50 protein-coding genes and 1 pseudogene (2 of these 51 cut by a window edge) are annotated in these 57,671 nt (G+C 34.3%); 11 read left to right on the forward strand and 40 right to left on the reverse strand.

Annotated elements, in window-relative coordinates; all coding sequences use genetic code 11:
* The 4 genes from NSS97_RS18810 to NSS97_RS18825 form a co-directional block, all read right to left on the reverse strand.
* Positions 1-403: the 5' end (the start) of a FecCD family ABC transporter permease gene (locus NSS97_RS18810; RefSeq protein ID WP_044439847.1), read on the reverse strand. Its footprint begins 620 nt before the window's first position; the window shows 403 of its 1,023 coding nt (coding positions 1-403); the start codon lies at positions 401-403; its stop codon lies beyond the left edge, outside the window.
* Complete coding sequence (locus tag NSS97_RS18815) at positions 396-1,403, reverse strand: FecCD family ABC transporter permease (RefSeq protein WP_002014660.1); 1,008 nt, start codon at positions 1,401-1,403, stop codon at positions 396-398. Before NSS97_RS18815 ends, NSS97_RS18810 begins: the two co-directional genes overlap by 8 nt.
* A 27-nt stretch (positions 1,404-1,430) precedes the next feature.
* Entirely contained in the window at positions 1,431-2,396 is a 966-nt protein-coding gene (locus NSS97_RS18820) for an iron-hydroxamate ABC transporter substrate-binding protein (protein ID WP_002014659.1), read from the reverse strand.
* A 303-nt stretch (positions 2,397-2,699) separates the two neighbouring features.
* Entirely contained in the window at positions 2,700-3,458 is a 759-nt protein-coding gene (locus NSS97_RS18825) for an exodeoxyribonuclease III (RefSeq protein ID WP_107886470.1), read from the reverse strand.
* Between the two features lie 154 nt (positions 3,459-3,612).
* Between NSS97_RS18825 and NSS97_RS18830 the strand changes: the two genes are divergently transcribed.
* Genes NSS97_RS18830 through NSS97_RS18840 form a run of 3 tightly spaced genes read left to right on the forward strand, consistent with a single transcriptional unit; the run spans position 3,613 to position 5,628 of the window.
* Positions 3,613-4,185, forward strand: coding sequence for a bifunctional transcriptional activator/DNA repair enzyme AdaA (locus NSS97_RS18830; protein ID WP_078185582.1), 573 nt, complete (start codon positions 3,613-3,615; stop codon positions 4,183-4,185).
* Positions 4,186-4,189: 4 nt separating this feature from the next.
* Positions 4,190-4,714, forward strand: coding sequence for a methylated-DNA--[protein]-cysteine S-methyltransferase (locus tag NSS97_RS18835; protein ID WP_002087987.1), 525 nt, complete (start codon positions 4,190-4,192; stop codon positions 4,712-4,714).
* Between the two features lie 2 nt (positions 4,715-4,716).
* Positions 4,717-5,628: a DNA-3-methyladenine glycosylase 2 gene (locus NSS97_RS18840; protein WP_044439851.1), complete on the forward strand. Its 912-nt coding sequence runs from the start codon at positions 4,717-4,719 to the stop codon at positions 5,626-5,628.
* Between the two features lie 34 nt (positions 5,629-5,662).
* On the opposite strand, the gene NSS97_RS18845 is transcribed toward NSS97_RS18840, so the two are convergent.
* Complete coding sequence (locus NSS97_RS18845; protein ID WP_044439853.1) at positions 5,663-6,727, reverse strand: lactonase family protein; 1,065 nt, start codon at positions 6,725-6,727, stop codon at positions 5,663-5,665.
* Between the two features lie 101 nt (positions 6,728-6,828).
* On the reverse strand, positions 6,829-8,061 hold the full coding sequence (gene pepT, locus NSS97_RS18850; protein ID WP_044439855.1) for a peptidase T: 1,233 nt from the start codon (positions 8,059-8,061) through the stop codon (positions 6,829-6,831).
* A 182-nt stretch (positions 8,062-8,243) separates the two neighbouring features.
* Here pepT and NSS97_RS18855 point away from each other — a divergent pair, with 182 nt between their 5' ends.
* Positions 8,244-8,888: a YczE/YyaS/YitT family protein gene (locus tag NSS97_RS18855; RefSeq protein WP_002014649.1), complete on the forward strand. Its 645-nt coding sequence runs from the start codon at positions 8,244-8,246 to the stop codon at positions 8,886-8,888.
* A gap of 67 nt (positions 8,889-8,955) precedes the next feature.
* Here the strand turns inward: NSS97_RS18855 and NSS97_RS18860 are convergent, their stop codons facing one another.
* Both NSS97_RS18860 and NSS97_RS18865 read right to left on the reverse strand, forming a co-directional pair.
* On the reverse strand, positions 8,956-9,531 hold the full coding sequence (locus tag NSS97_RS18860; protein ID WP_044440104.1) for a histidine phosphatase family protein: 576 nt from the start codon (positions 9,529-9,531) through the stop codon (positions 8,956-8,958).
* A gap of 224 nt (positions 9,532-9,755) precedes the next feature.
* On the reverse strand, positions 9,756-10,145 hold the full coding sequence (locus NSS97_RS18865) for a VOC family protein (protein WP_002014647.1): 390 nt from the start codon (positions 10,143-10,145) through the stop codon (positions 9,756-9,758).
* 426 nt (positions 10,146-10,571) lie between these two features.
* Between NSS97_RS18865 and NSS97_RS18870 the strand changes: the two genes are divergently transcribed.
* Complete coding sequence (locus NSS97_RS18870) at positions 10,572-13,292, forward strand: putative bifunctional diguanylate cyclase/phosphodiesterase (protein ID WP_341113782.1); 2,721 nt, start codon at positions 10,572-10,574, stop codon at positions 13,290-13,292.
* Between the two features lie 107 nt (positions 13,293-13,399).
* Here NSS97_RS18870 and NSS97_RS18875 read toward each other — a convergent pair whose 3' ends face one another.
* Genes NSS97_RS18875 through NSS97_RS18890 form a run of 4 tightly spaced genes read right to left on the reverse strand, consistent with a single transcriptional unit; the run spans position 13,400 to position 16,748 of the window.
* A complete protein-coding gene (locus tag NSS97_RS18875) occupies positions 13,400-14,464 on the reverse strand; it encodes an undecaprenyldiphospho-muramoylpentapeptide beta-N-acetylglucosaminyltransferase (RefSeq protein ID WP_107886468.1) in 1,065 nt (354 codons plus the stop codon).
* 48 nt (positions 14,465-14,512) lie between these two features.
* Positions 14,513-14,857, reverse strand: coding sequence for a DUF6572 domain-containing protein (locus tag NSS97_RS18880; RefSeq protein WP_181295461.1), 345 nt, complete (start codon positions 14,855-14,857; stop codon positions 14,513-14,515).
* The gene (locus NSS97_RS18885) at positions 14,857-15,765 is read right to left on the reverse strand and encodes an NAD-dependent epimerase/dehydratase family protein (protein ID WP_002128673.1); all 909 of its coding nucleotides are present in this window, start codon (positions 15,763-15,765) and stop codon (positions 14,857-14,859) included. The genes NSS97_RS18880 and NSS97_RS18885 overlap by 1 nt, the downstream gene beginning before the upstream one ends.
* Positions 15,762-16,748 (reverse strand): UDP-N-acetylglucosamine 4,6-dehydratase family protein, encoded by a 987-nt coding sequence (locus tag NSS97_RS18890; protein WP_341113786.1) that lies wholly within the window; start codon positions 16,746-16,748, stop codon positions 15,762-15,764. Before NSS97_RS18890 ends, NSS97_RS18885 begins: the two co-directional genes overlap by 4 nt.
* A gap of 466 nt (positions 16,749-17,214) precedes the next feature.
* Here NSS97_RS18890 and NSS97_RS18895 point away from each other — a divergent pair, with 466 nt between their 5' ends.
* Positions 17,215-18,393 (forward strand): DUF2515 family protein, encoded by a 1,179-nt coding sequence (locus tag NSS97_RS18895; protein WP_107886466.1) that lies wholly within the window; start codon positions 17,215-17,217, stop codon positions 18,391-18,393.
* Positions 18,368-18,769: a CBO0543 family protein gene (locus NSS97_RS18900; RefSeq protein WP_131929143.1), complete on the forward strand. Its 402-nt coding sequence runs from the start codon at positions 18,368-18,370 to the stop codon at positions 18,767-18,769. Before NSS97_RS18895 ends, NSS97_RS18900 begins: the two co-directional genes overlap by 26 nt.
* 27 nt (positions 18,770-18,796) lie before the next feature.
* On the opposite strand, the gene NSS97_RS18905 is transcribed toward NSS97_RS18900, so the two are convergent.
* The 10 genes from NSS97_RS18905 to NSS97_RS18950 form a co-directional block, all read right to left on the reverse strand.
* Complete coding sequence (locus NSS97_RS18905) at positions 18,797-19,219, reverse strand: YfmQ family protein (RefSeq protein WP_002088014.1); 423 nt, start codon at positions 19,217-19,219, stop codon at positions 18,797-18,799.
* 65 nt (positions 19,220-19,284) lie between these two features.
* Positions 19,285-19,956, reverse strand: coding sequence for an LrgB family protein (locus NSS97_RS18910; RefSeq protein ID WP_016100781.1), 672 nt, complete (start codon positions 19,954-19,956; stop codon positions 19,285-19,287).
* A 23-nt stretch (positions 19,957-19,979) separates the two neighbouring features.
* On the reverse strand, positions 19,980-20,336 hold the full coding sequence (locus tag NSS97_RS18915; protein WP_002190466.1) for a CidA/LrgA family holin-like protein: 357 nt from the start codon (positions 20,334-20,336) through the stop codon (positions 19,980-19,982).
* Positions 20,337-20,369: 33 nt separating this feature from the next.
* Positions 20,370-21,803 carry a MocR-like pyridoxine biosynthesis transcription factor PdxR gene (gene pdxR / locus NSS97_RS18920; RefSeq protein ID WP_002088019.1) on the reverse strand — a complete coding sequence of 478 codons (1,434 nt, stop codon included), beginning with the start codon at positions 21,801-21,803 and terminating at the stop codon, positions 20,370-20,372.
* Between the two features lie 67 nt (positions 21,804-21,870).
* On the reverse strand, positions 21,871-22,668 hold the full coding sequence (locus NSS97_RS18925; RefSeq protein WP_107886464.1) for an alpha/beta fold hydrolase: 798 nt from the start codon (positions 22,666-22,668) through the stop codon (positions 21,871-21,873).
* A complete protein-coding gene (bshB2, locus tag NSS97_RS18930; RefSeq protein ID WP_341114665.1) occupies positions 22,668-23,348 on the reverse strand; it encodes a bacillithiol biosynthesis deacetylase BshB2 in 681 nt (226 codons plus the stop codon). Before bshB2 ends, NSS97_RS18925 begins: the two co-directional genes overlap by 1 nt.
* A gap of 32 nt (positions 23,349-23,380) precedes the next feature.
* Positions 23,381-23,575 carry a hypothetical protein gene (locus NSS97_RS18935; RefSeq protein WP_002033711.1) on the reverse strand — a complete coding sequence of 65 codons (195 nt, stop codon included), beginning with the start codon at positions 23,573-23,575 and terminating at the stop codon, positions 23,381-23,383.
* A 193-nt stretch (positions 23,576-23,768) separates the two neighbouring features.
* Positions 23,769-24,476 (reverse strand): GntR family transcriptional regulator, encoded by a 708-nt coding sequence (locus NSS97_RS18940; RefSeq protein ID WP_002033710.1) that lies wholly within the window; start codon positions 24,474-24,476, stop codon positions 23,769-23,771.
* A gap of 30 nt (positions 24,477-24,506) precedes the next feature.
* Complete coding sequence (locus NSS97_RS18945) at positions 24,507-25,916, reverse strand: glycoside hydrolase family 1 protein (RefSeq protein WP_002142831.1); 1,410 nt, start codon at positions 25,914-25,916, stop codon at positions 24,507-24,509.
* A gap of 205 nt (positions 25,917-26,121) precedes the next feature.
* A complete protein-coding gene (locus NSS97_RS18950; protein WP_107886463.1) occupies positions 26,122-27,111 on the reverse strand; it encodes a phosphatidylinositol-specific phospholipase C domain-containing protein in 990 nt (329 codons plus the stop codon).
* A 381-nt stretch (positions 27,112-27,492) separates the two neighbouring features.
* Between NSS97_RS18950 and NSS97_RS18955 the strand changes: the two genes are divergently transcribed.
* The 3 genes and pseudogenes from NSS97_RS18955 to NSS97_RS18965 all read left to right on the forward strand — a co-directional run bounded on the left by NSS97_RS18955 (position 27,493) and on the right by NSS97_RS18965 (position 32,397).
* Positions 27,493-28,290, forward strand: a complete 798-nt coding sequence (locus NSS97_RS18955; RefSeq protein WP_002088026.1) for a cell wall hydrolase — start codon at positions 27,493-27,495, stop codon at positions 28,288-28,290.
* Between the two features lie 301 nt (positions 28,291-28,591).
* The gene (locus tag NSS97_RS18960) at positions 28,592-29,929 is read left to right on the forward strand and encodes an NAD(FAD)-utilizing dehydrogenase (RefSeq protein ID WP_107886462.1); all 1,338 of its coding nucleotides are present in this window, start codon (positions 28,592-28,594) and stop codon (positions 29,927-29,929) included.
* A gap of 550 nt (positions 29,930-30,479) precedes the next feature.
* Positions 30,480-32,397: pseudogene (locus NSS97_RS18965) on the forward strand (LTA synthase family protein).
* A gap of 99 nt (positions 32,398-32,496) precedes the next feature.
* Here the strand turns inward: NSS97_RS18965 and NSS97_RS18970 are convergent.
* Positions 32,497-35,280 (reverse strand): dynamin family protein, encoded by a 2,784-nt coding sequence (locus NSS97_RS18970; protein WP_131929144.1) that lies wholly within the window; start codon positions 35,278-35,280, stop codon positions 32,497-32,499.
* 485 nt (positions 35,281-35,765) lie between these two features.
* On the opposite strand from NSS97_RS18970, the gene NSS97_RS18975 reads away from it, so the two are divergent.
* Positions 35,766-35,951, forward strand: a complete 186-nt coding sequence (locus NSS97_RS18975) for a hypothetical protein (protein WP_107886459.1) — start codon at positions 35,766-35,768, stop codon at positions 35,949-35,951.
* A 525-nt stretch (positions 35,952-36,476) separates the two neighbouring features.
* Here NSS97_RS18975 and NSS97_RS18980 read toward each other — a convergent pair.
* The 17 genes from NSS97_RS18980 to NSS97_RS19060 form a co-directional block, all read right to left on the reverse strand.
* Positions 36,477-37,463 (reverse strand): choloylglycine hydrolase family protein, encoded by a 987-nt coding sequence (locus NSS97_RS18980; RefSeq protein WP_002185086.1) that lies wholly within the window; start codon positions 37,461-37,463, stop codon positions 36,477-36,479.
* 342 nt (positions 37,464-37,805) lie between these two features.
* Positions 37,806-39,749, reverse strand: coding sequence for a DNA mismatch repair endonuclease MutL (gene mutL / locus NSS97_RS18985; RefSeq protein WP_341113794.1), 1,944 nt, complete (start codon positions 39,747-39,749; stop codon positions 37,806-37,808).
* Between the two features lie 8 nt (positions 39,750-39,757).
* Positions 39,758-42,430: a DNA mismatch repair protein MutS gene (mutS, locus tag NSS97_RS18990; RefSeq protein ID WP_002128699.1), complete on the reverse strand. Its 2,673-nt coding sequence runs from the start codon at positions 42,428-42,430 to the stop codon at positions 39,758-39,760.
* A 180-nt stretch (positions 42,431-42,610) separates the two neighbouring features.
* Positions 42,611-43,153, reverse strand: coding sequence for an outer spore coat protein CotE (gene cotE / locus NSS97_RS18995; RefSeq protein WP_002014610.1), 543 nt, complete (start codon positions 43,151-43,153; stop codon positions 42,611-42,613).
* Between the two features lie 127 nt (positions 43,154-43,280).
* Complete coding sequence (locus NSS97_RS19000) at positions 43,281-43,712, reverse strand: RicAFT regulatory complex protein RicA family protein (RefSeq protein ID WP_002033698.1); 432 nt, start codon at positions 43,710-43,712, stop codon at positions 43,281-43,283.
* Between the two features lie 3 nt (positions 43,713-43,715).
* Complete coding sequence (gene miaB, locus NSS97_RS19005; RefSeq protein ID WP_002185083.1) at positions 43,716-45,245, reverse strand: tRNA (N6-isopentenyl adenosine(37)-C2)-methylthiotransferase MiaB; 1,530 nt, start codon at positions 45,243-45,245, stop codon at positions 43,716-43,718.
* Between the two features lie 433 nt (positions 45,246-45,678).
* The gene (locus NSS97_RS19010) at positions 45,679-46,545 is read right to left on the reverse strand and encodes a 2-oxoacid:ferredoxin oxidoreductase subunit beta (RefSeq protein WP_002088040.1); all 867 of its coding nucleotides are present in this window, start codon (positions 46,543-46,545) and stop codon (positions 45,679-45,681) included.
* Positions 46,532-48,289: a 2-oxoacid:acceptor oxidoreductase subunit alpha gene (locus NSS97_RS19015; RefSeq protein ID WP_002014603.1), complete on the reverse strand. Its 1,758-nt coding sequence runs from the start codon at positions 48,287-48,289 to the stop codon at positions 46,532-46,534. The genes NSS97_RS19010 and NSS97_RS19015 overlap by 14 nt, the downstream gene beginning before the upstream one ends.
* A 227-nt stretch (positions 48,290-48,516) precedes the next feature.
* Positions 48,517-49,440: a dipeptidase gene (locus NSS97_RS19020; RefSeq protein ID WP_002128703.1), complete on the reverse strand. Its 924-nt coding sequence runs from the start codon at positions 49,438-49,440 to the stop codon at positions 48,517-48,519.
* A gap of 59 nt (positions 49,441-49,499) precedes the next feature.
* Positions 49,500-49,760, reverse strand: coding sequence for a stage V sporulation protein SpoVS (gene spoVS, locus NSS97_RS19025; protein WP_000404341.1), 261 nt, complete (start codon positions 49,758-49,760; stop codon positions 49,500-49,502).
* 149 nt (positions 49,761-49,909) lie between these two features.
* Positions 49,910-50,704 (reverse strand): TIGR00282 family metallophosphoesterase, encoded by a 795-nt coding sequence (locus tag NSS97_RS19030; RefSeq protein WP_002014601.1) that lies wholly within the window; start codon positions 50,702-50,704, stop codon positions 49,910-49,912.
* A 179-nt stretch (positions 50,705-50,883) separates the two neighbouring features.
* Positions 50,884-52,446: a ribonuclease Y gene (gene rny / locus NSS97_RS19035; RefSeq protein WP_002111330.1), complete on the reverse strand. Its 1,563-nt coding sequence runs from the start codon at positions 52,444-52,446 to the stop codon at positions 50,884-50,886.
* A gap of 483 nt (positions 52,447-52,929) precedes the next feature.
* Positions 52,930-53,961, reverse strand: a complete 1,032-nt coding sequence (gene recA / locus NSS97_RS19040; RefSeq protein WP_002014599.1) for a recombinase RecA — start codon at positions 53,959-53,961, stop codon at positions 52,930-52,932.
* Between the two features lie 141 nt (positions 53,962-54,102).
* Positions 54,103-55,341 (reverse strand): competence/damage-inducible protein A, encoded by a 1,239-nt coding sequence (locus NSS97_RS19045; RefSeq protein WP_107886458.1) that lies wholly within the window; start codon positions 55,339-55,341, stop codon positions 54,103-54,105.
* Between the two features lie 20 nt (positions 55,342-55,361).
* Positions 55,362-55,940 (reverse strand): CDP-diacylglycerol--glycerol-3-phosphate 3-phosphatidyltransferase, encoded by a 579-nt coding sequence (gene pgsA, locus NSS97_RS19050; RefSeq protein ID WP_002014596.1) that lies wholly within the window; start codon positions 55,938-55,940, stop codon positions 55,362-55,364.
* 63 nt (positions 55,941-56,003) lie between these two features.
* The gene (locus NSS97_RS19055) at positions 56,004-56,930 is read right to left on the reverse strand and encodes a RodZ domain-containing protein (RefSeq protein ID WP_107886457.1); all 927 of its coding nucleotides are present in this window, start codon (positions 56,928-56,930) and stop codon (positions 56,004-56,006) included.
* 21 nt (positions 56,931-56,951) lie between these two features.
* A protein-coding gene (locus tag NSS97_RS19060) for a DUF3388 domain-containing protein (RefSeq protein ID WP_000574107.1) crosses the window boundary here: on the reverse strand, positions 56,952-57,671 show its 3' portion. 66 nt of this gene lie beyond the right edge of the window; only the last 720 of its 786 coding nucleotides appear in the window; its start codon lies beyond the right edge, outside the window — the gene reads right to left on this strand; it ends in the stop codon at positions 56,952-56,954.

The raw sequence follows: 57,671 nt of genomic DNA on the forward strand, positions 1-57,671 counted from the left end.
CGACTAAACCAAACATCGGCATCATCATAATAGAAATCCAGTCTGTGCTCTTTAATTGCCCTTGAAAGAAGAACATGAAAATTACGATGGCTGTACCTGCTCCGGCATTCACTCCTAAAATACCTGGGTCCGCCAATCCATTTCTCGTAATCCCTTGAATTACAGCACCCGCAACACCGAGGCCTAATCCTACTAATCCAGCAATTATAATGCGCGGAAGGCGAAACTCAAAAATAACTAAATCATGGTCTGGTACTGGATCTATTCTAAAGAGTGTTTTAAATACATCTGTAATCGTAATATCAAACGTACCATTCGTTAAACTAATATAAATAGCACATAATATTAAAAATATACTAATCCCCATTGTCATTCCAAAACGTTGACTTGAACTTTTAAGCATGTCTCTCTCCTCCTCTTGTACGGATTAAATAAAGGAAGAAAGGAATTCCAATTAAGGAAGTAACGACTCCAATTGGTGTTTCAAATGGATAGTTTACAAATCTACTTAAAATGTCACATAATGCTAAGAAAACTCCACCAATAACGCCTGCGCAAGGCAAAATCCACTTATAATCTACCCCAATTATAAAGCGCGTAATGTGTGGAATAATTAAACCTACAAAACCAACTTTCCCCACTAAAGCAACTGCTGTTCCTGTTAAAAAAATAACTGATAAAATTGCCATCGCTTTAACTAGTTTTGTACGCTGACCTAGATTAATAGAAACTTCTTCTCCTAAAGAAAGAATGGTAATAGATTTTGATATTAATAGTGCTAAAATTATACCAATTATCCCAAATGGTATCGTGATTTTAATGATATTAGGGTCCACTTGATCTAACTTTGCATTAAACCAAAAACTAACATTTTGAGAAATTTGGAAATATGAAGCCATCGCAGCCGATACACTACTTAAAAATGTTCCAATAACTGTCCCTATAATTGCTAATCTAACAGGGGATAAGCCATTTTGAAGGAGTGAGCCAAAACCAAACACTATACCGGCTCCTAGTGCAGAGCCAATCATTGAACATAAAACCATACCAATCGATGACATTCCCGGAAGAAAAATCATACAAAGTGTAATAACAAAGGCTGCACCATCCGTCACACCCATAATAGAAGGGGATGCAAGATAGTTTCTTGTCATCCCCTGCATAAGTGCTCCTGATATGGCTAGAAATGCTCCGACTAAAAGAGCTGCAACTACCCTTGGTAAACGTGAAGTAATAATAATATTATGATTTACATCGCTTGAATCAAAATGAAATAAAGCATTCCACACTGTTTCAGCATCAATGTTTTTCGCCCCATATAAAACAGAAAGTATAACTGTAAATAAAATCAATATGGGTGCTATACATAAAATGGTTACTGGTACCGCATTCGTTTTCTGCATATCATTCAACGCACCTTACTTATTGTATTATTTAGATAAATTTTTCACTGCTTCTTTTAAGAATGCTGTTTTACTCCAAGCTGTGCCACCTTGGGCCATTGGATCTACAACGTTTACAAATACTTTCTTTTCTTTCGCAGCATTCATACTTTGCCAAATTGGATTGCTTTCAATTTCTTCTAGCACTTTCGGGTTTTTATTTTCACTTGCCTCATATTGTAAGAAAACATAATCTGGGTTAAGTTCAGCAAGTTTTTCAAATGAAATTTTCTCTTGTGCTTTTACAGTTTTAAGTTGTTCTGGAGCAGTTAGTCCAAGATCTTTATAAATTACAGGATTGAAGTATACTCCTTCTGGATATAGGAATAATTCATTTGCTCTTAGTCTAATTACAAGTACTTTTTTGTCTTTTAACTTATCTCCTAATTTTGCTTTTGCTTTTTCAGCGTCCGCATTGTAATCTTTAATAATTTTTTCTGCTTTATCTTTTTTACCAGTTAATTCTCCCATTAACTTTAAGTTATCTTCCCAATCTGTTGAAACGTGTGATACCGGGAACGTCGGAGCTACTTTCGTAAATTTTTCAGCTGTTTCTGCTGGGAATTTCGTACTAGATGTAATAACATCCGGTTTTAATTGAAGTAATGTTTCAAAATTAGGTTGCATTTTTTCACCCACAGATTTTGCACCCTCTAATTCTTTTTCAAGATACTTTGGTAATTTACCACCTACAGTAATTGCACCGACTGGTTTAATTCCAAGTACTGCTGCATCTTCCATTGACTCTAAACTAGCTGTCGCAATTTTATCTACTTTTGCTGGTACTGTGTATTCTTTACCTAAATATGTAATTTTTCGTTTTTCATCTTTTTTTGTTTCCGTAGCTTTTGTCTGTTGCTTTTGTTCCCCTGAAGTTTTATCCGTACTATTACATGCTGCTAAACCTACACTTAAAACTGTAACCATCCCTAATGTAAATAACTTCTTGTTCATCTTTATATATCTCCTCTCAAAACTTGTAAATAGATTATTTTTATATGAAAACTTAACTACATGAAACTTGTCCCAAACATATATTTCATTAGATTAATAATTTTATCTGGAACTCATTCTCATTCACTTCCCCTAAACAATAATTCTTTTACACTTCATCCATCGATAACCTTTTTTACTGATAATGATTATCGTTACTAAGTATATATTTAATATGCAATTATTTCAAGAATGATTTGAAAAATTTTAACAAACTGAATTAAAAAGAAGTATCCGCCTATTATTAGCGAGATACTTCTTTTTTTAGAAATTTATATGTAATTCAACTGGACAATGGTCTGATCCCATTATTTCACTGTTAATTTTCGCCTCTGTTATTTTGTCTTTCATTCTTTCCGAGACAACAAAATAATCTAAACGCCATCCAATATTTTTTGCTCTCGCTCCCATACGATACGACCACCACGAATATGCTCCTTCCTGATCAGGATAAAGGTAGCGATACGTATCAACAAATCCTTCTTCTAAAGTACGTGTAAACTTCTCCCTCTCCTCATCAGAGAATCCAGGGTTTTTACGGTTACTTTTTGGATTTTTTAAATCTATTTCTTTATGTGCGACGTTTAAATCTCCGCAAAAAACAACTGATTTCTTTTCATTTAATCGTTTAATATAGGCCCTGAAATCATCTTCCCATTTCATTCTGTAATCTAAGCGTTCTAATCCACGTTTGGAGTTTGGTGTATATAACGTTATCATATAAAAATCTTCAAATTCTAAAGTAATGACTCGTCCTTCTTGATCATGTTCCTCAATTCCTAATCCGTATGTAACAGAAAGCGGTTCCTTTTTTGTAAAAATAGCCGTTCCTGAATATCCTTTTTTCACAGCATAATTCCAATATGTATAATATCCATCTAAATTTAAATCAATTTGTCCACTTTGTAATTTAATCTCTTGTAAACAAAATATATCTGCATTGGATTCTTCTAGATATTCAAAAAATCCACCTTTTGCAATAACTGCTCGCAAACCATTTACATTCCATGAAATCAACTTCATCTATGTTCCTCCTCTTGATGTGCATTTTCAATTTTCATGCTAACACAAAATAGATACCCTATCATAGTTTCATCTTTGTAATCTTGCTCTTACATTCGTAAATACGTACATACGTACTTTATTCAGGTTATACTAATGCCAGAGGTGATGTTCTGTGCATAATGAAGAGTTCACAGTAACAAATGAGTATTGGCAAGCAATTATTCATAATGACTCCACATATGATGACAAATTCTTTTACGCTGTAAAATCAACCGGTATTTTTTGCCGACCATCATGTAAATCGAGAATACCGAATAAAAACAATGTACGTATTTTTCTTAAGGCAGAGCAAGCATTACATGAAAATTTTCGTCCGTGTAAACGTTGTAAACCAAACGGGCTAACTTTACCTAATGAAGAATGGGTAGAGCAAATTAAAGAATATATCCAAAAACATTATTGTGACGTGCTAACCCTCGACTTACTCGCAGAAATATGCCATGGTAGCCCTTATCATCTACAACGCACTTTCAAGAAAATTGTAGGGATTAGTCCAATAGAATATATACAGCAATTCAGAATTAAAAAAGCGACAGAATACCTTTCACATACAAATCAACCCATTATGGAAATTAGTACTGATGTCGGGATAGAAAATCCGGAGTATTTCGCGACTTTATTTAAAAAGAAGACAGGATTTACCCCTACTGAATATCGAAAAAAGAACGGAATAAAAGAGGTATGAAATAATGAAACCATATGAAAATAAAACTATATATTGGACATTGCTTATTCATAAACATTGGCGTATGCATATTGCAGCTACTTCAAATGGATTATGCTTCATCGGATCGCAAAATGAAACTTTTGAAGAACTAAATACGTGGGCTAGCAAAAAACTGCCACAACATACATTAATCCAAAATCCAGATTATCTGCAAACATATACAAAAGAACTTATCGAGTATTTGGAAACCAAACTAGAAACCTTTACAATTCCTATCGATGTTTACGGAACTGCATTTCAATTAGCTGTTTGGAATACGGTACGTGAAATTCCTTATGGGGAGACACATTCTTATTCAGAGATTGCGGAAAGAATTCAAAAACCTAACGCTGTACGTGCAGTTGGGACTGCCGTTGGGGCAAATCCTCTGCTTATCACTATTCCTTGTCACCGCGTTATTGGGAAAAATGGTAAACTTACCGGTTTTAGAGGTGGTTTAGCAATGAAAAAAGAATTGCTCAAATTAGAAGCGCTTCGGGAGGAGTAAATATGACAGAGGATTGTAATGGAATATTGTCTTTAGTCGTTCCAAAAGAATTTAGTTTTCAAGAAAACTTACGCTATCTATCGCGTTCTAAAAATGAATGTATGTTTCATATTGAAAACAATAAAATCTATAAAGTCATTCCTGTTCAAAACATAAATCCATTAGTTGAAATTGGTTTGAATGCCGATAGTAATATTCAAATACGTTTTTTAGGAGAATCATATGTCTCTGAAAAATGGGCACACGATGCCGTATCTAACTATGTAAAAGAGTGGTTTGATTTAACTACTGATTTAGCTCCCTTCTATAAATTAGCTAAACACGACCCACTCCTTCAAAAACCCATTAAAGAATTTTACGGTCTTCGTACTTTGGGAATTCCGGATTTATTTGAAGCACTATGCTGGGGGATTCTAGGTCAACAAATCAACCTCACATATGCCTATACTCTAAAAAGAAGATTAGTCGAAAATTTTGGCGATTATGTAGATTGGAACGGTAGAAAACATTGGATATTCCCATCACCTGAAGTAATAGCAAATTTAGATGTAGAAGATCTCGCAACATTAAAAATGACTACAAGAAAGTGCGAATACTTAATTGACGTCGCGCAGCTCATTACAGAAGGTAAATTATCAAAAGAATCTCTATTACAAATACAAGATGTGAAGCAAGCTGAAAAACAATTAACTAGCATTCGCGGTATAGGGCCATGGACAGCTCACTATGTTTTGATGCGTTGTTTACGATTCCCTTCAGCTTTTCCAATTGATGATGTTGGTTTGCATAATGCAATTAAATTTATAACAGGTTCCGAAAAGAAACCGACTAAAAATGAAATAAAAGAATTTGCATCAAATTGGACAAATTGGGAGTCTTACGCGACTTTTTATTTGTGGCGGGTGCTATATTAAAATTTCCTAATAAAAAATAGATAGGGAAACCTATCTATTTTTTCACATGTAAAAACTTCACACATACTGGCTCTGGAACATTTACGTCCGTCTGTACAAGCGTTAGCTCCCCTGTCATTTCATCCCTAGCAAATAAAGTCAAAGTATTAGATCTTTCATTCGCTGCAATTAAAAATTTTCCATCCGGATCTAAAGAAAAATCACGTGGCCAATCCCCTTCTGTCGATACTGTTTCAATAAAAGCGAGCTCTCCATTGTGCTCATTCACTCGGAAAACCGCGATACTATTATGTCCCCTATTTGCTGCGTAAACAAACTTGCCATCAGAAGAAATGTGAATTGCACTTCCGTAACTATCTTTTCTAAAATCTTCAGGTAATGTAGAAATGTATTGTTTTTCTTTAAAACTGCCACTCTTTGCATCATATTGAAGTACAATAATCTCTGAACTTAATTCTGTCATAACATATGCATACTGCGCACTTGGATGAAATATAAGATGCCTTGGACCACTACCATGTTTTACAGATAACCGTGTAACTTCTATTAGTTCTCCATCACTTTCTTTATATGTAATCACCTTGTCTATTCCTAAATCAACTGCTACTACATATTTTTCATCAGGAGTAAAATCTATATAATGAGCATGTGCCTTTTCTTGCCTTTCCTTATTTGGTCCTGACCCTTTATGTTCTACAATTACCGTAGCAGCATTTAAACTTCCATTATCCTTTTTCACTAAATAGGATTCTACTGTTCCTTTATGATAATTAGCTGCTACTACTATACTATTCTCCCGATTCACACTTACATAGCACGGCGATACCCCTTCTAAAACTTGCATGTTAATCGAATTTAGATTACCGGATTTATTATGAATGGAAAAACTAGCAATTCCACCTAACCCATTATCTTTCGCAACAGAATAAAGGTACTCGTTGTTATGACTAATCGTTACATATGTCGGACTTCCTATATGAGCTGCTAATTCAATCCCTTTAAGTTCTCCGATGTTCGTATCAAGTATAAATTTATAAATCCCCTTACTCTCTGCTTTGGTATATGTCCCTATATAACCATGAAACTGATTTTCACTCATAACATTTCCCCCTTTTACAAACGTCTTGTAACAAGTTTCACTTTGTATTTTTTACTATAGAAAAGAACCAAGTAGCACTTCATTACTACTTGGTTCTCTTTTTAAGCTTGTTCTTCAAATCGTCTTGCGATTTCTACAATTACTTGAACAGCTTTTTCCATAGTATCTACCGAAACATACTCAAATTTACCGTGATAGTTTTCACCACCAGTGAAAATATTTGGCGTTGGTAATCCCATATACGATAATTGTGATCCATCTGTTCCACCACGAATTGGATGGATGTTCGGTTCGATATTTAAACTTTTCATCGCTTCATATGCAATATCAACAATTTCTCGCACTGGTTCAATTTTTTCAAGCATGTTATAGTACTGATCATTCATCTCTAAAACAATCGCATCTTCACCGTACTTCTCTTGCATGTTTTTCACAATATCTTTAATGTTATTTTTACGCGCTTCAAAATGATTACGATCAAAATCTCGAATAATATAGTAAGCTTTACTTTGCTCGACATCACCATTTAAAGAGAGTAAATGATAAAACCCTTCATATCCCTCTGTATATTCTGGCGCCTCTTCTACTGGCAACTGTCTATCGAATTCCATAGCGAGTTTACTTGCGTTACGCATTTTGTTTTTCGCTGTTCCAGGATGTGTATTTGTCCCTCTAAAAGTTAATTTGGCGCTTGCAGCGTTAAAACTCTCATATTCTAAACCACCTAATGGACCTCCGTCCATCGTATAAGCAAACGATGCACCAAACGCTTCTACATCAAAATGAGCTGGCCCACGACCAATCTCTTCATCTGGTGTAAATGCTACTCTTATTTTTCCATGCTTAATTTGCGGATTATGTATTAAATAATTCATTGCGACCATGATTTCTGTAAGACCAGCTTTATCATCTGCTCCAAGAAGTGTTGTACCATCAGTTGTAATAATTGTATGTCCTTTATATGATGGTAATTCCGGGAACTGTTCAGGTGTTAACACAACATTTAATTCTTCATTTAACGTAATCGCATTACCATCAAAATTTTCATGAATTTGTGGTTTTACGTTTTCCCCTGTAAAATCTGTTGCTGTGTCTAAATGAGCTAAAAAGCCGATTACAGGAACATCCTTATCTGTATTAGCAGGCAGTGTTGCCATTACATAACCATTTTCATCCATCGTCACTTCTGATAACCCAATCTCTTTCAACTCTTCCACTAATAACTTACCAAACTCAATTTGCCCTGGTGTTGTAGGCACTGTATGACTTTCTTCATTTGATTGTGTATCAATCTTTACATATCTCGTAAATCTTTCAATAAGTTCTTGCTTCAAATTCGTTCACTCCTTTTATAGTTCTCTCTCTATTATAATCCTTATAACGAAATATTTTAACTTTTTTGACTGTGGAAATATATATCCATTTACATTTTTAATAAATCATAAAAAGACATAATATTTGTACATTGAAATTCAAACATGTAATATACATCATTATATATTGGGAGGTTTTAAAGATGAGGCTAACTCTCTTTCGCTATTTTCTTTTTTTCCTAGGATTAATTTTTTTTGGACTTGGAAATGCTCTCGCAGTCAAAGTTAAATTCCTCGGTTTACATCCTTGGGAAGTTTTAAATATGGCTCTCTACCAACGGTTTGGGTGGACAATTGGTACTTGGAGTGTCATATGTGGATTATGTCTCGTTCTTATCTCTTTACTAGTAGATCGAAAATATATAAACGTGGGCACATTTTTAAATGCACTACTTATCGGTCCTATTATGGACTTTTTCTTACAATCAAAAATCCTTCCAAACGCTAGTGATTATTTATGGATAAACTTACTCATTTTATTTTCTGGTATTGCAATTACAGGAATTGGGGGCGGCATGTACGTTGCGGCTGGCATTGGTGCTGGACCCCGCGATGGATTCATGCTTACCATTTCTGACAAAACTGGATTATCTATTAGCCGGGCTCGAATCATTGTAGAATGCTTTGTACTAGTCATTGGATTCATGCTAGGAGGTCCTGTTTTTATCGTAACTTTTCTATACACTTTTATTCAAAGTCCAATATTCCAGCATTCATTTAAGGTATTTCAAAAACTCTTACATACTTTAAATAACAAAAACAAAGAACGTATTAGTGAAAATATTTAAAACTCAACTTAATGCAAAAGAGTGTGTTTTAAAAGTAATTTTTAAAACACACTCCATATACCCCATTTCATTCTTCTCTCCATAATCTCTCTACATTCATTAATTTCTCTTCTTTAAATTCTAGCTTATATATATCCGGTTTGGATGTATTCATTAAAAATTCAAGTCCATATTGATTATCAAAATAGTTCATCATTAGTGTCATTACAAGCCCATGTGTACCAATTACAATTTTATGTCCTTGAAAATTCATTAATATTTCTTTTAACACTCTCACTACTCTTCGCTGACAATCCGCATATGACTCTCCATCCGTCAGTGCATATTCTGGATTAAAAAACATCTCCTTTACAAGTGGGTACACTTCCTTATCCGATATAATTTTATCTTCATTTGAAAACTTACACTCTTTAAGATTTTCATATACTAATATTTCTTTTTCATGAAGATTCGCTGACCCTTCTATCGTTAACATAGCCCTCTTATACGGACTTGAAATGAAAGTATTAATTCCCTCTGTTTCTAATATCTCAGTTACTCTTTGAGCATCTAAAATTCCCTTCTCAGTTAATCCACGTGTTCTTTCATTTCCTTCTAATTTTGGCGATTCACCATGCCTAACCATATAGATATATGTATTCATAATTCCTCCCTTTTCTATATCCCTCTTTAAAGACATGACTATCAACTCATAAGAATATACGTTCTTATTTCATATCTTTCCAGAACAAATTATCAAATGTTAATTTTTAGATAAATTCACAAAAAAGCTTCCCCTTGATTTTATCCCCTTCAAGGAAGCTTATATATATTTTATTTTACACTATCAAAACTCGAAACGTCTTTCTCCTCTAGTTTCGCCACACCTCATTCTTCTATTTTCATCAATACAATTCTCCAACCATCCGGATCTTCTATCGTTATCCCCTTTTCTTTCCAATACGGATTTTCTGGTTCTACTTCACCATACCCCATTGTATGCAGCCTTTTACTCACTTTTTTCATTTCACTATCTTCTCGCATGTAAAATACAAGTAAGTTATCTTTTGTTGGAGCTGGACATGGGCTCCCATCTATATATCTTGTAAATTCTAAATGGTATTCTTCATCTGGTAGTCCAAACATGACGCCATCGTAACCTTCATGACCGTAAAATTCACCTATACGCTTTAAACCTAATCCTTTTTCATAGAATGCTATAACCTCTTCAAACTTATCTGTTGGACGTGCTATTCGAAACTTCACCCAATTTTTCATGCTTTTCCTCCCATACTAAAAACGTAATGAATGACTATATTTTATTGTATATACTTAAAACATTTTTGAAATCCCTCATTAGTATGAAAATAGATACATACAAAGGTGTTACTTACTAGCCTATAACAATCAAAAACTCACCTAGAAAGAAAATCCCATCATTTTATATGCAAATTTGCATCTCCACTTGCAAAGCACTAAAAAACCTTTAAAATATACTGGATGACTAAATATACAATTCCCATCTAAAATCTTGATACACTAAAAATCATTAAATGCAGTGTTTTTTCATTTTCAAGAATTATTGCACTCTTGTTTTTTTCCTTATAAGCATGCTTTTTATAAGGAAATCTGATACAATCCTTAAGTAATATTATTATGTACAGATATTACGAATATAGTACATACTTAAAGAAGGTGATCTTTTTGAAATTAAATAAAAATTTACATCTATGTATATTAATCACAACATTAATATGCTATTCAATCTATTTTATGTTTTTCTTTCTGTTCCCTACTAATTTTTCAAATTTCAATGTACGCTTCGCTTCACTCATCGTTGAAGTCATTACATTTATATCGCTAATTTACTCTATATACTCTAAAAAAGTTAGTTCAAATCCTTTTTGGATATGTATTACAATTGCAATTGGTAGTTTTTTATTAGGAAAAGTAGTATATACGTATCAAGATACCTTTTTCGAACTTCCAATACATCATTTTACTATTTCTGATGTATTTTACATGTTTTTTCTATTCTTCTGCCTTATCGCTTTCTGCTATAAGATCTTAAAAGAATGCACTAAATGGGAAAGAGCTTTCTTTATTTGTGATATGTGTATAGTACTTACTTCCATATTCACATTAGAATGGTATTTATTTAATCAGCCAAATTTAAATATATTCTCACTTTCACTCGGAGATATTTTCCTTTCATTTCTATATCCAATTGCAGATCTATTATTTCTTCTACTAGGTGTTAGTCTCTTTTTCCGCCCAACAATTTTTAAGTCCAAGCGGAAAATTTATATCTTTATTTTTGTATTGATTAGTTCTGCAACTTTTAACTATATTTATTTTTACTTAAATACCCATTTATCAACTGACACTATAACATTTTTACGTCTTTTATATAGAATACCTATATTGCTTATCGCAATAGCTGGGTCTATTTCAGAAGATGATAATAGCCATAAAAATTATTTCATTGTAAACCCTATACTAGGAAAAAAAGTATTAGTCGTATTTCCCTATCTTGCTGTTGCAATACTAATCGGGTTTACATTAAAAGAACAAACATCGTCTTCAACTCTCATTACAGGAAATTGTATCGCTTTTGTTTTCGTACTTATTCGCCATTCTATTGTGCGTATGCAAAACGACACCCTAACAAAACGTTTACAAGTATTTAATGCTCAACTAGAAGAAAAAGTTACTTTAAGAACTTCTGATTTAGTCCATAAATCAGAGGCCCTATCTCAGAAACAACAAAAATTCAAATCATTATATGAATATCATCCTGATCCCATTTTTACGATTGATTTAAATGGAATATTCTTAAATGTAAATAAAGCAGGAAGCATACTACTTGGAGCACCAACGAACGAGTTACTTGGTGAGACATGTTTTTCTATTATTTTAGATGCAGATAAACATAAACTGATATCTGCATTAGAAAAAGTTAAACAACAAGAATCAGCATCCTTACAACTTAGTTCTCAATATAAAGATGGCTTTACTTATTTTTTATACGTTACCATCGTTCCTATTATGATAGATGGACAAATTTCAGGAAGCTATATTATGGTAAAGGATATTACCGCACTAAAAAAACAACAAGAAGAAATAAAATATTTAGCATTCCACGATACTGTAACGAAAATTGGGAACCGATCCTTTTTCCATAGGAAGTTAAGAAAATTTATAAAAAATGCTCAAACAACACAAAGTGAGTTTGCATTATTATATTTAGATTTAGATCGCTTTAAAGTAATTAACGATACACTTGGACATTCGTCAGGTGATTACATATTAGAAGAAGTAGCAAAACGTTTCCAATCATGTCTTCCATCACATACTCATCTGTCAAGAATCGGTGGTGATGAGTTTACAATCTTAATTGAAAACTATACTGACGAAGATTCCTTATTCGAGTTATGTAACCAATTATTTGAAAGCATGGAAAAGCCGTTTGTCATACATGAGCATAAATTAACTTTATCACTGAGTATCGGTATCTCCATTTATCCACATTCCGGAATCGATACCGCTACACTTCTGAAAAACGCTAATGTTGCAATGTATGATGCAAAGGCAAAAGAGCTTAACTCTGTCTCTATTTATGACGATGTAATCGCTAAAAAAATCGAAAGACGATTACGATTAGAAAAAGATTTACCAAACGCAATACAAAATGAAGAATTGTTCCTTTTGTATCAACCTCAAGTTGATAGTGAATCTAATAAAATTATCGGTGCAGAAGCTTTAATCAGGTGGAATCATCCTGAATTAGGTGTTATTTCTCCATACGAGTTTATTCCGATTGCAGAAGAAACACTACAAATTATTCCAATAGGAAAATGGACATTACAGCAGGCTTGTGAGCAAATGAAACGTTGGCACGCACTCGGATATTCGCATTTAAAAATAGGGGTAAATTTATCTGCTAAAGAATTTGAACAAGAAGGCTTTGTAAAATCTATTTCTTCTACTTTAGCAACTACAGGCTTACCAGCAAGTTCCCTTGATCTAGAATTAACAGAACGAATTGCAATGATGGATGAGAGAGAAACATTGATAAAACTGCGTACACTAAAAAGTTTAGGGATTCACATTTCAATCGACGACTTTGGTATAGGCTATTCTTCCCTAGCCTACTTACCTTTATATCCAATCGATACGTTAAAAATCCCAAGAGAATTTATTACAATGTCTGAAACGTGTGAAGATGGGATGGAAATCATTAAAACAATCATCACATTAGCAAATACATTAGGAATGTCTGTCATTGCTGAAGGCGTAGAAACGAAAGAACACGTAAATTTCCTTCAAAAAAATAAATGTCAGTTTATTCAAGGTTACTATTACAGTAAACCTATTTATGCCAATGCATTTACTAAGCTGTTAGAAAACGGTATTCGTCCATAGTAAATCAAAATGCATATAACTCTATACGGAATGTAATCGTTATAGGTAATAATGAATTTGAACAACTATAGTAAAAAGGAAAGAAAATAATTTCTTTCCTTTTTTTATTATTTAACTACTTCATTTATTAAATCTATTAATTGATGAATTCCCTCATCATTTGTTTTCTTATATCCATTCATGTTTTGAATATATCTCTCCTTATTTACATACAACTTATTTACCACATCTGTAAATGTACTGGTGCTTATTCTATCTTGAAGTAATACTTCCGCATATCCTTGCCTAGAAAAATAGTCAGCATTTAAAACTTGATCCCCTCTACTGGAACCATTAGTTAACGGAATAAGCAACATCGGTTTCTTCAAAAATAACAATTCAGAAATAGCAGTAGAACCAGCCCTGGAAACTACAACACTTGCCATATTCAGTATATGTGGCAACTCTTCCCCTATATATTCAAATTGCATATAACCTTCCATTCCGATAGAAGGATCCACCTTCCCTTTACCACACATATGAACAATATTAAAACTTAATATTAATGTATCTAAACTTTTCCTTACCATATCATTTATCCACTTAGCACCTTGACTCCCACCCATTATTAACAATACCGGTTTATCTTGCTGAAATTCACAATACCTTCTTCCTCGTAATACGTTACCTCTCTCAATTTCTTCCCTTACAATTGGTCCTACATAAACCTTTTTCTCATTACTTACATTCTTCCCTGTATGAGGGAATGTTGTGCATAGTTTTGTAGCAAAAGGTAATGCTATTTTATTTGCAAGTCCTAACGTGCTATCTGGTTCACGTATTACGATAGGTACACTATTTAACCATGCCCCTATTACTACAGGAACTGAAACAAATCCTCCTGCCGAAAAAATAACGTCAGGCTTTATTTTCTTAATTAATTTATAACTTTGTAAGCAGCCTTTTATAATTTTAAAAGGATCTTTAAAGTTCTCCCAATCCCAATATCTCCGGAGCTTCCCCGTTGAAATACTATTGTACTTAACATTTTGAACTAATACTTTTTCAATTCCATTTTGAGATCCAATATACTCAACTCCCCATCCTTTTTCCATAAATTTAGGAATCAATACCATATTAATCATTACGTGTCCGGCTGTACCGCCCCCAGTAAAGAGAATCTTTTTATTCATAACTTATATCCACCTTTATCATTAAAAGTCTAGCTTTATAGTAATCTTTCAAATGTACATTAACTTACTATGATTTATATACATCTTTAACTCCAGACCTATGTCTTGCAAAAGATCTTTGATGAGTTCATAAAAATCATTTCCATACTCACTACATTCATACTGAGTAAAGACTTGGATTACAGGCCTAGTTCCTGTATATATTGTTTTGGGTTTTCGATTAACCTTTTCCACATATGCTCGACATGTATTTATCGCCTCATAGATGCGCAAAACATGTTCTTCTTCATCTTTCCAATCCAGCGTATCAACAATCGAAAGCGATAGCATATTTTGATTATTTATAGTCTCATAACAATTCATATATTTCTTACATCCTTTTATATTTTTCATTAAATGCAGATGTCACTACACTTCGCATACTCAAGTACATCTTTTAATGATTGCTGAAATGGGATTTCTGGAACCCAACCTAACTTTTTTATATCCTCTAATACTAAACTTTCATTTGAGCCGCTCTCACTATTCTCTGTTTCTTTTATAGTAAAATTCAACTGTGTTAATCCTTTATATTGTTCCAATACATCTAATAAAGAGCGTTTTACTCCTGATCCAATATTATATTGTTTTCCATTTATACCATCACGTAATAACACATGATACGCTTTAACTGCATCACGTACATCTAGAAAGTCTCTACTATCTTTCAAACTGTTTACTTCAATAATCGCCTTACTTCTACCCGATTCTATATCTATCATTTTTTTTGCGAGAATTGAACAAACACCATTCGATACTCCTGGACCAATTAAATTTGAGGGCTTTGCAATGATAATATTAGAATCCATTAATCCGCCCCAAGCCTCCGCAATAATGACTTGCATAGTTTTACTTAAACTATATGGATTTGAAACTTTTATGTTTTTCATACTATCTGCTTGCAATGCAGATCCTATAACTAATGTTTTACAATGCGAGGCTTCCTGCTTAATGGCTTCTAATAAATATAAAGTCCCTATTACGTTAATCTCTATATATTCCAGAGAAGCTGTCCAAGACTCATTAACTGAGTTTCTTCCTGCTAAATGCAATACATAGTCTGGTTTTATTTGTTTAATTACCTTCATTACTTCACTCTTATTTGTTAAATCACAAGTAATACCATTTTCGATTTTTTCTCTATGTGAACGATTTTGAAACATAGGAATTACATGAAAGCCCTGCTCTAAAAAATATTGGCAAGCATGACGTCCTGTGAAGCCATTTGCACCAGTTATTAAAAGGCTCGCATTTCTTTTCATCGTAAAAACCCTCCTTTTTCTAACATTTGTTTCACCTCATGTTTTGTAAGTAAGTCTTGTTGAGAACTAAAACTCTTCACATCCACAAGCGGATAACTAGCATAATATTCTTGAAGTCCTTCTAAAGGAATAGTCGGTAGTACCACAAAATAATTTTGATCAAAACTAATACTTGTTTTACTCTCTACCTCAGATAAAAGCATTTCACTTAATTTTTCACCAGGTCTTATCCCTACCTCTTTTATCTTCACGTTTTCTTTTTTCGAATCTTCAATCAATATTCTTGCTAAATCCGTTATTTTACATGCTGGCATTTTCATAACAAAGATTTCTCCTCCTCTTCCTTCAGATGCTGCTTTAAATAACAATCCAACAGCATCTTCAATGGTTAAGAAAAATCTAGTCATATTTGCATCGGTAATCCCTACTTTTGAAGATTGCTTAATTTGCTTTTTAAAAAGCGGTACCACACTTCCACTCGTTCCTAAAACATTTCCGCCACGAACACAAATGAATTTTGTTTTCTTCGTTTGCACATTCGCATGAACCATTAATTTTTCACCAATTGCTTTTGTCATCCCATACGTATTTGATGGATCGGCCGCTTTATCAGTTGAAACATATATAACTTTCTCAACTTGATTCTGGATAGATGCTTCAATTACATTTTGCGTACCATGTATATTTGTTTTTATAGCTTCATAAGGATAATATTCACATACTGGAACATGCTTTAAAGCTGCAAGATGAAATACATAATGTACACCTTGGCAAGCATATACTAGTTGCTCTTTATCACGAATATCTCCAATAATAAATTTCAATCTCTCTTCATTTATAAACTGTTGCTGCATTTCAAACTGAACCGTTTCATTCCTTGAAAAAACTCTAATTTCTTTCGGTGATTTTTCTAATAGTTGTTTTATAAGTTCATGTCCCCACGAACCTGTACCACCAGTAATTAAAATTATTTTATTAAGCATTCCTTTTCCTCCTACCATACATTTCAATTCAAATTGTATTTATTAAGGTTATTGAATTATTTTCAATTGATTCAAATCATAATCGTCGTTTGTTACATTTAATTGACAAAATAAAAAAACAGAAACTATTTTTTAATAGTTTCTGTTTTTCATTTCACTTCTTAGCAATTAGATTTTCTTTATACTGTTTGAATGATAACTATATTACTGGTTTAAAAAACACCGCTCATTTATTTCTTATACTCGTAATAAAATAAAGTGAAACTTTAATTAGTGGGGATTTTGTCCATCCCCACTGATTATTAGTTGAATCAATCGGGCTTTTACGAGCAGCCCCACCCTCACCTAACTTCTTTGCTTTAGCCGACTTTTGAGATGGGAGTCTTACTGCTCGTTAATAGCGGGATAAATGGAATGATTCATAACCAATACCACATTTAAACTCATAGAAAAGGGAGGTAATGGAATGTACCAAAGCAATTCAAACAATACGTCTAAAGAATTCTCAAAAGCACTCCCTCTCTCCCTATTCGACGTGAAAAACGAGTTACAACAAAAAAGCGATCTCATCTCTTCTGTTACCATATATAAATTAACGAAAGAAGAGCAACTTATCATCGATAAAATTAAAGCTCAGACAAAAGAACTAAATAAAAATAACGTCACAAGAACACGTGCATACTACCAATTTTACATTCAATATCCAGAAATACATTGGGCACTACTTGGGCATATCGTATCACGTAACGGTGGCTGGAATATGACAGATTTAAAGGGAGATTTATATACGAGGCTTTTATCCGAGAAAGATCAAATTACATTTTTCTCTTTTTTAGAAAGAGGAAATTGGCTCATTTTCCAAGATGTATATCCTCAATTTTTACTATATGAGCAAAGTGTAAAAAAATCAAAAAAGCTATTTCACCTTCTCACTCACTTAAATGTTTCTACATTTATGGAAACAATGTGGAACCATTTTTGGAAAACAGGTAACAAAAAAACATTAGCGATCGCAACTATTGTTAATGAACAAAACTACTTAGAAAAAAGAGTTATTCAAAATGCACACTTTAAAAAGACTGTATTAAATAGTATTGGATTTAAACTCTTTGATTTTTTTCAGTTTAATCATATCCTTTTCCCATTTTACGAAAATGATAAAAAGCAAAAAGTATTACTATTTGGTGATACAATGAAACATTTCACTTCTTTGCATGAACGAATTTCACTTGGAAAACGGTTGTATTCATTGTTATTTCGGGATACACATATTTCATCTCAAATAATAAACTGGGTCCATCACCATCCACATACAGGCTCAAGAAAAGATTACTGGCCTCATTTATTTTCTAGTGTAAATGAATCTTTTTCGCGTGAGTTTTATAAACGCCGAATAAAGAAATGCCAGTTACGTAGTGACGCGTATCGTATATACAGCCCTGCACTCATCTATGCATGGCGGGATATGAAACATGAAGAAGTTGAAAATGAAGATTGGTTTAACGATTGGCAAGTTGTAAATTATTTAGTTGATAAGGAGGAAAATATAAATGGACAAATTACAGAAGACTACTGCAAAACACTCGAAAAAATTGAACTCGCAATTCTCGCAAAGAAAAATGTCCTCCTTCGAGAAGAAGAATGATTTTTTAGCATTATTAGTTACAGTCTTACTTTCTTCTATTATTGGAACTTGCTTAGATGCTTTCTTTGTGCATACACAAATATATTCCTTTCCAGTTAGACCTTTCTCATCTATATTTTCAGTTAACATAGGCTTTACGTTGTTTGTGCTACCAATTTTAACAATCATTTTCATACAAATTTCAAAAACATTATCTGCAGTTTCTAGAACTCTATTTATTATTTTAATAGGGCTTTGTGCTAGTATTTTTGAACAAGTTGCTGAGAGGTTAGGTTTATTTGTACATAACGGGAATTGGCATCATGCTTATTCTTTATTTGGATATATCATTTTCTTTTCTCTTATTTGTAAATTATATACTTGGATGCAAAAATAAAGAGACCGTTATAATAACGGTCTCTCCTTAAGCATAATCTTCAGTTACTGCTACTGAACGACTTTGAAGGCTTTTTGATCGCAAACGATATGCAACTACTTTCTTCTTATATTGCTTTACTACATCAACGTGTTCCTCGTAGCTATATATAGAAAATCTAATCTCTCTTTTTCCTTTCTTCGTCTCCATGACTATCGGTGTACCATTCCCTTGCGGCGGAAAATAATGTTTATCTAAAAATAAAGCCTCATTAAATTCATGAATAACTTGCAGTTTCATTTCTCCTTCTATACTTTCCCCATCTACCGTTACAGTAGTATTTTCCTCATCAAGTTTTTGGTGTAACTCAAATCTACTAATAATTGATTCTACAACAGAAGTTGGCATACTAGAAACTAGTACTTTAAGAGCACCAAAAATAAATAATGTAACTATAAACCATGTTGTCATTTTAATCATCTCCATTACGCTCTAAAATGAGTAGTGTTATACTCCTTATTACGATTCATTAATTTTCAAAATAAAAATTTCACTCCATAAGGTACTAATATACTAATAAGTATCCCTGTTACAATCATCGTTACCGAACCGATAGTTGCCTCTTTCTCTCCTTCTTTCACTAGACGGCTCACACCAATAATATGTGATGCGCAGCCCATCCCCACTCCTTTTCCAATCGTACTTGTTATACGGAAAAACTTAAGTACTGTCGGTCCGATAATAGCACCTGTTATTCCTGCAACAACTACAAAACTAGAAGTCATAGATGGAATGCCACCAATTTGATCCGCTAATGAAATGGCAATAGGCATTGTCGCTAATTGTGGTAAAGTTGTTAATATAAGTTCCTTATCTATATTTAAAATTCCACCAATCACTATATTCATACTCGTTAAAGCCACTATACCTATCACTACGCCGATTAGTATCGCTAAAAAGTTTTTCATAAGTATCTTTCGCTCTTTAAATAGAGGTATGGCTAACGCTACAATTGCAGGACTCAAAAAACCTGAAAGAATGTCTCCCCCATTTTCCTTATACTCATGATGAGAAATACCAAATATCAAAAATAAGCAAATCATAATTGCTGTAACTGTTAATACCGGTAACGTAAATGGAAACGTAAATTTTTTATATAACTTTGTCGCCAATAAATAAATTACTACAGTAATAATAATTAAGACCATTTGAATCGTGCACCTTGTCGATTTTATTTTTTTGATGTTACTAATAATTGACTTACATACCCTGAAACAATCAATGTTACTACCGTACTTGCAATTACTAAAAGGAATATAACACTCCCCTTACTTAAAAGAAAAGATCCATATTCCATTAATCCTGTTGTCGAAGGAATTAGAAATAACGGTAAAAATACTATTAACTTTTCTGCCCCTACCTCAAACCACTTTAATGGAAAAATACGAGTAGAAAGGAGTAGAAACAATATTAACATCCCTATTAAACTTCCTGGCATCGACAAATGGAATACTCCTTGAATCCACGTACCAGCTAAGCTAAACACATATAGCACGCCTACTTGAAGTAAAAGCGTCACGTACTTCATTTCTTTCCCTCATTTCCATATTACGCTTCGCTATTATGAAATCTCATTTAATGTTTCCGCAAACCTTGTAACTCCAAGCTGAATTTGTTCTACATTCGCTCTGCCAAAAGTAAATCGGATATATTCACTTTTCGAACCTAGGACGCTTCCTGGGACAAATGCTACACCATTTTGTATAGATTCACCTAGTAAATGATATTCATCAAACGTTCCTTGCACTTTGCACCATAAATGTATTCCGCCCTCAGGAACAAAAAATTCAATCTGGTCCCCTAATATTTCTTCAAGCTTTCTAATTAACTCATCTCTTCTTTGTTTCAGTTGTCCACGGAGCATCGTAATATGCGTATGAAAATCCTCAGATTCTAAAAATTGGTTCGCTACCCACTGTGTAAATACACTATGACCGAAATCAACTTGCTGCTTCGCATCTGCCAATCTCTCAATTACGCGCGTGGGGCCAATTACCCAACCAATACGTAATCCTGATGCAACAATTTTTGATAATGAGCTCACATAAAGAACATTCCCATTTTGATCCATCGATTTCAATGTTGGATTCACTTCTCCATTAAAAGAAGTCAAACTATACGGATCATCTTCTACAATCGGTATACCAAATTCAGAAGATAGTTCTAAAACCTTTTTACGTCTTGCCAATGAAAGTACCGTTCCAGTTGGATTTTGATAATCCGGATTTAAAAACACCATACGAATGCGATGCTTTTTGTGCAAATCGATTAAGTCATCTGGATTCATACCATGCTGATCAACTGGTAAACGGAATATTTTTAAACCTGCTGATTTAAACATCGGAAGTGAATAACAATAGGAGGGATCCTCAATTGCAATCGCATCTCCAGGCTTTAACAAACATTGAACGATAAGATTAAGTGCTTGCTGAGCTCCAGATGTAATAAGAATAGAGCTTGAATCTGCTTCTATTTGTTTATATTGCTCGACATGTGCCGCAATGGTTTTTCGCAACATTTCATTTCCAAGCGGATGGTCATAACCGAGATTTCCCATAAATGTTTTCTCCGACAAAATTGTTCGAAATCTATCACTCGGAATTAAATCTGATGACAATTCACCACTCGCTAAATTGATTAAATCATCTTTTTGTGTTTCCGTTCGAATTTGTTGAACAAGTGGTACATTAGGTAAGAACGATCCATCCTCAACGTACCTACCCCAGTTCGGTATTCGTTTATGTGACACACCCCATATATCTGTATTCACCCGAGTGCCGCTTCCTTTTTTCCGTTCTACTACCCCAAGTGATTTCAATTCCTCATAAGCAGCTACGACCGTACTCCGGTTCACTTGTAAATTCTGTGCTAACATACGCTCGGAAGGTAATTTTCTATCAGAAGGGAATTCACCGGTAGAAATGCCTCTTTCAATGTAATCAGCAATTTGTTTATAAACTGGTATCTTATCTTCACGATTCGGTTGCCATTCCATTTAGTTCCCTCCTCTCCAAGCTGGTGTCCTGAACTCATTAATAACAGTATTCACTGCAAAAATGGTATTAATCAAGCGCATGATTTAAAAATGCCTCTACCGTCACATTAAAGCTAGTAGGCTGTTCTAAATAAGGCAAGTGCCCACTATTTTTCAACTCAACGAAAGTCACGTTTCTCAGGTGTTTTTCAAATTCTCTCACATACTTTTCCGGAACAAAATAATCATTCTCTCCTCGTATTATTAATGCAGGACATGCAATGTTAGAGAGGTATGGTCTTTGATCGTAATCAACTAATTCAGCGAATAGCCTTTGAATATGCGTCGGATGAATCGTTTGTAGGGATTGATGAAATCCTCGGACAATTGCATCATTATCTTCTACTCCCATTGCTCTCAATAACGTATCAGCCCAAGTTTTCCCTTTATCCTGCAAGCTAAGTAAATCATATACTTCAAGTCGTTCTTTACGATCTGCCGGTTCTAAATAGGGAAATGCATTTACAACAGTTAAGCTAGAAACAAAACGTGGATATTGAATAGCAAAATCGATACCCACTCTAGCTCCTTTTGAAAGACCACAAATTGTTACTGATTTTAGCTTTAAATGATTACATAACTCATATAAAACATTTGAATATTCTTTAAAACTAATTTCCATCCCTTCGGATTTCCCATGCCCAGGTAAATCGAGTGAGATTACGGTCCATGTCTTCTTGAAGTATTTTCTTTGATATAACCAATTATTCGAATTTCCTCCAAGACCGTGTAAAAACAATATGACAGGACCCGATCCTTCTATATTGTAAAAAATCTTTCGATTCTTATATTCAAAATACATATTCATCACCTTCAGATGTAGCATCACATATTTTTATCTTTGAATGAATATATCCAAAACGGTTCTCTTTCTAACCACTCAACTGTGCCTGAAATACCGTCTTCATACTCCCTTTCCAGCTCATCCACTTTAGTTGTAAATTGTGATGCATGTGCTCGTAATGCTTCCAATTTTTTCGGAACATATTTTTTCACTTCATTTTTAAAATCTGGAGGTCCTATTTCGTCTTCATGATTTTTCGAAAAAGCTACAGCATAAAAGGCTGGTCGTTTACTTTCCGAAATATTAGCTAAGGCCTCTACTACTGCTTCCCCTGTTGCATCGTGATCCGGATGAACTGCATACCCAGGATAGAAAGAAATAACTACAGAAGGATCCAATTCTTCAATACAGTTTTGAATCAAGCTTCTTAATTTTCCAGGCTCTTCAAATTCAAGAGTTTTATCACGATATCCCATCATACGTAAATCTTCAATCCCTAAAATATTTGTAGCTCGCTTTAACTCTTTCACTCTAATTGTATATAAAGATTCACGAGTTGCAAAAGGTGGATTCCCCATCGCTCTCCCCATTTCACCAAGTGTTAAGCAAACATAAGTAAGAGGGACTTTCTGCTCAGTATAAGCCAAAATTGTTCCAGCCACGCAATACGACTCATCATCCGGATGCGGGAAAACAACTAAAACGTGGCGCTCATTTTTCATCAATATATTAACTCCTTCATCATATACAAACTTTATAAAATAACGACCGCATACCAAGTAACTCCTACAAGAAGCACTAAAAGAAGAATGACATAGATAGCGGATAAGTTTTTCACATTCCTCTTTGTAGACTTACCGTAATTCTCCTCTACATTTCGTGCGACTAGTACGGTCCCAAACAGTGATACAACTACAATAATAACAACTAGTGAAATCGCAAAACTCATTGTCTTCCACCTCTCTAAGGCCAGTCTATTTTAAAGCATGAATAAAATACTACCTTTCTTCTCTTATCATAATAGAAGTTTGTAAAAAACGGACCAACCACTTTTGTGTTTTTTTGCTCATCCACTTTAAAAATAAAAAGCAACTGCTCACTTAGGACCAGTTGCTTTTTTACAAGGCTACTTATATTCATTTTCAATTAAAATTAATTCGATTTAAAAGTTTGGTCTTTTCATAATGAAACATTGATTGAGATAGCTCGAAAATTGTTCCATTTACAAGATAAACTGTATTTTCAATAAGAAGCGCTGGATCACCTTCATTTAGTTCTAAAAGCTTTGCATTTTCTTTATTTATTTTTTCACAACTAATAACTTTATCGGCAAAGCCAATATTTAATCGTAAATCCTCAATGAAATAACTATATACAGAACTTAATGCTATTTCTTCATTCAAATAAGGAATGATATCTTTTTTGAAATAACTTACTTCAATAGAGAATGGTTTACCGTCTACAATTCTTAAACGCTTCAAAAAATATAGTCTAGTTCCAATCTCACATTGCATCCGTTCTACTATCTCTTCATTTGCCTCTATTACTTCAATCTCTAGCACTTTCGTTTCAATATTTTGTGAAACGAGATTTTTCGTTAATCCACGTAAACTTCCTAAATTAATGTAATCTGTTACAGAAGTTTCACGTAAAAACATACCACTACCTTGCACTTGAAAAATATAACCTCTATTCACAAGTTGACTAATTACTTTACGTATCGTATTACGGCTTACTTCAAATCGATTCATCAACGCTTCTTCTGTAGGTAATTTTTTCGTTTCATTAAAAAGCCCATCTCGAATGTTTTGCTCTAACACATCTGCAATTTGTTTATACTTTGCACTCATACACTTTCTCCTAAAATACTCTTTTATCTGTTATAACTCTTCTCCTCTCGTTTCGATCACATGTTTATACCAATGAAACGAAAGTTTCTTCTTACGTTTTAAGTTATCATTATGATCGACAAAAATAAAGCCATATTGCTTTTTATATCCATTTAACCAACTTAACAAATCAATAACTGACCATGCATAATAACCTTTTAAATTAATTCCCTCTTGAATTGCACACTTCATTACTTTTAAATGCTCTTCAATAAATTTAATTCGCGGAACATCTACAATTTCTCCGTCAATGATTGGATCTTCATCACCAAGTCCATTTTCCGTTACATACATCTTTATGTCACCGTAACGCGCTTTCAACATATGCAATCCATCTAAGAAACCTTCGGGAGATATTTCCCAACCCCATTTGGTATATGTTTTATCATCCATTTTTACTGTTCGATAAAAACCATCAAAAGAAGGATTACCTGGAGCAAGTGTTGAGTTTTCTCGAGAATGCTCCTCGCTCTTTATATCCATATCATATCTTTCTACTCGTATTGGCTGATAATAATTCAAGCCGATAAAATCATTTTTTTCGGCATTTTGTTTAATGATTTCTAATTCTTCAACCGTCCAATTCGGAGTCCACCCATTTTCCTTTAATTGTTGTACAACATAAGACGGATACTCACCTTTTAAAACTGGATCGTAGTACCAATACGTTTCATATTCATTCGCATGATTTGCTGCTAGTATATTTTCTTTTTGATCATCCACACTATAAGCAGGTAAGAAAACATGTGTAATCCCTATCTCCCCATACTGTTTCAGCTGCTTGTACACCGCAACTGTTTTCGCATGCGCATAAAATACATAATGAGTCGCTTGAAAATACTTTGGAACATCATTTTGTATTCCTGGTGGATGTGCACCTTTTAAATAGCCTAATCCACAAAACATTACTGTTTCATTAAAAGTAATCCAATGTTTCACTCTATCACCAAATGCCTTAAAGCAAATTTCTGCATACTTTACAAAAGCCTCTGCTGTTCGTTTATTCGTCCACCCACCATCTTTTTCTAACGGTAATGGTAGATCCCAATGATATAAAGTGGCAAACGGTACAATCCCGTACTTTAAACATTCATCAATTAAATTATTATAAAATTCAATTCCTTTTTCATTTACCTCTCCATCTCCAGTCGGCAATATTCTCGCCCAAGAAATCGAAAAACGATACGATTCCAATCCCATCTCAGCCATTAAACGAACATCTTCCTTATATCGATGATAATGATCAACCGCTACATCACCATTTGTTCCATCGTATGTTTTGCCTGGAATTTTTGAAAACTCATCCCAATTCGTAACACCTTTTCCATCCTCATTCCATGCACCTTCTACTTGATAAGAAGCTGAAGCAGCTCCGAATAAAAAATCATGTGGAAACTTCATAGTATATACCTCCATTTCATTAGAATAATTCAAATTCATTACTACATATAAAATTTATAGGTACAAATTTTATATGTAGTAATTATAGCTTAAGTTTCGATTTTTTTCTATCATGAACGTACGATATGTAAAACTATATTTGATGTTAATTTTTAGAAAACAAAAAAGAAGCGACGTATTTCATCGCTTCTTACTATGACAATCTTTACTCTTTTACAAGTGACTTATTCGCTCTTATAACTTCTTGATAAAGTATTGGGGACCATTTTTCATTTATATAATCTTGAATTACCCAGCCCACTCTCGTAGGATTCTTTTGCTTCATATAGCTTGCAATTTCAGGATTTATGTAGGACGCATAATAATATGGACTATTCCATGCTGTACCACCAGAAGACAAGCTTGTAAAATTAATATATAGATGATTACACTCTTCACTGTTGTTAATCGTTTCATTTATAGTATCTTTAATAGATGTTACTTTCTCATCATAACTCACTTTATATTTATCTTGTACTGTTACATTTACATTTTGATTTACAGTTGTCGTAAACGTGTCATTATCTGGCCAATAAAAATTATTATATCCTCCAGATTCATTACTACCACTGTATCTTTTTAGTAGCACAATTTTCCCTCGAGCATCTCCAAGTCTTATATTCCCTTCTGTTTTTAAAAAGATAGGATCAAGAAAATATTTTTTTTCAAACGTACTACTAAATGAATCTTCTGCCCCTTTCATATCCTCATACTCTTTTTTTAAAGACATAATAATCGTTTCACTTGGATTATCTTTTAAAAATTGTTTCGCTTCATTTATAAATTCATGCAATGTTACATAAAGATATAATGGCCCATGATGAAGAACTATCGTATTATCATCTGTTAAACGCCCTCTAATATCAAAAATTCTAGCTCCGTGATCCATTTGGTAACGAAAATTATATTCTTGCGTCATTCCCCATACTTGCTTTATCGGATTTTGCAACTTGAACGTTCCACTATCATGTGTTCCTGGAATTGAAATTCGTGCTAACGGTACGTTATCGGGTATAGGTTGCATCCATTTTGACCAGTTTTCAAGCCCATTACCAGCGCTAGCAGCAACTGCTTGCTTATCATTGAAAGCAAATACAAATGTGCTAAGTATAGTACTACATATGAATAATTTCAAAATAAACTTCTTATTGCTCATTTTTATTCCTCTCTCTTTCTGTTTTATATCACACTTATCGAATATAACATAAGCTACTTAATAAATAACATTTCATAAATATGGAATATTGCATATAAGTAAAATTTAAAAACATCCACATATTCTCATCTCAATGCATTAAAAAAATTTAATATCCCTTTTCACTAGATAAATTATAGTAATCAACAACTCGAACTTCAATGGGCTTTCATATGCAATATTTCATATTTGGGTCCTACATGATATAAATAAAAAACTTATAATGATTATTTATTCCATACGTGCTAATATACTTATATTAAAATACAAATACATACCTTATATACTCTGAACTACATTACTCAACAGTTAAAACTTAATTTTTTATTGGGAGGATTTACAATGAAATTATTAAAAATAAAACATATAATTCCTTTATCTGCGGCAGCAATTACATTCGTATGTAATCAAGGTGTAGCTGAGGCTTCCACCATTCATACAGTAAAAAAGAATGATACACTTTGGGGTATCAGTAAACAATATGGAGTTTCAATACAATCTATTAAACAAGCAAATAATAAAGGAAAAGATCAAACTTTTATTGGTGAACAGTTACATATTCCAGGATCCATGAAATCAAATGAGGTCACTGTTCATCAAAACGACAAACCTAAGAACATCTCTGGACAAATTATTTATCAAGTACAGCCGGGAGATTCATTAGAAATTATAGCAAAGCGTTACAATGTTACCGTTCAATCTATAAAACAAATTAACAATACAGTCGGAAACAAGCTTTATACAGGACAACATTTAAAAATCAATTCAAGTATTTCAGAAAAAGAAAAAGACTTAATGGCACGCTTAGTTACTGCTGAGGCAGGTGGCGAATCATATAAAGGAAAAGTAGCGGTGGCGAAAGTTATCCTGAATCGTGTAAATGCAAATGGTTTTCCAAATACAATAACAGGTGTTATTTATGAACCTATTAAACGCGGATATGCATTTACTCCTGTTACCGATGGTAGAATTAATCAGCCTGCAAGCGCAGAAGCAAAAATGGCAGTAGAAGAGGCTATCTCTACAAATGGAATACATTCTGATTGGCTTTATTTTTATAATCCAAAAACTTCAACAAACAAATGGATTACGACACGTCAAACAGTAGCGGTAATCGGTAACCACGTCTTCGCTAAATAAAACTATAATTCTCTTCAAATTTATGCACTTAACAACTATTTCAAATGATTAGCAGACCTCTTCACTTAAAAGGTCTGTTTTTTATATGTAAGATTTTATTAATCATATGACATAGTGATTATTTAAAACTATTTCTTCCTTCAAATAAAAACATTTGTATTTACTCCACCACTCGGAGAAATTAAGAAAGCATCAAGTTCAAAAACTCCCTCTTTATTAATAAAAGCTATTTCTTAACTTCATAAAAGTGTTATACACTAAGAAAATAAAAAACAAACTATTCGTTAGCAGGTGAAAGAATATGTATGATGTTACAATTATCGGAGCTGGAGTAAGTAGCATCTTTATGGCTTATTCATTAGCCCAAAGTAACAAAAAGATTTTAATTCTTGATAAAGGTAAAGCGCTAAAAGATCGCCATTGTCCTTTAGACCAAGGAAAAGTGTGTAATTGTACTACATGTGATAAATATTTCGGATTTGGTGGTTTAGGAAAATCTGAAGGGAAATTTAATTATACAAATGGATTTGGTGGCGAACTTGAGCAAAAAGTAGGTAAAAAAGCTTTTATACAACTCATGGCTGAAGTAGATGAAATTCTATGTCAGTTTGGCGGAAGTTCGGTTTCAAAATATTCTACAGAAAATCTAAATCTCACTAAGAGAGCTGAAGCGTGTGGTTTACAAATGCTCACAACAGAAGTAAGGCATCTTGGCACTACACTTTCAAGTAACATTTTTCAGCAGCTCTACGAATTTTTACTTACGAAAATAAATATCCGATTTCATATAGATGTAGAGCATATCATAAGGCAGAAAGATCATTTTAGAATAGCTACAAATCAAGGGATAGTTCAATCTAAGCAACTCGTATTTGCAACAGGACGTTCCGGGGCTGATTGGTTAAAAGAAATGTGCTCTTCCCTTGAAATTGCACAGGAGCAAACCCGTATAGATTTAGGTATTAGGGTAGAGATGAAAGAACATCAATTACGTTCTATATTAAAAGATACATTTGAGACGAAACTTTCTTATCAGCATGAACATTTCACGGCTACTACTTACTGTATGAATCCAAAAGGACGCATTATTCGAAAGTACGAAGAAGGTTTAGTTATGCCTGACGGTCAAAATTTTCGAGAGCAAGGAACTGGCACTTCTAACTTAAATTTCACTTTATTTATCCCACGCTATTTTCCAACTCTCAAAGAAGCAAATGTATACGCAAGTTCAATTATTAAAAGCATTAACCAAGGACGAGATCGGATTGTTATACAGCGTTTAGAGGACTTAATAAAGAAACAACCTACAGCGGAGAACAACATGAAACATAATCGTATACAGCCTACACTACACGGAGATTATGGAGATTTGAATGAAGAAATTCCTCAATTATATATTGAAGGACTCAAAAAATTTTTATTACGTTTAGAACAATTTATCCAAGAACCTATCGATAAAGATACTTTATTATATGGAATTGATGGAAAGTTCTATGCTCCTACAATAAAAATCAATAACCACTTTGAAACAAGTATGAATGGGCTATTTTTAATTGGAGATTGTTCAGGCGTCACTCACTCATTATCTCAAGCAGCTGCAAGTGGTCTGTATGTTGGAAAATATTTATCAGGTATTTAAACTTTTTAATTAAGATGCCAGTCAAATGTTTTAAGTTTCACCAACACTTTACTTATCTAATAATAGCTTTAACGAAATTATTATCCCTCCCCCGCTGATGATTAAGCCACAAAGAATCAGGATTTTACGGGATATATTGAAAACACATGAAAAACTACATTCTATATAGAATGTAGTTTTCTACTAATTAATATAACCGTTTTCTTCAAGTTTACTTTTCTGAAAATTTAAACTAGTTGAATTTCAATAGTTTAAAAATCATCTATTCATTTTCACTTTCATTTGTTCGATATTTTGTAACATCGCCGTAGTGTTTAATATGTTAGGATGTCTATAAGTATTTTTTACTACGACTATGACTTTTTCTGCTCTGTTTCTAAAAAAATTAGATGTATGTTACTTCGCTTTAAAATTCTCCATTGTATATATATGAATACTTCAAATTATTACCTTTAGAAAAATATAATCTAAATGGTTCACCACACTCTAATAGTTATAAAAATATAATATATAACCTTAGTTAAATAAACTCTATAAAGAAGGTGTAAAAATGAAGAATAAAATAAATTTACAAATGCAAAATATAAGCTTTGTTTTAATAATTGCTTTAGCAGTATGGTTAAAAACATATCTTATTACAAGATTCAGTTTCGATTTAAAAATTGAGTCTTCTACACAAGAGCTTATTTTGTTTATTAGCCCTCTCGCTATCATTAGCTTTTGTCGGATTAGCATTATTTGCAACCGGTGAAAAGCGAAATTATATAGCGCTATGTATTAATCTCTTATTAACAATCGTACTTGTTGGGAATGTAATGTTCTATGATTTTTATAGTGATTTCGTTACGTTACCAGTACTTGGACAAACATCAAACTTTGGCCAATTAGGCGGCAGTATTATAGAAATATTGAACTATAAAATTATACTCGCTTTCGTAGACATTATTTTCTTCTTTATTTTGTTAAAGAAGAAGGCACTAGTCTTCCAAACAGGACGTGTAACTCATCCGGCACGCTTGTTATATTTTCTCTTAACAATTGGTGTATTTTTTGCGAATCTACACCTTGCAGAAAAAGAACGACCTGAACTATTAACGAGATCATTCGACCGAGTAATGCTTGTTAAAAATTTAGGACTATACACTCATCAAGTATATGATTTAACACTACAAGTAAAAGCAGGATCACAAAAAGCACTTGCTGATAGTAGTAAATTACAAGAAACTGAAAACTATGTAAAGGCAAACCAAAGTGAGCCAAACCCTAACATGTTTGGTGCAGCAAAAGGAAAAAACGTAATTGTTGTCACTCTTGAATCCCTACAAACCTTTTTAATAGGCGCATCAGTTAACGGTCAAGAAGTTACACCATTCTTGAATGAATTCATAAATGAAAGCTATTACTTCGATAACTTTTTCCACCAAACTGGGCAAGGAAAAACATCCGATTCTGAATTTCTAATCGATACGTCGCTGTATCCATTAAATCGAGGAGCTGTATTTTTCACGCACGGTAACAATGATTATACTGCTACTCCAGAAATTTTACGTCAGCAAGGTTATTTCACTTCTGTATTCCATGCGAATAACGCAACATTTTGGAATCGTAACATTATGTACTCTGCTCTCGGTTATGATCGTTACTATAATGAACTTGATTACAAAATTACGCCCGAAACAAATTTAAATTGGGGATTAAAAGATATCGAATACTTTGATCAATCAGTAGATATATTAAAAACTGTTGACCAACCCTTTTATGCTCGTTTCCTTACTTTAACGAACCATTATCCATTTACGTATGATGAAGATACAAAATTCATTGAACCATACAACTCTGGTAATGGCGTATTTGATCGTTATATCGTAACAGCACGTTACTTAGACGAATCAATTAAAAAATTTATTGAGCGTTTAAAGGCCGAGGGAATGTATGATGATTCTATTATTGTGTTGTATGGTGATCATTATGGCATTTCTGAAAAACATAATCGCGCAATGGCACAGTTTTTAGAAAAAGATCAAATAACAGAATTTGATACTTTAAATTTACAACGTACACCTTTATATATTCATATGCCTGGACAAACAGAAGGGCAAACGATTTCAAAGCCTACGGGACAAATCGATATGAAACCTACTATTCTAAACTTACTTGGGATTGATACTACGAAAGATATCCGCTTTGGTCATGATATGTTTTCAGATGAATATACCGGTTTTGTTGTTTTACGTGATGGTAGCTTCGTTACAGACAAGTATGCATATACAAATCATACTTTTTATAATCGAGAAACAGGTGAGGTTGTAGATTTACCAAAAAAAGAAGCTCAAGAAATGATTAACCGTGCACAAAATGAGTTACGAATGTCTGACAAAATTATTGAAGGCGATTTATTACGTTTCTCAGAAAGTAATAAAATTAAAACTGGAGAAGTAAAAACTAAAATTAAAGAAACTGAAAAGTAATCTATATAAAGAAAGGGAGCAACTCATTACGGTTGCTCCCTTTTCCCCTCTTATAACACATGATGCAATTTTATATAAAAAACTTGATATATTTTACTTTTATTCTACGCTTGTTTCTAAAGTTAAATCTGTATAGGTATTATCCTCACCTATATTTAAGATTACTTCACATTGACGTAATCTCAATTCAAAGAGCGTTATAGGATCATGATAAACTTCAGGGTTTGATTTCATTTTATGCAGTTTATCTTGTTTTTCTTTTATTTCTAAATGAGTGTTTTTTACAGCTTGTTCCAACGAGCCAAATGGATTTCTGAAGAACATATTAATATCCCGCTCTTGTGTGTTTTCAAATAGCTCAAACTGCAAGAAAAATTTCTTCATAATAGAAGCCGTTACATCGGTATAATCTTCATTTTCTAAATACTGTTTGTATTTGTTATATAGCATAGCTTTATTTTTAGGAAGAACTCCAAATAATTTACCGGCACTTTTCAGTAAAAATTGTGCTGGCGTAAATCGGCGTAAAATATTTACTTCTTCCATTTGTATTCTAGTTGTCATTCTATCAGTATCTCTGCGCCAGTCATCAATTACTTTAAAGTCACATTCTAACTGTATTCGATTTTCTCCAAATAAAGAATTAAGTCCTTCACTGGTTTCTGCTAAGTACAATTGACTTTGAAGGAGCTCGTTATTAGAAGTCGCAATCCAATTCTGCATAGAGCGAGCAAGATTAGGTAATACAGTTTGTTCTAGGTATTGTTGCACCCTTTCATTCATCGCTGTATTTAGTTCAATATCAATGTGCCCAAAATCACTTTCTTCACTAATTAAATCGGAACAACTCTGCAATAGTTTCGGAATATGTTCTGTAAGATCATTAGTAATTTCGTTTTTCATTGTACGATATGTTTCTGTAATTAAATGAATTTTTTCCTTCTCAAAAGCAGTAAGGTTATTAATACAAGCATTTAGTTTAACTAACATATCTTCATTCCAATTAATAGAATCCACTAGATTATTTTCCCTCTCGACGCGTTTATCCAAAAGATATGTAATTGTTTTTCTAATGAAAAACAATAGCTTTTCAGTACGTTCTGCATCGATATTTTTATGGTTAAAGTTAAAATGAATAAACTCAGTTAAATCGTTTAGTTGTTTACTATTTGTATATAACGAAGAATAAGGGAAAACTCTTGCATTAGGGAAATATGTATTTATTCTCACTTGCGTATCTTGTATAACTCTTTTTGCTTCTGCTTCATTATAAATGTTATCAATTTTATTTAATAAGAAATGAACTTGTAGATTTGGTGTATGTTCTTGGATACTTAATAGAATGTCACGTTCTTTGTCAGTAAAAGGTGAATCCGTATTCAATACGAATAGTAATTCATCTACAGAGTTTAAATATTCAAACACCTCATCTCTCGCGTCATTGTTCCTATTAAAGCTAGGTGTAACAACGAATGTAAGTTTATTTTTACTTAAAAACCTGCATGGTAATTTAAATTCAACACACGCTCTATCTCTATATGTTTGACGATGCACTGCCATCATGTTATGGAAATCAGAGAAATTCTCAGTTGTTGTAATTTCCGAATCTGTTATAGCGTTAATTTCTGTATAAGCGTCATTTTTAAAAACAACTACATTTGAGATTGAGTTTTCTAATATATTTTCTCCTAAAATAGAGTTAATAAATGAAGCTTTTCCGTTCCCTGAAGTTCCAGTTACTAATAGGCGATTTGTTCTTAAATCTGCAAGCTCACCAACTAACCAGCTAAATCGGTTACCCATTTCTAAATCATGTTCTTGTGCCCAGTGTGTAATAGATTCAAAAAGATGTAAACTATACTCTAAGCCATTCACATGATTAATAGAATATGACAGTAGGTCTTCTGCATCTTTTATATCCGCTGAATCTATTTTAGAAGGAAAAATCTCATCCCATGCCAATACTGCTGCAGATGGAAATACAGCATGAGAGGGATTGACTACCTTTAACCAATTTGTTAACAGGTTTGGAATGATATCGTGTAATTGTCTAAGCATATATTGACCTTGAATTAATTCAAAGTATGTTTCTTCGTAAAGAGAAGAAATTTCGTCCCATATATCGGACGAATGTATTTCGATATGTATGAAAAATTCATTTATTGTGTTGAGCCATAATAAGTAATTTTGTTCATCTTTATAGCTGTGCCAAAGTGATGAAACAATTTGCGTAAATTGTACTTGATCTACATTATTTAATGTAACTAATACTTTATAAAAATAGTCTGGTGAAATATTTTTAGTAAATCCTTTATCGATATATTCTTTTAGAACCTCAAACCACGGATAAGATTCTGTTCGAATTAACTCGTTCACAGCAAGCTCTACTGCACTATCAAAATCTTGCTGTTCTTCATAAAAGGAACGGGCAATTGTTGTGACGTTTGGATAATCGGGATTTAAAGAAACCGCTTCTTTTATAACAGCGAAAGCTGAATCAAAATTATTTTGCTCGATGTAAAGAGACAGTAATTGCAGTACAATTTCAGTCATAAGTGTTTTGTTATCAGTAGTAATGGAAGTATACACATTTTCAGCAACTGATAATTGGTTAAGTTCGAAGTAAGCATCCGCAATATTTTTTTGTGCCCATGGTGCTAGTTCATTACTAACTTTCTCCCATTTAAAAATAGCTGCTTCAAAATCTTGATGGTGATAATAAAATTCACCTTGTGCAAAACGAATATAAGATCCATCAGAAATCTCATTTTTTTCTTCGTTTACATAAGCTTCTCCAAGTACTTGAAGAGGTGGGTGTGTTTCATTCTCCATTAGGAATGTTTCATAATACATCTTTTTTATTAATTGTTTTTCTAATCTCATTTTTTCCCCCACTATATCTCAAAATACATCTTTTGAGATATGTCAATACTTTTTTGTATGTATGCTTTTTATCTTAACAAAGAATTCCTTTTGAAAAATTTCATTTTCCTTTCATTTTTCAAGTAAGATTGAATTTTTATGAGAAAAGTTTCAGTTTTTTTTCAATTCCCTTTCAGTTGTGAAACAACATTAAATGTTCCTAATAACCTAATAACACTATAACATTCCACATTATATTATCAGGAAAACTATATATATATTACATTATAAAAACAATCTATAACGAATATATATGCAAGATTTCCTTCGCTAATAAATAAAAGAAATCCTTATAATATATTTCTCACATTGTTTTCCTTTGAAATATTTCAGTAGTTACGTAATTAAATTCCATTAACCTATATAAATAACTAGTCCAAAAAAAATCTATATGCATATCATGTTATAGTAAAGAATTAAGGAAATCCTAAAAAGGAGGCATTTTCATGTTTGAAGATAAATCTAAAATAAATTACCCATATGAATTTACTGAAACTACAACAGTCCCTCTAAAAAACCCCATCAATAAAACTTTCAAAAACGGCTCTGGTACACATAGCTTCCCAATTAAAAAGCATTATAAAGAGCAGGTTTTATATACTGAAAAAATTAATAATAATAAAAATAAATAACCGTATAGATCCTTATAACAATTAACCAAATAAGAATCTATATTTGGCCATGCATAGTTATGTGTTTAATAATGTAGAAATCCTTATTATACAATTTACGTACCTTTAAAAAGTGCTGATATACGGCGCTTTTTTATACATAGATAATAGAAGCACAAAAAAGGTATGGATATTTTCCACACCTTTTTTGTGCTTTGCTATTTATAAATGGAGTAGTACGTCCATGTTTATTTTACCTAATAGCACTTTAATGGGCCTTCTAGAAGAAATAAAAGCTAGTTTAATGAAAAAATAAGTTTCTTAGCCAATGCCCCTGCCCCTACCAGCAGAATTTTACTGGTAGGAGTCATTGGATTGAATTTATATAATACCTTGAATATTTTGCGTCTATTTTTTCTTAAGGGGTATTTATTCGGGTTACTTATTAGATTATCAATTATATTCCTTCCGATTCCTACTTTTTATAGGTCATTATTGCTCTATTATATATATTTGAAAATTTACTAAGCGTTGTTTCAAAGCTACTTAGTTTTCATAAAATATTTTTTGTTTCCGTTGGAACGGATAGGCTTTAATCTCATCTGTATCTAAATTTTCATGAAATAAATGAATGGCTATAATTTGTCTACAATCGTAAGTATGATAATAATATGTTCCGGACTCCATACACATTACGCTTGTATAAATGGTATTATCTAATGCACCTTCTTCTGTTATTACTCCGCCTTTAGGAACCTCGCAATTTGATAAGATATGAAAAAGGGCCGATACTCCCTCTTCTTCACTATCTATACCTTGAATGTTTTGTTTGCCATATGCTGCTCGCACAAACCTTGATGGCGGGGTGAAATCCCCTGGAAGTCCCATTGAACCTGAGCCCTGACCAAAAGCACTTAATGGTACATTACTCCACTCTGTTGGCGCGAATGGCTGCGATTTAAGGCCAATATATTGTCTTAAATTTTGTAAATGCCAACTAAACTCCGGACTATTCGTCATCACTCCTAGTGGGTTGTCATACATTTTTAATCCTTCATTTGTTGGCTCCAGTACAATGCAATCTCCCCATTTATCCGCTAAAATCCAATGTAGTGGCGGCGTAAGTCCTAAATCCGGTAATGGTATATCCAAAAAGGTAATGCTATCTACAGATTTCTTTAACTCTTTGACAGAATTGAATTGTGTGAGACTCCAAGTCACAAAATCAAATGGAGCCAAATTCGTTTTGTTATTATCTATACTTTTACTATAAGTAGCGAATCCTGGAAAATAGAGTGTTGCACATGTCATACCTGCTTCATTTACTCCGTCCGCCATAATGACCCTTCCTTGATGATTAATCCCCATTCCGACCGTAGCATGTTTCGTATTAATGATTTCACCAGTTATATTATTCCACTGGTAATGTCGAGGAATGATTATTACTTCTTGATTCAAATCTAATGTAAAATCCATCGTTCTTGCAAAAAGGTGCTGACCGTTTTTTGTCTGTAATGTCAAACTAGTACACATAAAGAACACCCCATTTTATGGTTTTATATACACTTTACATAATTCTGATAAATCTGTAAATTAAAACCCCTTTCCTTACAAAAAAATGAGGAAGCACATATAAATTACAAATAGGTTATCTCTAGTTTATAAATGAATTTTTAAAATATAGTTGCAAAAGAATTATATTAAAAAGGAGCGACTTGTTACTATCGCTCCTTTTTATTTCTCTCAATATTTTATTAAAATAACTGTAGAGAACATTGCTATTACATATTTATTTTAACACATATAAATAATACTAGGCACTTTCAAACCGTTTCAAATAACTAGGAATGAACTTTTTCTCTTTGGACATTAATCCTACATAACCCTCTTAAACATCTTCTCCAACTCATAAGTAGAATGATGCACCAGAATCGGTCTTCCATGCGGACATGTGTATGGATTTGTTGTTGTACGTAGTTCTTCGAGTAAAGCGAATATTTGATCGTTCGTTAAATATTGATTTGCTTTAATTGAAGCTTTACAGCTCATCATAATCGCTGCTTCTTCGCGTAGTTTTTTTATGTCTACTTTTTTCAGTTTTACGACTTGCTCCATCATTTCATCAATGATTTCTGTTTCTTGTCCTTTTGGGAACCACGTTGGATGCGAACGAACGATAAAGGATTGATGGCCAAACTGCTCTAAAAATAGTCCGACTTTTTTTAGTTCTTCCAGCTGCTCTTCGACACGTAAAAATTCAGTAAGAGATAAGTCAATACGGTACGGTACAAGTAGTTCTTGTACTTCTTGCGCTACTCTTCCTACTTTATCACGGAAATATTCATAATTGATACGTTCCTGCGCTGCGTGCTGATCAATCATATATAACCCATTATCATTTTGAGCGAAAATATATGTTCCGTGCATCTGTCCAATTGGATAAAGCGGCGGTAAGTCATTACCGTTCATTTCAATCTCTTCTATCTCCCCGACTTCTTCTTCCAATTCCTCTAATTCAAAATCGTCATCGTTGCTAGTCCATTCCTTTTCCTCTCGAACCGTTTGTTCTATTACCGGCTTAGAGGATGGCTGCCAGCTTTGCTCTTCTCTTACTAGTGACTGTGGTGGTTGCCATTCTTGCTTCGGCGGTTGCCACAGTTGTGCTGGTTGTTTTACAGTCGTTGTTTTTTCTTGTTTCTCATCCATTCCTGTTGGTAAAACGATGTTAGGCATAGATGATTCTCTCGGTTTTGTATGCTCAAACTTGAACTGTTCTTGCACACTTTCATCTTTTTCTTTTTTCTTCGTTGTTACACCAGCATCTGGAATGAGTTGTATTTTTTTGAATGCAGCTTGCAATGTTTCTTCGATAAGCTTTAGCAATTCTTGTTCTTTACTAAAGCGTACTTCTAATTTTGCTGGATGTACGTTGACATCAACAAGCATTGGATCCATTTCAATTGATAAGAAGCCGATTGGGTATCGTCCGATTGGCAATAACGTATGATATCCTTGCTGAATTGCTTTCATTAATACGAAATTTCGAACGTAACGGCCATTTACAATCGTTGACATATAGTTACGCGACGCTCTCGTTACTTCTGGTAATGTTACATAACCTTTAATTGTAAAGTCTAGAGACTCAGCTTCAATCGGAATAAGCTTCTTCGCAACTTGAATGCTGTAAATCGATGCAAGTACTTGTCTTACATCACCGTTTCCTGATGTATGAAGCAATTTCTTTTCATTATGAAACAGTTTTAACGATACTTCTGGATGTGACATTGCAATACGATACACGATATCTGTAATGTTCCCAAGCTCTGTATGAATAGTTTTCATATATTTAAGACGCGCTGGTGTATTAAAAAATAAGTTTTGTACAGTAATATCTGTTCCTTTTCGGCTTGCCGTTTTCTCTTGTTTTATAATGTCTCCACCTTTAATACTAAGGTGTGTACCAGGCGCATCACCTGTGCTCGTAATTAATTCTAATTCACTCACTGAGGCAATACTCGGCAGGGCCTCTCCGCGGAAACCGAGCGTTCTTATACGAAATAAATCATTTTCATCTTTAATTTTACTCGTTGCGTGTCGTTCAAATGCAACGATACAATCTTCTTCAGCAATACCATCTCCATTATCGATGATGCGAATCTTCGATAATCCAGCTTCTTCTAAGTGGATTTCAATAGATGTACTATTCGCATCGATGGAATTTTCCACGAGTTCTTTTACAACTGAGGCAGGGCGCTCTACTACTTCCCCTGCCGCAATTAAGTTAGAGAGTTGATCATCGAGTTTGCGAATTTTCCCCATCTACTTACTCATCCTTTCTTTAACTTTTTCTGCAAGCGATACAGTTCGTTCATCGCCTCTAAAGGTGTCATATCAAGTAAATCAATTTTTTTAATTTGCGCAAGTACTGCCGTTTCTTTTGGATTTAGCACAGGCTTGTCTTGATTTTTCGAAGACTGTTCTCCTCCAAAGAAAGATAGTTGTGAATCTTCTTCAGTCTCTTCTTTCTTTTCTTGTATTTCTGCTGGTTCTTCTTTTACAACAACTGGTTCTGGAGCGACTTCTGGCACTTTCACTTCTACTCGTTTCGGAATAACAATTTCTTCCTGTCCTTCTAGTTGTGCTAACACTTCTTTCGCGCGAGCAATTAAGCTCTCTGGAAGCTCGGCAAGTTGAGCAACGTGAATTCCGTAACTTTTATCAGCCGCTCCATCTTGAATTTTATGAAGGAAAACTACTTTTCCATTCTCTTCAATTGCTGAAACATGTACATTCTTTAGTTGGTCTAAACTTTCTTCTAACACTGTTAATTCATGATAATGTGTAGAGAATAATGTTTTCGCACCAATTTGGTCATGAATATGTTCAATGATTGCTTGCGCAAGTGCCATACCATCATACGTAGATGTACCGCGTCCAATTTCATCGAATAAAATTAAACTTCTCTCTGATGCATTTGCAATTGCATTTTTCGCTTCTAACATTTCAACCATAAATGTACTTTGACCTGAGATTAAATCATCCGCTGCACCAATTCTCGTAAAGATTTGATCGAAGACAGGTAATACTGCTTCTGTCGCTGGTACAAAACAACCAATTTGTGACATAACAGTAACAAGTGCTAATTGTCTCATATACGTACTTTTACCAGACATGTTCGGTCCTGTAATTAAAAAGACATCCATCTTCTCCGGCATAATACAATCATTCGGTACATACAATTTCCCGTTCAATACTTTTTCAACGACAGGATGACGACCATCTTTAATAAAGATTTCGCGCTTATTTGTTAAAACAGGTTTTACAAACTGCTCTTCTTCACTAACTGTCGCAAAGCTTTGCAGTACGTCTAGTTCACTAATTACTTTCGCTAAATGCTGTAATTTCGGAATGAATACTTTTACTTCTTCGCGAAGTGCTGTAAATAAATCGTATTCTAATTGTACAATTTTCTCTTCTGCTTCTAAGATTAATGTTTCTTTTTCTTTTAGCTCATCTGTTATGAAACGCTCTGCATTTGCAAGTGTTTGTTTACGCTCATAGCGCCCTTCTGGAAGTGCTGCAAGATTAGCCTTCGTCACTTCAATATAGTAGCCGAAAATACGGTTGTACCCAATTTTTAATGATTTAACCCCTGTAATATCACGCTCTCGTTTTTCAAGCTCAGCAATCCACGTTTTTCCGTTTTTACTAACGTAACGATATTGATCAAGCTTATCATTATAACCATCTTTAATAATATCTCCATCTTTAATAGAAAGCGGTGGGTTTTCTTGAATACTTCTTCCCAGTAATTCAGTTAAGCTCTCACATGGATCTGCACCTTGAATTAACCTTGCTGCATAAGCATTATCTAAAAGACTAATCGCTTCTAAAATAGCTGGTACTTGCAGTAAAGAACGTCTTAATTGTAATAAGTCCCGTGCATTTACATTACCAAATGCAACTTTCCCTGCTAAACGCTCTAAATCATATACTTCTTTTAACTTTTCTTTTAAATCTTCACGTAAGAAGTAATCATTTACAAACGTTTCAACCATTTCTAAACGCTCTTCAACTTTTTCTTTCTGGATAAGTGGACGTTCCATCCACTGTTTTAACATACGCCCACCCATAGCCGTTTTTGTTTTGTCTAATAGCCATAATAATGAGCCTGTCTTTTCCTTCGTGCGAAGAGTCTCTGTTAACTCTAAATTGCGTTTTGAATGCACATCAATTTTCATAAATTGATTCGTGTAATAAATTTCTACTGGTTGCAAGTGATCTAACGAACGTTTTTGTGTTCTTATCACATAGTTAAATAAGCGTCCAATTGCTTTAATTAATTTTGCTTGGGAAACACTTTTCACAAGATGTTCTAATCCTTCTGGAATAGTTGTTGCATCTTCATACGAAATCGTCATTTTTAATGTTTCAGTTAACTTATTTAATTCATCTTTTGAAAATGTAGAATCTACAACAATTTCTTTTGAACCAGTCGCATACACTTCTAATAAAATATCTTCTACTGAACCAGTTAATAACGTCACTGTATTTTGTCCAGTCGTTAAGTCATTACAAGCTAGCGCATAAGATCCATCTTCGAAATGTGTTAATGCTGCTAAGAAGTTATTCTCCTTCTCGTCTATTGTACGCCCTTCCATCATCGTTCCTGGCGTAATTAGTTGTACTACTTCACGACGTACTACACCTTTAGCTGTTTTTGGGTCTTCCACTTGCTCACAAACAGCTACTTTATATCCTTTTTCAACAAGTTGTTCAATATAATTTTTAGCTGCATGATGCGGTACACCACACATCGGTATACGTTCACTACTACCACCATCTCGGCTCGTTAATGTAATTTCAAGTTCATGAGCTGCTTTAACCGCATCTTCAAAGAACATTTCATAAAAATCACCTAATCGGAAAAATAAAAAGGCATCTTGATAGTCTGCCTTAACCTTTAAGTATTGCTGTATCATAGGCGTATATTGCGTCATGTCTTTCCTCCATAATTCTTACATAATAATCTATATTCATATATGTCACACTTCACGGACATCCATATCTCCTATTCCAGGAGTCTTTCCTCATTATAGCACATTTCATAAGGAATCATGTTCATGCAGAACCACTTATGTACTGTAAAAAGCTAGGAAGAACTTCTCCCTAGCTTTCTCTTACTCTTCTTCTGCATCGACGATAAAGTTCGGATCTAATTCTTCAAACTCATCATCATCGACTTGGAAATCCTCGTCTGATTCTACGCAACCTTCAGGATTTACACTTACACAAATTTTCGTTTCCCCAACTACTTCTGTTACAAATTCACGTTCTACCGTCACAACAATTTTATTACCATTTGGCGATACAAGAGCTTCTAAACAATTTGGCGGCTGAATTACACGAGCGATAATTTCTAAATCGTCACCAGAGAAGTTTTTATCACGATACCCAATACTTACTTCATCATTGTAGTTAACACGTTCTGTTACAACTTCAGTCTTTGTGTTTCCATCAAATGAATACCAAGTGTTTACATCATAGAAACCTTCAATTTCCACATGTTTTCCATTCTTTCTCGCTTCGTACGAATGGTTAATTACCCAGCACCCTAAAATACTTGTTGGCTCATTATTCGATTCACATGTATGCGTTGACTTTGTATACTTACGTCCTTTTCCAACCACTGCTTTTGTAATAATCTCTCTAAATTCGGACATTCGTAACCCTCCTCAATCACTATTCACTTAATCATATGCGTGACAATAGCGGAATGTGTCATTCTTTTTTTTGAGAAGAATTTCCGATATAACCCACTAAAAAAAGAGATGTCAATAAGACATCTCTTTAACAACCACAATTTCCTTTTTTACTTTCTACTGCTGCACCAGTTTCACCCTTCAACACATCGCCGCCAGTTGAAACTAATATTTCATCTGTTACATTGTTAGAAATGGTACTAGCAACTAGCTGTAGTAAGTCATTTACATACGTTTGTGAAGATTTAAACTCCTGTACAACTGGGATATTATCTAACTTATCTTGAAGTGCATCAATTTCAGCTTCTACTTTTTTCAAAGCTTCCCATTTCCCATAATGTTGCAAGTTTACTGCTTGTTTTTGCAAAGCTTTTATTTCATCAATTGCTCGCTTTACATTTTCATTTTTATGAATTTGTGCTTCTGCTCGCTTAAAGAAATCGACTTCTTCTGTTTCAGAGATCATTTTCGCTAATTCTTTCGCTTGCTCAACAATTTCATCTTTCGTATATACTTTCATCTATTATTTCACCTCAATCGGCTCCTTAACCAATTCCCCGTTAAGAGACCAAGTTTTTGCTTCCGTTATTTTTACTTTCACAAGCTGACCAATTAAAGATTTTGAAGCAACAAAGTTTACAAGTTTATTCGTACGTGTATATCCCGCAAGTACTTCAGGATTATTCTTACTTTCTCCCTCAACTAATACTTCTACAATTTGACCTATATAACGCTTATTCTTATTAACTGCATATTCATTCACTAGTGTATTTAAGCGTTGTAATCGCTCTTTCTTCACTTCCATCGGAACATTATCTTGCATTTTTGCAGCTGGTGTACCTTCACGCGGAGAATAAATAAATGTAAATGCCGTATCAAATCCTACTTCACGATATAACGACATCGTCTCTTCAAACTGCTCATCCGTTTCATTAGGGAAACCAACGATAATATCAGTCGTTAGCACTGCATTCGGAATTGTTTCTTTAATTTTTCGTACAAGCTCTAAATAGTGTTCTCGCGAATATTTACGCGCCATAATTTTAAGCATATCTGTACTACCAGATTGAACCGGTAAGTGGATATGTTCTACTAGGTTACCACCTTTTCCAAGAACATCAATTAAATGATTGTCAAAATCACGTGGATGGCTTGTTGTAAAACGAATACGCGCGATATCGATTTTACGAAGTTCATCCATTAAATCGCCAAGACCATATTGTATATCTTCAAAGTCTTTACCGTATGCGTTTACGTTTTGTCCAAGTAACGTAATTTCTTTATAACCGTTCGCAGCTAAATGGCGAATTTCTTTAATAATATCTTCTGGACGTCTGCTGCGCTCTTTTCCGCGTGTATACGGTACAATACAATATGTACAAAACTTATCACAGCCATACATAATATTTACCCAAGCTTTAATATCACCACGACGTACTTTCGGAAGGTTTTCAATTACATCCCCTTCTTTTGACCAAACTTCAACTACCGTCTCTTTTGAGAACATTGCGTCCTTTAGGATATACGGTAATCTATGAATATTGTGTGTACCAAACACCATATCTACATGCTGATTTTTTTGCATAATTTTATTTACAACAGATTCCTCTTGAGACATACAACCACATACACCAATTATAAGATCCGGATTTCTTCGCTTTAATGATTTTAAATGACCAAGTTCACCGAACACTTTATTTTCAGCATTTTCACGAATTGCACAAGTATTTAATAAAATTACATCTGCCTCTTCAGTTGAAAAAGTTGGCTCATATCCAAGTGTTGTAAAAATCCCAGCCATTACTTCTGTATCATGCTCATTCATTTGACAGCCATATGTACGAATGTAAAACTTTCTTCCTTCGCCAAAATCGCGAAACTCTTCAGGTAGGCCAAAATCTCTTTCAATTTTAACTTCTTCTTTCCCACGCTTTTTCGCCAATTTCAAGGAAGGTGGTTGGTATACACTTTCAAAGTATTTACTATAATCTTTCTCTTCTTTTTTCGTAGAGGAATTTGCTTGTCGACTTGCTAATCGTTGTTGCTCGTTCATCGGTAATCTCCTTTCACCCTTAACTATACACACACTCTGTAGTCCATTTTAATGCGCTTAGACCCATCTCAATGATGTTAGATAGCATGAGAGATAACTTGCCCTTTGAAACTTGAGTAATCGATCTAATCATCCGTAAGAATGAAGTCTTCCCCACACAAATAGACATTCCCTTTTTATTATTTCATCTTGTCCTACCCAAAAGTATATTGCTTTATCCCTATACACATTATCATAGTATAGAGCCTTTAGCCAACTTTAACGAAGAAGGCTTCTTATCCTATATTTCATTTCACAGTTATTGAACATGCTATTTTTATACAACGATTTATATATTATTTTATCATTCTGAATTTTCTAAGTAAACAAATCTATTAATTATTTTTATTCACTCAAAAAGAAGGTTACCAAGCGGCAACCTTCTCTCCGATCATTACATAAATTCAGCAACAAGCTCATCAAACATTTTCTGATCCATATTCAAATCAGCTTGCACTAAAGGTTTTTCACTATAGTCTTTTACAAGCTCTTGGTAAGAAGGCTGCTTTGTGTTTTGATAAATTAAACCTGTTACTAACCCGTTCTTTTCCATTAATGTTTGCATAGCCATCATGCGGTTAGATGGATCATATCCTTCTACTGTACTTAGTTTCGTTAAATTCTCTTTAAACCAATCATAAGTATTTACTTTATTGTAAGTAACACATGGACTAAATACATTAATTAATGAAAAGCCTTTATGGTTAATACCAGCTTCAATAATTTGCGTTAATTCTTTTAAATCACTTGAAAAGCTTTGCGCCACAAATGTCGCACCAGCTGTTAAAGCCATTTCCATAACATTTAGTGATGGTTCAATTGAACCTTGTGGTGTACTTTTCGTTTTAAATCCAGCTTCACTACGTGGTGAAGTTTGACCTTTTGTTAATCCGTAAATTTGGTTATCCATTACGATGTACGTAATATCAATGTTACGACGAATAGAATGGATTGTATGTCCCATACCAATCGCAAAACCATCACCGTCACCACCGGATGCAATAACTGTTAAATCACGATTTGCCATTTTCACACCTTGTGCAATCGGAAGAGCACGTCCGTGAATACTATGCAAACCATATGAATTAATATATCCTGAAATACGACCGGAACAGCCGATACCAGAAATAACAGCTAGCTCATCTGGATTTAAACCAACGTTAGCTGCCGCACGCTGAATCGCAGCCTGCACCGAGAAGTCTCCGCAACCTGGGCACCAGTTTGGTTTTACACTGTTACGAAAGTCCTTAAATGTTGCCATTTAATACAACCCCTTTTTTACATTCGTTGTAAATCTCTTTCGGCAAGAATGGATTTCCATCGTATTTTAAAAGACTAGAAATTTTCTCACCATTGCCAAGATTCATTTTCATAATGTTAGCAAGCTGACCAGTTGCATTGTTTTCTACTACTACAACACGCTTCGCTTTTTTCACAAGTGGATCGATTTCAGCTGTTGGGAACGGATGAATTAAACGCACATGGGCATGGTTTACTTTCATTCCTTCTTGTTCTAAACGCTGCATTGCCTCTTCGATTGCACCACGAGTTGAGTTAAAGCCTACTAACAATACGTCTGCGTCATCATGCTTAGCATTTTTGTAAATAGGGGTATTAAACTGTAAATTCGCCATTTTACGGAAACGTTTGTCCATTTGATCTTTACGATTTAACGCTGATTCAGATGGTTTACCCGTTTCATCATGTTCTACACCTGTAACATGGTGAATACCATTTTTCATACCAGGTAAAACACGTGGTGAAATTCCATCTTCTGTTACTTCATAACGCTTGAAGTATGCTTTATTTTCACGTTCTGGTAATTCTACTTCTAAATCAAGCTTACCACGACGAATTTCCACTTTATCTAACTTAAGTGGTTCTACTGTTTGCTTTCCTAAAGAAAGCTGTAAATCTGTTAAGAAAATAACAGGCACTTGATATTCTTCTGCTAAGTTGAACGCTTCTACAATATCATAGAAAGCTTCTTCAACTGTACTTGGCGCCATTACGATTTTTGGAATTTCACCATGTGTTCCGTAAATCATAGCCATTAAGTCAGACTGCTCTTGTTTTGTTGGTAAGCCCGTACTTGGACCACCGCGTTGTGTATCAATGATAACTAGCGGTGTTTCAGTAATACCTGCTAAACCAATTGCTTCCATCATTAAAGAAAGACCAGGACCAGCAGATGCTGTTAATGTACGAACACCAGCGTAGTTTGCACCGATCGCCATTGTACAAGCTGCGATTTCATCCTCAGTTTGGATTACTGTTCCGCCGACTTTCGGTAACTTTTTAATTAAATATTCCATAATTTCAGATGCAGGTGTGATTGGATATGCAGACATAAAGCGAGCGCCACCAGTTACCGCACCAAATGCGATTGCGTCGTTTCCAATCATAAACATGCGTTTCTTACCGTCAGCTTTTTCAAGTTGCATCATGTTTACTTTCTCACCAAGCAATTCTTTCATGTATTGAGAGCCGCGTTTAATTGCTTCCATATTCTTTTGAACGACTTGCTCTCCTTTACGACCAAAGATTTCTTCAACAACCTCTAAATAAGCTGTTTCGTCTAATCCTAATACCGCACTAGATGCCCCAACAGCAACCATATTTTTCATTAAAGATGTGCCTAATTCTGAAGCGATATCTGTAAACGGTATCACATATAGATTTACATCTGTATTATCAGGTATTGTCGGATTAAATTTCGCATCCGCAACTACAATTCCGCCCGGACGTAGTTCGTGGAAGTTAAAATCAATTGTTTCTTGATCAAAAGCAATTAAAATATCTAAATCATCTGAGATCGCGCGTACTTCTGTTGTACTTACACGAATTTTATTATTTGTATGGCCGCCTTTAATACGTGATGAGAAGTGGCGGTAACCGTATAGGTAATATCCTAATCGGTTTAATGCAATACAGAAGATTTCCCCTGTACTTTCAATTCCTTCACCTTGTTGGCCTCCAACTTTCCATGAAAGTTGACTAATCATCTCCTACACCCCTTTTGGCTGCATTCATTGTAGTGTATTTTTTTACAGTATTAGTTTAGCATTTTTTATGCAAATAAACTACAATGGACGCAAATTATGCCTCTTCTGTTTTCCCTGAATCTTTAGTATAATGCTATTTCGTTTACCATTCTAGTATTAGGTCTTAAAAAAATCAATAAATTCAAGTGAATTTATTTTAATTTTTCTGAATCTTTAAAACGTATTTTTTAGAACGTTATACAGTCAACAAAATTTTTATACAAAAATCGCTCTACAGTTGATTCATTATACTTTTTACACAGTTGATTAATTATATTTTCATAATCCCTATATACTTCTACACCTACAACAGTTTCTAAAATCCCATCAAAATCAGAACCGAATCCTATATTTTTTTCTCCACCTAATGAACAAATATATTCCACATGCCTTAATATATCTGCTATATTCGCTTGTCTTTCATTCGTTAAAAACTGCGGTACGAAAGTAATACCAATAATGCTATTTTTCTTTATAAGGGCTCTTATTTGTTCATCGGTTAAATTGCGTGGATGCCCACAAAGTTGATAACAGTTTGAATGAGATGCAATTGGGTTTTTAGCAATTTCAATAACATCCCAAAAGCTTCTTTCATTTAAGTGAGACACATCGGTCCATAAATGTAACGTATTAAGTTCTTGTACAACTTGTCTACCAAATGTAGTTAAACCTGCTCCACGTGCCTCTAGCGCTCCATCAGCTAACAGATTGGCATAGTTCCATGTCAATCCAAAGGAACGTACACCTAAGCGATAAAACAAACGTAATTTCATCGCTTCTTTTCCAATTGCTTCGCACCCTTCTAATGTTAATAATGCTCCAATCTCGTCCTGTTTTAGCATGTTAATATCGTTTTTTGTCTGAATAAACTTCATTCCTGGTAGCGATAGAATTTCATTATGAAAAATATCTATCATTTGCAGCGCAACTTCAAAACGCTTTTCATACGCTACTGTTTCTGGTATATATATAGCAAAGCATTGTATACTTCCTTTTCTTTTCATTAATTGTTCAAATGTAATATGTAATTGTGAATCGTTTTGAAAGTCTTTTTTTCCCTTTGCACTCCATAACTGAAAGAGTACATCGCAATGTGCATCAAAAATTTTCATTTTCATTCCTCCATTACAAAAACAACCTGTTTGCATACATGCAAACAGGTTGTTTCAACTTAACGAGGTTCTACAATTAATTTTATCGCTGTACGCTCTTCACCATCAATCATAATATCTGTAAACGCTGGGATACAAATCAAGTCCAAACCGCTAGGCGCTACAAATCCTCTTGCAATTGCTACTGCCTTTACCGCTTGGTTCAATGCACCTGCACCAATAGCTTGAATTTCTGCTGTTCCGCGTTCGCGAATAACACCTGCAAGTGCACCAGCTACAGAATTAGGGACCGACGTTGCTTTAACTTTTAATATTTCCATTCCGCGTTTCCTCCTCGTTTCTATAAAAAGTAATAGCAATTATTTCACTTTAACTTATATTCACGAGGAATGGCACGTATTCCTGCTAAATTTCTGTAATTTTTCTAAAAAATTAAAATATAACGAATTCTCTAACTTTTAGTTAAAAATCAGTCAAAAAATGGCTGGTCATCATTAATTAAAATGCGCTCAATTTTCTTTGCTTTCCCTGTATTAGGATCCACATCAATTAACACTGCACTTAATTGTGTTCTACCATTCGTCACTTCAAAACGCACTGGTAAGTTCGTTAAAAACTTCTTCAATACCGCTTCGCGATCCATACCTAAAATCCCATCATATGGGCCTGTCATACCAACATCTGTAATATAAGCTGTTCCGCTTGGTAAAATACGATTATCAGCTGTAGGAACGTGTGTATGTGTACCTACTACCGCTGTAGCACGACCGTCTACATACCAACCTAACGCCTGCTTCTCACTTGTTGTTTCAGCATGAAAATCAACAAAGATAATGTTTGTACGTTTTTTTGCAATACTGATTAACTCATCCACTTTACGGAATGGACAATCAATTGGAGGAAGGAAAGTACGTCCTTGTAAGTTAATAACTGCAACTTCTGTTCCATTACAATTTACAAAGATAAGCCCTTTTCCTGGCGTTCCTTCCGGGAAGTTAGCTGGTCTTGCAAGATATTTTGCATCATCGATAAATTCAAATACTTCACGGTTATCCCAAGCGTGGTTTCCAAGCGTAACCGCTTGTGCCCCGCACTCTAAAAAGTTTCGATATATTTTTTCCGTAATTCCACGTCCACCCGCAGCATTTTCTCCATTAATAATTGTTACTGTCGGTGTATATTTCTTCTTTAATGCCGGTACGTACTGTTGAATCATGTCTCTACCAGGAGATCCTACTACATCCCCAACAAATAATATTCTCATATGTCTTACCCTTTCTATGTACTACATTTTTTATTACCATACTATAACCTTAAAGCTATTTCCTTACAACAGTTACAATTTATCTATTATAAGTTTCTTTCACTTGCATACTGCTCATAAATAATTTTCTTTATTTTACCCAATTCCAACACAAAAAAATAAAGTGGTGTTTCACCACTTTATTTTGCGTATTCCACTGCACGTGTTTCACGAATAACAGTTACTTTAATATGTCCTGGATAATCCAGTTCATTTTCAATACGTTTTCGAATATCACGAGCTAAACGATGAGCTTCTAAATCATCAATTGTATCTGGTTTTACCAGAATACGAACTTCACGTCCTGCTTGAATTGCGAAAGATTTTTCTACGCCTTCATAAGACTCTGAAATTTCTTCTAACTTTTCAAGACGACGAATGTAATTCTCAAGCGTTTCACTACGAGCTCCCGGTCTTGCAGCTGATAATGCATCTGCTGCAGCAACTAGAACTGCAATGATAGAAGTTGGTTCTGTGTCACCATGGTGAGATGCGATACTGTTTATTACAACAGGATGCTCTTTATATTTCGTTGCGAGTTCAACACCAATTTCAACGTGGCTACCTTCTACTTCATGATCGATTGCTTTTCCGATATCATGTAATAGACCAGCACGTCTTGCTAGTTTTTCATCCTCACCAAGCTCCGCTGCCATAAGTCCAGTTAAGTATGCAACTTCCATAGAGTGTTTTAAGACGTTTTGTCCGTAACTTGTACGGTATTTTAAACGACCTAAAATTTTAATTAAATCTGGATGTAAGCCATGAACACCCACTTCAAACGTTGTTTGCTCTCCGACTTCACGAATATACTCGTCCACTTCACGTCTTGATTTTTCGACCATCTCTTCAATACGCGCTGGGTGAATACGTCCGTCCTGTACTAGTTTATCAAGAGCGATACGAGCTGTTTCACGACGAATCGGGTCAAATCCAGATAGAATTACCGCTTCTGGTGTATCATCGATAATAAGGTCAATACCTGTTAACGTTTCTAACGTACGAATGTTACGACCTTCACGTCCGATAATACGTCCCTTCATTTCGTCATTTGGAAGATTTACAACCGAAACGGTTGTTTCAGCAACGTGATCAGCTGCACATCTTTGCATTGCAAGAGATAAAATCTCTTTTGCCTTCTTATCCGCTTCTTCTTTCGCGCGAACTTCACTTTCTTTTACCATAACGGCAATTTCATGAGAAACTTCACTTTCCACTTTACCAAGAATAATTGCTTTCGCTTGTTCGCGGGTCAGATTGGAAATGCGCTCTAATTCTGTTTGTTGCTTTTGAACTAACTCTCCCACTTTGCTTTCCAACTCTTCAATCTGTTGTTGTTTCGCTACAAGAGATTCCTCTTTCTTTTCTAACTGTTGCTCGCGCTTATCGAGCGTTTCGTCTTTACGATCAAGGTTCTCTTCTTTTTGCATTAAACGATTTTCTTGTTTTTGTAATTCGCTTCTACGGTCACGAATTTCTAATTCAGCTTCTGTACGAAGTGTATGAATTTCATCCTTTGCTTCTAAAAGCGCTTCTTTCTTAAGTGCTTCAGCATCACGATTCGCTTCGTCTAGAATACGTTTTGCTTCATTAGCTGCACCATTAATCTTCGCTTCAGCAATAGACTTTCGAACAAAAAAGCCAACAACTGCACCGACTGTTGCAAGCAAAATGGAGATGAGTATCCAAACTGTACTACTCATGATTTCACCTCCCCTTGCTATGAATGAAAAAAGACTGTCGGCATGTACATTGAATTACAACGTACAGCAAAGACCGTCGTCCCGCTTTTTTAAGGGACTTTCTTCATTTCACAATTAAAATGTCATATTATTATTTCGGCAAGATTTAAGTCTTACTCCGAATATTACTTCTCTTCTTGAGAAGAGTATATCGTATATAAGAAAAAATATACATTCTCATTGTATCTATCGCAATTTTCATTGTCAAGCGTTGTCTACTTTTACTTTCTTTACCTTCAGCCCTGAATCTTATAAGGATTTAAAAAACAGACGGCATATTATCCTGGAAAACCTTAGAAAATCCCAATTCATTCACTTAAAATATATGAATATTCCCCTTTACACATAGCCTTTTGGATAGAATAAATATTTTATCTCCAGCTATATATAACGCTTTCATAGTGGATTAAAAAATAAAAGACACGGGAACGTGTCTTTTATTTTTTAATCTTGACGAGTTGAATCTTCCGTGTCTTCAACACCAGAGTTTTCACCAATTCCGTGATGTTCACGAACAAAGAAGGCAATTTCCTCTCTTAAATCCGTATTCTCTTTTAAGAATTGCTTCGAATTTTCACGACCTTGTCCTAAGCGTTCTTCATTATAAGAGTACCAAGCACCGCTCTTTTGAACGATATCAAGTTCAGAAGCCATATCTAAGATTTCACCTTCTCTTGAAATACCTTCTCCGTACATAATATCAACTTCAGCAACACGGAATGGCGGTGCTACTTTATTTTTAACTACTTTTACTTTCGTTTTATTACCAACAATATCGTTACCTTGCTTTAACTGCTCAGCACGACGTACTTCAAGACGGACAGTTGAATAGAATTTCAACGCACGACCACCTGGAGTTGTTTCTGGGTTCCCGAACATAACCCCAACTTTTTCACGAATTTGGTTGATAAAGATTGCGATTGTTTTTGATTTGTTGATTGCACCTGAAAGTTTACGAAGTGCTTGTGACATTAAACGTGCTTGTAAACCAACGTGAGAGTCACCCATGTCCCCTTCGATCTCAGCTTTCGGTACAAGAGCTGCCACAGAGTCAATTACGATAATATCAACCGCTCCACTTCGTACAAGTGCTTCTGCGATTTCTAGTCCTTGCTCCCCTGTATCAGGCTGTGATAATAGTAATTCATCTATGTTAACACCTAATTTTTGTGCATATACAGGATCCATTGCATGCTCCGCATCAATGAACGCTGCTTGTCCACCTTGACGCTGTACTTCCGCGATTGCGTGTAATGAAACTGTTGTTTTACCTGAACTTTCAGGTCCATAAATTTCAATAACACGGCCACGTGGGTATCCGCCTACCCCTAGTGCCACATCAAGTGCTAAAGAACCACTTGAAATTGTAGAAATTCTACGCTCCGCTTGTTCTCCTAATTTCATAATTGAACCTTTACCGAATTGCTTCTCTATTTGTTTTAACGCCATATCTAATGCCGCTTGACGATCGCTCATTCAAAATTCCTCCTTAACTAAATTGCTAATCTTATTATACCTATTTTCAATTCAATTTGCCAACAAAAATCGAACATTTATTCGTTTTTTATTTTATATCGAATAAAACTAGGTTTTCCAACAAAAAAAACTAGAAGAAATTTATATCTCTTCTAGCTTTTTAAATAAATGATAAAATCCATATTTTGTAGAGCGTTCTCTAATTTGTTGACGACTTCCACTTAAATTAAGCGAGAAGACTACAGCTGGTTCATCTTTAATCACCAATCCAATAAATACTGTTCCTGGTTCTTTATGCTCTGAAGCATCCGGTCCTGCCACCCCAGTGAAACTAATTCCAATATCTGCTTTTAACAGTTCCTTTACATTTTCAGCAAGATAGCGAGCACACTGTTTACTAACCGCACCATCAGTACGTAACACTTCTTCAGGTACATGTAAAATTTGTTGCTTCACATCATTTTGATAACAAATGACACCGCCTTTAAATACAGACGAAACACCAGCATTTTCTGTTACTTGATTTCCAAAAAGACCACCTGTTAAACTTTCTGCACACGCTAAAGTTAACCCTTTTTCCTTCAATAGCCTTATTGCCTTGTAATGAAGGAAATCTTGGTCATATCCGTAGAAAAATTCTCCTACTCTTTCTAAAATCAAATCTTCCACATGCTGAATCAGTTTCTCCGCCTCATCAGCATCATGATGTTTGGCAGTTAAACGTAATGTCACTTCTCCATCATTTGCAAGTGGTGCAATGGTTGGGTTCGTTTGTCCATCAATTAAATCTTGAACTTTCACCTCTAATTGAGATTCCCCAATACCAAAAAAACGAAGAACACGAGAATAAATATTTTCCCCCGTTGTAAACTTACATAAAAAAGGCTCTACGTAACTTATATACATCGGCTTCATTTCTTTTGGTGGTCCTGGTAATAAAATATAAACTTTTCCGTTCTTATTTAACCCCATACCAGGCGCCATACCGTGATCATTCGCAAATACAGTCGATCCATTTAAAACGAGCGCCTGCTTTTTATTATTCTCCGTAAATTCACGGCCTGTACGCTTAAAATAATCGCTTATCGATGTTAATGCCTTTTCATCATACACAAGCTCTTCATCTAAACTAGACGCTATTGTTTCTTTCGTTAAATCATCTTTTGTCGGTCCTAATCCACCTGTAAAAATGAGCATATCAGCTCGTTCTTCAGCCAATTCAATTGCCTTCTGTAATCGCTTGTTATTATCCCCAACAACAGTATGGTAGTACACGTCAATTCCGATTGAAGCTAACTTTTCAGATAAAAACTGGGCATTTGTATTTGCAATTTGTCCAAGTAATAATTCCGTTCCAACCGCAATAATTTCAGCATTCATCCCAATTCCCCCATAAACTTCTATTTTGAGTTTACAAAAGCATCTTTATTTTTCCAGAAATAATCCCATCCTGAAATAACTGTAAAGAATAATGCAATCCATATGAAAATATCTGCAACTGGAATATGAAGTAGATTTAACGGTACATCATGTAATAAGTATGCTGCAATCGCAATAATTTGTGTCCATGTCTTAATTTTCCCTAGCTGATTTGCTGCAACTACTTCCCCTGTCCCAGCAAGTACAAGGCGTAAACCTGTTACTGCAAACTCACGGCTTATAATTACAATAACGATCCAAGCAGGTACATATTGCATTTCTACCAATGTGATAAGTGCTGCCGAAACAAGTAATTTATCTGCTAACGGGTCAAGGAATTTCCCTAAATTCGTTACAAGATTATACTTTCTTGCATAATGTCCATCAATCCAATCTGTAGCCGAAGCAATAATAAAGATAAGTGCCCCTACTAAATGTTGAATTGGTAACTCTACATCACCAATTATAAATGAGCCCCACTCAAAGGGCGCTAACATAATTACCATAAAAATTGGAATTAAGAAGATTCTAGATATTGTAATTTTATTTGGTAAATTCACAGCTATTCCTCCATCATGTCAAAAACATTTGTTCATTGAAAAAAGTCATCGAAGCGATGACTGTTATTGCGCAGCTTGCCCTATCCCTTGGTTTTTAATCAAGAATTTCTGATGATAATTCTCTTCCGGATTCAATGGGAATGTAACGACTTGGCCATTCAATTTAAATTCAACATTCGGTGCACTTCCTATGTTAAGGTTTACCTCTTTCGCTGTTGATAAATCATATTTTTGGGTCTGGCCTGCCTGTAAAGTACCGCTAAAGATATCATTTCCTGCCTCATTTTTAATACCTATATAACTTGCGTCTTTTGTTGTAATTTCCAATTCTAACGCTTTATTATTATGAATTTCCAAAGTAGATGTTATCTTATCGGTTCCAACTAACTTAATTTCATTCTCACCAGCTGGCTGTCCTTTTTGTTCCTCTTTCTTTGGCTCTTCTTTTTTTGGTTCTTCTTTCTTTGGTTCTTCTTTCTTTGGTTCTTCCGCTTTCGCTTCATCTTTCTTCGTATCTAACGGAGAATTTTTTGCTTTTTGAACCTCAATTTTCTCACTTTGAGCATTTGGAACTTGCCTATCATCTTTTCCAGTTAACGCTTGAATAACAAACCAGACTACCACTCCAAACGCGATTACTAACAACGCAATCAAAATTTTGGGCATATGATCCGCAATTGGCCATGATGAAGATTTTTGCATTGTTTCTTGTGTTTTTTGTCCAGTTGATACTTGTGGAACTTCACGTTTTTCAGACTGTGGTATCGTACTCTGATATTCCACAAGCAGTTCCTCTCCATTTAATCCAACAGCATCTGCATATTGTTTAATGAATGCACGCGCATAAAAAGCTCCTGGCAACACATCATAATTGCCTTCTTCAATCGCTACTAAATGGCGTTTTTGAATTTTTGTAATCTCATGCAGCTGATCAATAGATAAGCCTTTCGCTTCTCTTGCTTCTGTCAGCTTTTGTCCTAATTCCGTCACTACTAACACCTCAATATTTCTTTAAAAGTCGAACATAGAGAAATTGTTTTGCGTACCTTGCTCAATTTCATCTACTAAATTATATTGAATTTCTTCATCATAATCGTTACGCAATTCGATAATATAATCAAAATCATCCAATGTGTATTCTGACTGACTCACAAACACATCCGGATGTTCCACAACTTTCGTTGCAGGCAATCTCATGATTTCACGAACGAGCTGCCAGTGTCTTTCATTTGCACGCTTTGTCGACACAATTCCATCTAGTATGAAAATATTATCGTCGCTATACTCATCTTCAATCAATTGGCTACGAACAGTTTGCTTAATGAGAGTAGATGATACGAATAACCATCTCTTATTTGCACAAACACTTGCGGCAACAATAGATTCTGTTTTTCCGACACGAGGCATTCCTCGTATCCCAATTAATTTATGACCTTCTTTTTTCATTATCTCCGCCATAAAGTCTACAAGCAATCCTAATTCATCACGCACAAATCGAAATGTTTTCTTATCATCTGCATCTCGTTGTATGTACCTACCATGTCTAACTGCTAGCTTATCTCTAAGCTTTGGCGGACGATATTTCGTTACCGTTATATTATCCATCGTATTTAAAATTGATTCAAGTCTAGAGATTTGTTCTTGATTATCACACATAAGCAAAAGTCCACGTCGTGCATTATCTACACCATTAATTGTGACAATATTGATGCCAAGCATACCGATTAACGA

Source organism: Bacillus sp. FSL R12-0074, from assembly GCF_038005725.1.
Taxonomy (GTDB): Bacteria; Bacillota; Bacilli; order Bacillales; family Bacillaceae_G; genus Bacillus_A; species Bacillus_A mycoides.

What these genes read in the sequence shown, in the direction of transcription:
- NSS97_RS18815 (WP_002014660.1), bottom strand. Translation starts at nt 1,403, where the DNA reads ATGCAGAAAACGAATGCGGTACCAGTAACCATTTTATGTATAGCACCC.
- NSS97_RS18820 (WP_002014659.1), bottom strand. Translation starts at nt 2,396, where the DNA reads ATGAACAAGAAGTTATTTACATTAGGGATGGTTACAGTTTTAAGTGTA.
- NSS97_RS18825 (WP_107886470.1), bottom strand. Translation starts at nt 3,458, where the DNA reads ATGAAGTTGATTTCATGGAATGTAAATGGTTTGCGAGCAGTTATTGCA.
- NSS97_RS18835 (WP_002087987.1), top strand. Translation starts at nt 4,190, where the DNA reads ATGAAACCATATGAAAATAAAACTATATATTGGACATTGCTTATTCAT.
- NSS97_RS18840 (WP_044439851.1), top strand. Translation starts at nt 4,717, where the DNA reads ATGACAGAGGATTGTAATGGAATATTGTCTTTAGTCGTTCCAAAAGAA.
- NSS97_RS18845 (WP_044439853.1), bottom strand. Translation starts at nt 6,727, where the DNA reads ATGAGTGAAAATCAGTTTCATGGTTATATAGGGACATATACCAAAGCA.
- NSS97_RS18855 (WP_002014649.1), top strand. Translation starts at nt 8,244, where the DNA reads ATGAGGCTAACTCTCTTTCGCTATTTTCTTTTTTTCCTAGGATTAATT.
- NSS97_RS18860 (WP_044440104.1), bottom strand. Translation starts at nt 9,531, where the DNA reads ATGAATACATATATCTATATGGTTAGGCATGGTGAATCGCCAAAATTA.
- NSS97_RS18865 (WP_002014647.1), bottom strand. Translation starts at nt 10,145, where the DNA reads ATGAAAAATTGGGTGAAGTTTCGAATAGCACGTCCAACAGATAAGTTT.
- NSS97_RS18875 (WP_107886468.1), bottom strand. Translation starts at nt 14,464, where the DNA reads ATGAATAAAAAGATTCTCTTTACTGGGGGCGGTACAGCCGGACACGTA.
- NSS97_RS18880 (WP_181295461.1), bottom strand. Translation starts at nt 14,857, where the DNA reads ATGAAAAATATAAAAGGATGTAAGAAATATATGAATTGTTATGAGACT.
- NSS97_RS18885 (WP_002128673.1), bottom strand. Translation starts at nt 15,765, where the DNA reads ATGAAAAGAAATGCGAGCCTTTTAATAACTGGTGCAAATGGCTTCACA.
- NSS97_RS18890 (WP_341113786.1), bottom strand. Translation starts at nt 16,748, where the DNA reads ATGCTTAATAAAATAATTTTAATTACTGGTGGTACAGGTTCGTGGGGA.
- NSS97_RS18895 (WP_107886466.1), top strand. Translation starts at nt 17,215, where the DNA reads ATGTACCAAAGCAATTCAAACAATACGTCTAAAGAATTCTCAAAAGCA.
- NSS97_RS18900 (WP_131929143.1), top strand. Translation starts at nt 18,368, where the DNA reads ATGTCCTCCTTCGAGAAGAAGAATGATTTTTTAGCATTATTAGTTACA.
- NSS97_RS18905 (WP_002088014.1), bottom strand. Translation starts at nt 19,219, where the DNA reads ATGACAACATGGTTTATAGTTACATTATTTATTTTTGGTGCTCTTAAA.
- NSS97_RS18910 (WP_016100781.1), bottom strand. Translation starts at nt 19,956, where the DNA reads ATGGTCTTAATTATTATTACTGTAGTAATTTATTTATTGGCGACAAAG.
- NSS97_RS18915 (WP_002190466.1), bottom strand. Translation starts at nt 20,336, where the DNA reads ATGAAGTACGTGACGCTTTTACTTCAAGTAGGCGTGCTATATGTGTTT.
- pdxR (WP_002088019.1), bottom strand. Translation starts at nt 21,803, where the DNA reads ATGGAATGGCAACCGAATCGTGAAGATAAGATACCAGTTTATAAACAA.
- NSS97_RS18925 (WP_107886464.1), bottom strand. Translation starts at nt 22,668, where the DNA reads ATGCTACATCTGAAGGTGATGAATATGTATTTTGAATATAAGAATCGA.
- bshB2 (WP_341114665.1), bottom strand. Translation starts at nt 23,348, where the DNA reads ATGAAAAATGAGCGCCACGTTTTAGTTGTTTTCCCGCATCCGGATGAT.
- NSS97_RS18935 (WP_002033711.1), bottom strand. Translation starts at nt 23,575, where the DNA reads ATGAGTTTTGCGATTTCACTAGTTGTTATTATTGTAGTTGTATCACTG.
- NSS97_RS18940 (WP_002033710.1), bottom strand. Translation starts at nt 24,476, where the DNA reads ATGAGTGCAAAGTATAAACAAATTGCAGATGTGTTAGAGCAAAACATT.
- NSS97_RS18945 (WP_002142831.1), bottom strand. Translation starts at nt 25,916, where the DNA reads ATGAAGTTTCCACATGATTTTTTATTCGGAGCTGCTTCAGCTTCTTAT.
- NSS97_RS18950 (WP_107886463.1), bottom strand. Translation starts at nt 27,111, where the DNA reads ATGAGCAATAAGAAGTTTATTTTGAAATTATTCATATGTAGTACTATA.
- NSS97_RS18955 (WP_002088026.1), top strand. Translation starts at nt 27,493, where the DNA reads ATGAAATTATTAAAAATAAAACATATAATTCCTTTATCTGCGGCAGCA.
- NSS97_RS18960 (WP_107886462.1), top strand. Translation starts at nt 28,592, where the DNA reads ATGTATGATGTTACAATTATCGGAGCTGGAGTAAGTAGCATCTTTATG.
- NSS97_RS18970 (WP_131929144.1), bottom strand. Translation starts at nt 35,280, where the DNA reads ATGAGATTAGAAAAACAATTAATAAAAAAGATGTATTATGAAACATTC.
- NSS97_RS18975 (WP_107886459.1), top strand. Translation starts at nt 35,766, where the DNA reads ATGTTTGAAGATAAATCTAAAATAAATTACCCATATGAATTTACTGAA.
- NSS97_RS18980 (WP_002185086.1), bottom strand. Translation starts at nt 37,463, where the DNA reads ATGTGTACTAGTTTGACATTACAGACAAAAAACGGTCAGCACCTTTTT.
- mutL (WP_341113794.1), bottom strand. Translation starts at nt 39,749, where the DNA reads ATGGGGAAAATTCGCAAACTCGATGATCAACTCTCTAACTTAATTGCG.
- mutS (WP_002128699.1), bottom strand. Translation starts at nt 42,430, where the DNA reads ATGACGCAATATACGCCTATGATACAGCAATACTTAAAGGTTAAGGCA.
- cotE (WP_002014610.1), bottom strand. Translation starts at nt 43,153, where the DNA reads ATGTCCGAATTTAGAGAGATTATTACAAAAGCAGTGGTTGGAAAAGGA.
- NSS97_RS19000 (WP_002033698.1), bottom strand. Translation starts at nt 43,712, where the DNA reads ATGAAAGTATATACGAAAGATGAAATTGTTGAGCAAGCGAAAGAATTA.
- miaB (WP_002185083.1), bottom strand. Translation starts at nt 45,245, where the DNA reads ATGAACGAGCAACAACGATTAGCAAGTCGACAAGCAAATTCCTCTACG.
- NSS97_RS19010 (WP_002088040.1), bottom strand. Translation starts at nt 46,545, where the DNA reads ATGGCAACATTTAAGGACTTTCGTAACAGTGTAAAACCAAACTGGTGC.
- NSS97_RS19015 (WP_002014603.1), bottom strand. Translation starts at nt 48,289, where the DNA reads ATGATTAGTCAACTTTCATGGAAAGTTGGAGGCCAACAAGGTGAAGGA.
- NSS97_RS19020 (WP_002128703.1), bottom strand. Translation starts at nt 49,440, where the DNA reads ATGAAAATTTTTGATGCACATTGCGATGTACTCTTTCAGTTATGGAGT.
- spoVS (WP_000404341.1), bottom strand. Translation starts at nt 49,760, where the DNA reads ATGGAAATATTAAAAGTTAAAGCAACGTCGGTCCCTAATTCTGTAGCT.
- NSS97_RS19030 (WP_002014601.1), bottom strand. Translation starts at nt 50,704, where the DNA reads ATGAGAATATTATTTGTTGGGGATGTAGTAGGATCTCCTGGTAGAGAC.
- rny (WP_002111330.1), bottom strand. Translation starts at nt 52,446, where the DNA reads ATGAGTAGTACAGTTTGGATACTCATCTCCATTTTGCTTGCAACAGTC.
- recA (WP_002014599.1), bottom strand. Translation starts at nt 53,961, where the DNA reads ATGAGCGATCGTCAAGCGGCATTAGATATGGCGTTAAAACAAATAGAG.
- NSS97_RS19045 (WP_107886458.1), bottom strand. Translation starts at nt 55,341, where the DNA reads ATGAATGCTGAAATTATTGCGGTTGGAACGGAATTATTACTTGGACAA.